The 53,290-nt window shown below is 65.8% G+C and carries 64 protein-coding genes and 1 riboswitch (2 of these 65 only partly in view); of the genes, 43 read left to right on the top strand and 21 right to left on the bottom strand.

Annotated elements, in window-relative coordinates; all coding sequences use genetic code 11:
• From ACT53M_RS12795 to ACT53M_RS12765, 7 genes are all read left to right on the top strand, one after another.
• Positions 1–232: the 3' portion of a S8 family serine peptidase gene (locus ACT53M_RS12795; protein ID WP_476233812.1), read on the top strand. Its footprint begins 1,052 nt before the window's first position; the window shows 232 of its 1,284 coding nt (coding positions 1,053–1,284); its start codon lies beyond the left edge, outside the window; its stop codon occupies positions 230–232.
• A gap of 80 nt (positions 233–312) precedes the next feature.
• Entirely contained in the window at positions 313–1,353 is a 1,041-nt protein-coding gene (locus tag ACT53M_RS12790) for a hypothetical protein (RefSeq protein ID WP_476233810.1), read from the top strand.
• A gap of 169 nt (positions 1,354–1,522) precedes the next feature.
• Positions 1,523–1,732, top strand: a complete 210-nt coding sequence (locus ACT53M_RS12785; protein WP_476233809.1) for a hypothetical protein — start codon at positions 1,523–1,525, stop codon at positions 1,730–1,732.
• 60 nt (positions 1,733–1,792) lie between these two features.
• Complete coding sequence (locus tag ACT53M_RS12780) at positions 1,793–2,230, top strand: helix-turn-helix domain-containing protein (protein WP_476233807.1); 438 nt, start codon at positions 1,793–1,795, stop codon at positions 2,228–2,230.
• 61 nt (positions 2,231–2,291) lie between these two features.
• Positions 2,292–2,648, top strand: a complete 357-nt coding sequence (locus ACT53M_RS12775) for a hypothetical protein (protein ID WP_476233806.1) — start codon at positions 2,292–2,294, stop codon at positions 2,646–2,648.
• Positions 2,649–2,699: 51 nt separating this feature from the next.
• Positions 2,700–3,170, top strand: a complete 471-nt coding sequence (locus tag ACT53M_RS12770) for a hypothetical protein (protein ID WP_476233805.1) — start codon at positions 2,700–2,702, stop codon at positions 3,168–3,170.
• Positions 3,163–3,597: a hypothetical protein gene (locus ACT53M_RS12765; RefSeq protein WP_476233803.1), complete on the top strand. Its 435-nt coding sequence runs from the start codon at positions 3,163–3,165 to the stop codon at positions 3,595–3,597. Before ACT53M_RS12770 ends, ACT53M_RS12765 begins: the two co-directional genes overlap by 8 nt.
• A 23-nt stretch (positions 3,598–3,620) precedes the next feature.
• Here the strand turns inward: ACT53M_RS12765 and ACT53M_RS12760 are convergent, their stop codons facing one another.
• On the bottom strand, positions 3,621–4,487 hold the full coding sequence (locus ACT53M_RS12760; protein ID WP_476233801.1) for an alpha/beta fold hydrolase: 867 nt from the start codon (positions 4,485–4,487) through the stop codon (positions 3,621–3,623).
• Positions 4,488–4,505: 18 nt separating this feature from the next.
• Between ACT53M_RS12760 and ACT53M_RS12755 the strand changes: the two genes are divergently transcribed.
• From ACT53M_RS12755 to ACT53M_RS12725, 7 genes are all read left to right on the top strand, one after another.
• Positions 4,506–5,855 carry a protein adenylyltransferase SelO family protein gene (locus ACT53M_RS12755; protein ID WP_476233799.1) on the top strand — a complete coding sequence of 450 codons (1,350 nt, stop codon included), beginning with the start codon at positions 4,506–4,508 and terminating at the stop codon, positions 5,853–5,855.
• A gap of 71 nt (positions 5,856–5,926) precedes the next feature.
• The gene (gene astD, locus ACT53M_RS12750; RefSeq protein WP_476233797.1) at positions 5,927–7,342 is read left to right on the top strand and encodes a succinylglutamate-semialdehyde dehydrogenase; all 1,416 of its coding nucleotides are present in this window, start codon (positions 5,927–5,929) and stop codon (positions 7,340–7,342) included.
• 86 nt (positions 7,343–7,428) lie between these two features.
• Positions 7,429–8,226, top strand: a complete 798-nt coding sequence (cobA, locus tag ACT53M_RS12745; RefSeq protein WP_476233795.1) for a uroporphyrinogen-III C-methyltransferase — start codon at positions 7,429–7,431, stop codon at positions 8,224–8,226.
• Positions 8,223–8,519 carry a DUF2849 domain-containing protein gene (locus ACT53M_RS12740; protein WP_476233793.1) on the top strand — a complete coding sequence of 99 codons (297 nt, stop codon included), beginning with the start codon at positions 8,223–8,225 and terminating at the stop codon, positions 8,517–8,519. Before cobA ends, ACT53M_RS12740 begins: the two co-directional genes overlap by 4 nt.
• A gap of 3 nt (positions 8,520–8,522) precedes the next feature.
• Complete coding sequence (locus tag ACT53M_RS12735) at positions 8,523–10,157, top strand: nitrite/sulfite reductase (RefSeq protein WP_476233792.1); 1,635 nt, start codon at positions 8,523–8,525, stop codon at positions 10,155–10,157.
• A gap of 132 nt (positions 10,158–10,289) precedes the next feature.
• Positions 10,290–10,715: a DUF934 domain-containing protein gene (locus ACT53M_RS12730; RefSeq protein ID WP_476233790.1), complete on the top strand. Its 426-nt coding sequence runs from the start codon at positions 10,290–10,292 to the stop codon at positions 10,713–10,715.
• Positions 10,708–11,469, top strand: coding sequence for a phosphoadenylyl-sulfate reductase (locus ACT53M_RS12725; protein ID WP_476233789.1), 762 nt, complete (start codon positions 10,708–10,710; stop codon positions 11,467–11,469). Before ACT53M_RS12730 ends, ACT53M_RS12725 begins: the two co-directional genes overlap by 8 nt.
• A 7-nt stretch (positions 11,470–11,476) precedes the next feature.
• On the opposite strand, the gene ACT53M_RS12720 is transcribed toward ACT53M_RS12725, so the two are convergent.
• On the bottom strand, positions 11,477–12,064 hold the full coding sequence (locus tag ACT53M_RS12720) for a DUF1826 domain-containing protein (RefSeq protein ID WP_476233787.1): 588 nt from the start codon (positions 12,062–12,064) through the stop codon (positions 11,477–11,479).
• Positions 12,061–13,314, bottom strand: coding sequence for a GTP-binding protein (locus ACT53M_RS12715; RefSeq protein WP_476233785.1), 1,254 nt, complete (start codon positions 13,312–13,314; stop codon positions 12,061–12,063). Before ACT53M_RS12715 ends, ACT53M_RS12720 begins: the two co-directional genes overlap by 4 nt.
• 197 nt (positions 13,315–13,511) lie before the next feature.
• On the opposite strand from ACT53M_RS12715, the gene ACT53M_RS12710 reads away from it, so the two are divergent.
• Together ACT53M_RS12710 and ACT53M_RS12705 are read left to right on the top strand one after the other, a co-directional pair.
• Positions 13,512–14,204, top strand: coding sequence for a VIT1/CCC1 transporter family protein (locus tag ACT53M_RS12710; protein ID WP_476233784.1), 693 nt, complete (start codon positions 13,512–13,514; stop codon positions 14,202–14,204).
• A 128-nt stretch (positions 14,205–14,332) separates the two neighbouring features.
• A complete protein-coding gene (locus ACT53M_RS12705) occupies positions 14,333–14,908 on the top strand; it encodes a hypothetical protein (RefSeq protein WP_476233783.1) in 576 nt (191 codons plus the stop codon).
• A 99-nt stretch (positions 14,909–15,007) separates the two neighbouring features.
• On the opposite strand, the gene ACT53M_RS12700 is transcribed toward ACT53M_RS12705, so the two are convergent.
• Positions 15,008–16,504 carry a replicative DNA helicase gene (locus ACT53M_RS12700; RefSeq protein WP_476233781.1) on the bottom strand — a complete coding sequence of 499 codons (1,497 nt, stop codon included), beginning with the start codon at positions 16,502–16,504 and terminating at the stop codon, positions 15,008–15,010.
• 81 nt (positions 16,505–16,585) lie between these two features.
• Here ACT53M_RS12700 and ACT53M_RS12695 point away from each other — a divergent pair, with 81 nt between their 5' ends.
• The 4 genes from ACT53M_RS12695 to ACT53M_RS12680 all read left to right on the top strand — a co-directional run bounded on the left by ACT53M_RS12695 (position 16,586) and on the right by ACT53M_RS12680 (position 19,675).
• Complete coding sequence (locus ACT53M_RS12695) at positions 16,586–17,068, top strand: UPF0262 family protein (protein WP_476229742.1); 483 nt, start codon at positions 16,586–16,588, stop codon at positions 17,066–17,068.
• Between the two features lie 5 nt (positions 17,069–17,073).
• Positions 17,074–17,523, top strand: coding sequence for a cytidine deaminase (locus ACT53M_RS12690; RefSeq protein ID WP_476229743.1), 450 nt, complete (start codon positions 17,074–17,076; stop codon positions 17,521–17,523).
• A 129-nt stretch (positions 17,524–17,652) separates the two neighbouring features.
• Positions 17,653–18,207 carry a dCTP deaminase gene (gene dcd / locus ACT53M_RS12685; RefSeq protein WP_476229744.1) on the top strand — a complete coding sequence of 185 codons (555 nt, stop codon included), beginning with the start codon at positions 17,653–17,655 and terminating at the stop codon, positions 18,205–18,207.
• Positions 18,208–18,280: 73 nt separating this feature from the next.
• Positions 18,281–19,675, top strand: a complete 1,395-nt coding sequence (locus ACT53M_RS12680; RefSeq protein ID WP_476233779.1) for a M20/M25/M40 family metallo-hydrolase — start codon at positions 18,281–18,283, stop codon at positions 19,673–19,675.
• Between the two features lie 217 nt (positions 19,676–19,892).
• Here the strand turns inward: ACT53M_RS12680 and ACT53M_RS12675 are convergent, their stop codons facing one another.
• A complete protein-coding gene (locus ACT53M_RS12675) occupies positions 19,893–20,486 on the bottom strand; it encodes a TetR family transcriptional regulator C-terminal domain-containing protein (protein ID WP_476233777.1) in 594 nt (197 codons plus the stop codon).
• Positions 20,487–20,539: 53 nt separating this feature from the next.
• On the opposite strand from ACT53M_RS12675, the gene ACT53M_RS12670 reads away from it, so the two are divergent.
• The gene (locus ACT53M_RS12670; protein ID WP_476233775.1) at positions 20,540–21,718 is read left to right on the top strand and encodes an aromatic ring-hydroxylating oxygenase subunit alpha; all 1,179 of its coding nucleotides are present in this window, start codon (positions 20,540–20,542) and stop codon (positions 21,716–21,718) included.
• A gap of 28 nt (positions 21,719–21,746) precedes the next feature.
• Positions 21,747–23,366, top strand: coding sequence for a phytoene desaturase family protein (locus ACT53M_RS12665; protein WP_476233773.1), 1,620 nt, complete (start codon positions 21,747–21,749; stop codon positions 23,364–23,366).
• Here the strand turns inward: ACT53M_RS12665 and ACT53M_RS12660 are convergent.
• The 3 genes from ACT53M_RS12660 to ACT53M_RS12650 form a co-directional block, all read right to left on the bottom strand.
• Positions 23,343–24,617 (bottom strand): APC family permease, encoded by a 1,275-nt coding sequence (locus ACT53M_RS12660; RefSeq protein ID WP_476233771.1) that lies wholly within the window; start codon positions 24,615–24,617, stop codon positions 23,343–23,345. The two genes, ACT53M_RS12665 and ACT53M_RS12660, sit on opposite strands and share 24 nt — an antisense overlap.
• An 89-nt stretch (positions 24,618–24,706) precedes the next feature.
• The gene (locus tag ACT53M_RS12655; protein WP_476233769.1) at positions 24,707–25,462 is read right to left on the bottom strand and encodes a competence/damage-inducible protein A; all 756 of its coding nucleotides are present in this window, start codon (positions 25,460–25,462) and stop codon (positions 24,707–24,709) included.
• Positions 25,462–25,974, bottom strand: coding sequence for a GFA family protein (locus ACT53M_RS12650; protein WP_476233767.1), 513 nt, complete (start codon positions 25,972–25,974; stop codon positions 25,462–25,464). The genes ACT53M_RS12655 and ACT53M_RS12650 overlap by 1 nt, the downstream gene beginning before the upstream one ends.
• 57 nt (positions 25,975–26,031) lie before the next feature.
• On the opposite strand from ACT53M_RS12650, the gene map reads away from it, so the two are divergent.
• The 5 genes from map to ACT53M_RS12625 all read left to right on the top strand — a co-directional run bounded on the left by map (position 26,032) and on the right by ACT53M_RS12625 (position 31,782).
• The gene (map, locus tag ACT53M_RS12645; RefSeq protein ID WP_476233765.1) at positions 26,032–26,856 is read left to right on the top strand and encodes a type I methionyl aminopeptidase; all 825 of its coding nucleotides are present in this window, start codon (positions 26,032–26,034) and stop codon (positions 26,854–26,856) included.
• A 196-nt stretch (positions 26,857–27,052) separates the two neighbouring features.
• A riboswitch (SAM-I-IV-variant riboswitch) is annotated at positions 27,053–27,164 on the top strand.
• A gap of 59 nt (positions 27,165–27,223) precedes the next feature.
• On the top strand, positions 27,224–28,273 hold the full coding sequence (locus ACT53M_RS12640) for a threonine aldolase family protein (protein ID WP_476233763.1): 1,050 nt from the start codon (positions 27,224–27,226) through the stop codon (positions 28,271–28,273).
• A gap of 119 nt (positions 28,274–28,392) precedes the next feature.
• Complete coding sequence (locus ACT53M_RS12635) at positions 28,393–28,989, top strand: 50S ribosomal protein L25/general stress protein Ctc (protein ID WP_476233761.1); 597 nt, start codon at positions 28,393–28,395, stop codon at positions 28,987–28,989.
• 79 nt (positions 28,990–29,068) lie between these two features.
• Complete coding sequence (gene pth, locus ACT53M_RS12630) at positions 29,069–29,638, top strand: aminoacyl-tRNA hydrolase (protein ID WP_476233759.1); 570 nt, start codon at positions 29,069–29,071, stop codon at positions 29,636–29,638.
• 125 nt (positions 29,639–29,763) lie between these two features.
• Positions 29,764–31,782, top strand: a complete 2,019-nt coding sequence (locus ACT53M_RS12625) for a DUF3857 domain-containing transglutaminase family protein (RefSeq protein WP_476233757.1) — start codon at positions 29,764–29,766, stop codon at positions 31,780–31,782.
• A gap of 101 nt (positions 31,783–31,883) precedes the next feature.
• On the opposite strand, the gene ACT53M_RS12620 is transcribed toward ACT53M_RS12625, so the two are convergent.
• Positions 31,884–32,879 (bottom strand): transferrin-binding protein-like solute binding protein, encoded by a 996-nt coding sequence (locus tag ACT53M_RS12620; RefSeq protein ID WP_476233755.1) that lies wholly within the window; start codon positions 32,877–32,879, stop codon positions 31,884–31,886.
• 257 nt (positions 32,880–33,136) lie between these two features.
• Between ACT53M_RS12620 and ychF the strand changes: the two genes are divergently transcribed.
• Entirely contained in the window at positions 33,137–34,234 is a 1,098-nt protein-coding gene (gene ychF, locus ACT53M_RS12615) for a redox-regulated ATPase YchF (protein ID WP_476229757.1), read from the top strand.
• A 53-nt stretch (positions 34,235–34,287) separates the two neighbouring features.
• On the opposite strand, the gene ACT53M_RS12610 is transcribed toward ychF, so the two are convergent.
• Positions 34,288–34,686, bottom strand: coding sequence for a MerR family transcriptional regulator (locus ACT53M_RS12610; RefSeq protein ID WP_476229758.1), 399 nt, complete (start codon positions 34,684–34,686; stop codon positions 34,288–34,290).
• A gap of 59 nt (positions 34,687–34,745) precedes the next feature.
• On the opposite strand from ACT53M_RS12610, the gene ACT53M_RS12605 reads away from it, so the two are divergent.
• From ACT53M_RS12605 to ACT53M_RS12575, 7 genes are all read left to right on the top strand, one after another.
• Complete coding sequence (locus ACT53M_RS12605; protein ID WP_476229759.1) at positions 34,746–35,501, top strand: glutaredoxin family protein; 756 nt, start codon at positions 34,746–34,748, stop codon at positions 35,499–35,501.
• 4 nt (positions 35,502–35,505) lie between these two features.
• Positions 35,506–36,786 carry a hypothetical protein gene (locus tag ACT53M_RS12600; protein WP_476233754.1) on the top strand — a complete coding sequence of 427 codons (1,281 nt, stop codon included), beginning with the start codon at positions 35,506–35,508 and terminating at the stop codon, positions 36,784–36,786.
• Between the two features lie 166 nt (positions 36,787–36,952).
• On the top strand, positions 36,953–38,227 hold the full coding sequence (locus tag ACT53M_RS12595) for an alkaline phosphatase family protein (RefSeq protein ID WP_476233752.1): 1,275 nt from the start codon (positions 36,953–36,955) through the stop codon (positions 38,225–38,227).
• Positions 38,228–38,268: 41 nt separating this feature from the next.
• Positions 38,269–38,721 carry a MaoC family dehydratase gene (locus ACT53M_RS12590; RefSeq protein WP_476233750.1) on the top strand — a complete coding sequence of 151 codons (453 nt, stop codon included), beginning with the start codon at positions 38,269–38,271 and terminating at the stop codon, positions 38,719–38,721.
• 89 nt (positions 38,722–38,810) lie between these two features.
• Positions 38,811–39,044 carry a type II toxin-antitoxin system Phd/YefM family antitoxin gene (locus ACT53M_RS12585; RefSeq protein WP_476229763.1) on the top strand — a complete coding sequence of 78 codons (234 nt, stop codon included), beginning with the start codon at positions 38,811–38,813 and terminating at the stop codon, positions 39,042–39,044.
• On the top strand, positions 39,041–39,427 hold the full coding sequence (locus tag ACT53M_RS12580; protein ID WP_476233749.1) for a type II toxin-antitoxin system VapC family toxin: 387 nt from the start codon (positions 39,041–39,043) through the stop codon (positions 39,425–39,427). The genes ACT53M_RS12585 and ACT53M_RS12580 overlap by 4 nt, the downstream gene beginning before the upstream one ends.
• A gap of 102 nt (positions 39,428–39,529) precedes the next feature.
• Entirely contained in the window at positions 39,530–40,045 is a 516-nt protein-coding gene (locus ACT53M_RS12575) for a hypothetical protein (RefSeq protein ID WP_476233748.1), read from the top strand.
• A 187-nt stretch (positions 40,046–40,232) separates the two neighbouring features.
• Here ACT53M_RS12575 and ACT53M_RS12570 read toward each other — a convergent pair whose 3' ends face one another.
• Positions 40,233–40,445: a helix-turn-helix transcriptional regulator gene (locus ACT53M_RS12570; protein ID WP_476229766.1), complete on the bottom strand. Its 213-nt coding sequence runs from the start codon at positions 40,443–40,445 to the stop codon at positions 40,233–40,235.
• Positions 40,438–40,854: a DUF2178 domain-containing protein gene (locus ACT53M_RS12565; protein WP_476233747.1), complete on the bottom strand. Its 417-nt coding sequence runs from the start codon at positions 40,852–40,854 to the stop codon at positions 40,438–40,440. Before ACT53M_RS12565 ends, ACT53M_RS12570 begins: the two co-directional genes overlap by 8 nt.
• 339 nt (positions 40,855–41,193) lie before the next feature.
• On the opposite strand from ACT53M_RS12565, the gene ACT53M_RS12560 reads away from it, so the two are divergent.
• The gene (locus ACT53M_RS12560; RefSeq protein WP_476233746.1) at positions 41,194–41,580 is read left to right on the top strand and encodes a DUF1801 domain-containing protein; all 387 of its coding nucleotides are present in this window, start codon (positions 41,194–41,196) and stop codon (positions 41,578–41,580) included.
• Positions 41,581–41,628: 48 nt separating this feature from the next.
• Complete coding sequence (locus tag ACT53M_RS12555; RefSeq protein WP_476233745.1) at positions 41,629–42,729, top strand: FUSC family protein; 1,101 nt, start codon at positions 41,629–41,631, stop codon at positions 42,727–42,729.
• Here ACT53M_RS12555 and ACT53M_RS12550 read toward each other — a convergent pair whose 3' ends face one another.
• The 5 genes from ACT53M_RS12550 to petA form a co-directional block, all read right to left on the bottom strand.
• Complete coding sequence (locus ACT53M_RS12550) at positions 42,730–43,047, bottom strand: hypothetical protein (protein WP_476229770.1); 318 nt, start codon at positions 43,045–43,047, stop codon at positions 42,730–42,732.
• Positions 43,048–43,156: 109 nt separating this feature from the next.
• The gene (locus ACT53M_RS12545) at positions 43,157–43,699 is read right to left on the bottom strand and encodes an adenine phosphoribosyltransferase (RefSeq protein WP_476233845.1); all 543 of its coding nucleotides are present in this window, start codon (positions 43,697–43,699) and stop codon (positions 43,157–43,159) included.
• Positions 43,699–44,535 carry a cytochrome c1 gene (locus ACT53M_RS12540; protein WP_476233744.1) on the bottom strand — a complete coding sequence of 279 codons (837 nt, stop codon included), beginning with the start codon at positions 44,533–44,535 and terminating at the stop codon, positions 43,699–43,701. Before ACT53M_RS12540 ends, ACT53M_RS12545 begins: the two co-directional genes overlap by 1 nt.
• Positions 44,536–44,550: 15 nt before the next feature.
• On the bottom strand, positions 44,551–45,840 hold the full coding sequence (locus ACT53M_RS12535) for a cytochrome b (protein WP_476233743.1): 1,290 nt from the start codon (positions 45,838–45,840) through the stop codon (positions 44,551–44,553).
• A 12-nt stretch (positions 45,841–45,852) separates the two neighbouring features.
• On the bottom strand, positions 45,853–46,437 hold the full coding sequence (gene petA / locus ACT53M_RS12530) for a ubiquinol-cytochrome c reductase iron-sulfur subunit (protein WP_476233742.1): 585 nt from the start codon (positions 46,435–46,437) through the stop codon (positions 45,853–45,855).
• A 220-nt stretch (positions 46,438–46,657) separates the two neighbouring features.
• On the opposite strand from petA, the gene ACT53M_RS12525 reads away from it, so the two are divergent.
• From ACT53M_RS12525 to ACT53M_RS12515, 3 genes are read left to right on the top strand one after another with little or no spacing between them, the layout of a single operon-like run.
• Entirely contained in the window at positions 46,658–47,107 is a 450-nt protein-coding gene (locus ACT53M_RS12525) for a tRNA (cytidine(34)-2'-O)-methyltransferase (RefSeq protein WP_476233741.1), read from the top strand.
• Positions 47,104–47,946, top strand: a complete 843-nt coding sequence (hemF, locus tag ACT53M_RS12520) for an oxygen-dependent coproporphyrinogen oxidase (RefSeq protein ID WP_476233740.1) — start codon at positions 47,104–47,106, stop codon at positions 47,944–47,946. Before ACT53M_RS12525 ends, hemF begins: the two co-directional genes overlap by 4 nt.
• Position 47,947: 1 nt before the next feature.
• Positions 47,948–48,544 carry a GNAT family N-acetyltransferase gene (locus ACT53M_RS12515; protein ID WP_476233739.1) on the top strand — a complete coding sequence of 199 codons (597 nt, stop codon included), beginning with the start codon at positions 47,948–47,950 and terminating at the stop codon, positions 48,542–48,544.
• Here ACT53M_RS12515 and ACT53M_RS12510 read toward each other — a convergent pair.
• The gene (locus ACT53M_RS12510; protein WP_476233737.1) at positions 48,511–49,260 is read right to left on the bottom strand and encodes a hypothetical protein; all 750 of its coding nucleotides are present in this window, start codon (positions 49,258–49,260) and stop codon (positions 48,511–48,513) included. The two genes, ACT53M_RS12515 and ACT53M_RS12510, sit on opposite strands and share 34 nt — an antisense overlap.
• On the bottom strand, positions 49,257–50,087 hold the full coding sequence (locus tag ACT53M_RS12505; RefSeq protein ID WP_476233735.1) for a hypothetical protein: 831 nt from the start codon (positions 50,085–50,087) through the stop codon (positions 49,257–49,259). The genes ACT53M_RS12510 and ACT53M_RS12505 overlap by 4 nt, the downstream gene beginning before the upstream one ends.
• A gap of 111 nt (positions 50,088–50,198) precedes the next feature.
• On the opposite strand from ACT53M_RS12505, the gene lipB reads away from it, so the two are divergent.
• The 3 genes from lipB (at position 50,199) to ACT53M_RS12490 (ending at position 52,050) form a co-directional block, all read left to right on the top strand.
• Positions 50,199–50,843 carry a lipoyl(octanoyl) transferase LipB gene (gene lipB, locus ACT53M_RS12500; RefSeq protein ID WP_476233733.1) on the top strand — a complete coding sequence of 215 codons (645 nt, stop codon included), beginning with the start codon at positions 50,199–50,201 and terminating at the stop codon, positions 50,841–50,843.
• 104 nt (positions 50,844–50,947) lie between these two features.
• Complete coding sequence (locus tag ACT53M_RS12495; protein WP_476229781.1) at positions 50,948–51,169, top strand: hypothetical protein; 222 nt, start codon at positions 50,948–50,950, stop codon at positions 51,167–51,169.
• 143 nt (positions 51,170–51,312) lie between these two features.
• A complete protein-coding gene (locus ACT53M_RS12490) occupies positions 51,313–52,050 on the top strand; it encodes a hypothetical protein (RefSeq protein ID WP_476233732.1) in 738 nt (245 codons plus the stop codon).
• A gap of 21 nt (positions 52,051–52,071) precedes the next feature.
• On the opposite strand, the gene queE is transcribed toward ACT53M_RS12490, so the two are convergent.
• Both queE and queC read right to left on the bottom strand, forming a co-directional pair.
• Positions 52,072–52,704 (bottom strand): 7-carboxy-7-deazaguanine synthase, encoded by a 633-nt coding sequence (gene queE, locus ACT53M_RS12485; RefSeq protein WP_476233731.1) that lies wholly within the window; start codon positions 52,702–52,704, stop codon positions 52,072–52,074.
• Positions 52,701–53,290: the 3' portion of a 7-cyano-7-deazaguanine synthase QueC gene (gene queC, locus ACT53M_RS12480; RefSeq protein ID WP_476233730.1), read on the bottom strand. The gene runs 94 nt beyond the window's last position; the window shows 590 of its 684 coding nt (coding positions 95–684); the start codon falls outside the window, past its right edge; the stop codon is at positions 52,701–52,703. The genes queE and queC overlap by 4 nt, the downstream gene beginning before the upstream one ends.

Raw genomic sequence — 53,290 nt, 5'->3', positions numbered from 1 at the left:
GGCACCGGGGGCAGACATGCTGGCCATGGCGGCCAGCGGCACGCCGATGCGGGTGCGCGGCACCTCTTTCGCGGCACCGCTGGCGGCTGCCGTCATCGCGCGCTTCTATAGCGCGCCCGACGCAGCCCTGCGGGCACGGGCGCTGACGCAAACCGACGCCACCGCACGCAAGGCAGGCCCGCGTTTCGGTCGCGGTGTGCTATGCGAAACCTGCCGGACTCCGGCGCCCTGAAAAAAATTTTCGGGGCCCGGGATTAAACGCGATCCGGGTTCCGTTCTCCCAGTGTCAGCAGTTTCATTGGGAGAATGAAGATGATCAAGTTCCTCGGTACCAGCGCTTTCCTCGCTCTCGCTCTCGCGGCGACCCCCGCTTCGGCACAGTTGCTTGGCGGCCATGCCGGTGGCGGCCTGGGTGGCATGATGGGCGGCACGCTCGGCAACGGCATGGGCAATCTGGGCGGCTCGGGCATGGGCTCGATGGGCGGTATGCTCGACGCTCCGACGCGCCACCTGCCCCGCGCCGGCGACGAATTCGGCGGCGCACTGGAAGGGTCAACCCGCAGCGAACGCAGCGTCGATGTCCGAAAGGGCCGCGTGCACGCCTCCAACGACAGCTCGATCGACGGCACGGTGACCAACACTGCCCGCATCGGCGACCGCGCCACCAGTGGCACCCTCTCCGGTTCGACCAGCCGCAGCACGAACATGGATGCCCAGCTGATCGGCACGGACGCCGTCCGCGGCGCGACGCGCAGCGCGGTTGGCACGACTCGCGATGCCGCAGCCACCGCTGCGGGCCGGACTCGCGATGCGGCCGGCGCGGCCGTCAGCCGGACCCGCGACGTGGCGGGCGCTACCGTCAGCCGCACCCGGGACGTGGCCGGCGCAGCTGTCAGCCGTACCCGTGACGCGGCAGGCACGGCAGTCGAGCGCACTCAGGCAGTTGCAGGCAATGCTGCCGGCCGCGTTCAGGGCACTGCCAGCGGTACAGTGAGCCAGGCCCGCAACGCACTGCCCAGCCCTGCCGCGCTTTCCGCCACGGCAAACGGCGCAGCGAACGGGGCAGCCAACGCGACCGCCGGCCGTGCCCTGAGCCTGGCGAGCGCCGGTTCAGCCGCAGCGCAGGGCAACATGGCCTTCCCGGTTTCGGCAGGGATGCCTGTTACCGATGCACGCGGCAAGGTGATCGGCACGGTCCAGTCGGTCCGCTCGAACGCATCGGGTGCCGTCCAGCAGGTGCTGGTCCGCACCAAGAAGGGCACCGCCACCCTGCCGGCCGCCAACTTCACCGGCTCGGGCAGCGCCCTGGTCTCGGCGATGGGCAAGGGCGAAGTGAACAACGCCGCCGAATAACCGCCCGATAAGGGAAGCTACGCCCCGGCCCTTCGCGGCCGGGGCGTTTTCGCGTTCGGCACCGGGGGAATCTCCGCCCGAAATGGTGCTGGGGGAATAGCCAAGACCCACAGGCTGCGTCTAATAGCGGTCGTATCGGGGCCCCCCGCCCGCTATTGCGACCGACCCTATGACGAACCATGACGCCGTTCCGGTTACCGTGGAATCCGCGATTTCGCGGGTACGGGATGCGCTCGCCATCTGCGATGCACTCCGGTTACTCGCTCCCGCCTGCCACCTGCAGCACGGACTCGACCTGCTGGTCGAGCTGTCGTCGCGCTCCGAACCCGCCGGTCCTGGCCCACAAGGGTACCAGCGCAGAATGCCGCCCGGCGAATGACCGCCTTGCGCAGCCCGCACCGGGCAGCCCCGAATCGGACCATTCGCCTGGAGAACTTCTTTGTCGACCCCCCCTTCTCTATCTGAACGGCAAAAGGCGTGTCTGATCCTCGTGGCACGCGGCATGTCGTCGAAAGAGATCGCGCAGGAAATTGGCCTCTCCCCCCGGTCGGTGGATACCTATCTGACCGACGCCATGGCCGTGCTGGGCGCCTCCAACCGGCGCGAAGCGGCGCGCATTTTTCTGCAACTGGACACATCGCAAAATTTACAATCGCAATCACAGGGCCTTGCTGTCGAGCCAGAACCCGCCACAACCAAGACGTGGACCGGATGGAAGAGGGCGCGAGACTTTCTGCTTCCAATTCCTGTCGGCGGAACACTTAATAACCTTAGCGTTACCGAGAAATCTGTTTACGCATTTCGTATCGGGGCAACCGGCGTTATTATACTGCTGGCGATACTTACTACGTTCATAGGTCTTCTCACGGTGTTCTGAAGCCGGACCACGCATCGGCAACACGCGCTCGTCGCTGCCGGCGAGCAGGGGGAGACTCAACATGCACACGTTCGACAAAGGCTCGGCGATGGTCATTGCCGAGGATATTCGTTCGACGCTCGGATCGGTGGACGATGCGCTGGTGAACGGCGCCCGTCTGCTCGGCGCGCTCGTCGAAACCGCCCGCGCCTCGCAGCTCAACGCCATCGAGAGCCAGCGCCTCTATGACAGCGCAGCCGCCGGTCTCACCAATGTCGTCAAGGGACGCAACGACATGGTCGATCTGGTCAAGCGGGTGAACGTGCTGAAGCGCGACAGCAACTTGGAGACGGTCGATATCGGCTGCGACAACCCGTTGAAGCCTACCTTTACCGGGGCGGAACTGCCTGCCGCCGCACAGCCCGTCGCGGCGCTCTGAGCGAGAGAACATGGCCAGGCCGCATCGTCTACAGCAGGAACCGGTCTGGCCATGCTCGTCGTAGTGTTCTTCATCGCGCTGGCGGGGCTCTGCTGCGCCATCGCCGCAATCAACGGAGGTTGGGAAGGCCGATGGGCAGCACTCCTGACGGTTCTGGCGATCGCGATCGGTCGTGCCGTCGGGTCGATCGACATGCTGCTCGCCACCTCGCCGGGCTTCAAACTCTATCTGGATGGTGCCTTGCTGCTGGGTTTTGGCACGATCATGTTTCGCAGCCGCCGCTGGTGGCCGATCTGGATCTCCGGATTCCAGATGAACGGCGTGCTGGCGCACGTCACCGCACTCGTCGTGCCGCATCACACGCCCGCCATCTATCGCGGGCTCGAAAGCTTCTGGGGCGTCCTGATCGTGGTCACCATGGCACTGGGTGCCACGCTGGATCGCCGCGAGCAAAACCGGCCGCTGCCTCGCCCCGCTCCCTCCAAAACCGAGTGGACACCGCACAGTGACACAAATGCGTGAATTTCACCCCCTGTCGCCCGGGCGTCCCGGCAGCTTCCCGGGCGTGAGCCCGCTCAGTCGCTCCCGCCGGCGCCATGAGGATGCCGAGCTTGCCCGCGCCGCGCGCGGCTATCTGCGTCTGCGGCGGTTGCGCGACACGCTGTTCAGCACGCCGATGTTCGCCGATCCCGCCTGGGACATGCTGCTCGACCTTTTCGCCGCCCATGTTGAAGGCAAGCCGGTGTCGGTATCGAGCGCCTGCATTGCCGCAGCGGTACCTACATCGACGGCGCTCCGCTGGGTTTCGCATCTGGAAGAGGAAGGGCTGGTCGTCCGGACGACCGATCCGGTGGACCGCCGGCGCGCGCATCTGACGATCACCCCGCCCGCCCATAGCGCGATCGCCCAGTGGCTGAGCGCGCTGATCGAGGAACGCGAAGCCGACTGACGTTCCCGCTGGCAAAATGGTCGCTAGGCGATCTTGCCCAGCATCGTGGCCAGTGCCGCAACGGCGACCGGCTCCTCAAGCGTCGGCGCATGGCCTACACCCGGCACCGTGACCAGCTCCGCGCCCGGCACCCGGGCGCGCATCTTTTCTGCGGTCTCGGCGCTCAATATGTCCGACCGCTCGCCGCGCACAATCAGCAGCGGCCGCCCGGCGAGCGCGTCCATGGTTGGCCACATGTCCGGCCCCGCCTCATTGCCCGGCACGCGGAGCGGATCGGCGATCTTCATGTCATAGTCCAGAACGATGCGGCCCTGGCTGTTCACCCGGTGCAGCCGCTTCGCCATCGCCAGCCAGTCTTCGATGCCATAGTCGGGATAGACATCGCCATTCGCCTCCGCGACGCCGCGCGCCGCGTGCATCCAGGTAGGATACCAGACCGGCTTGCCGACATAGGTGCGAATGCGCGCCAGCCCCACCGGTTCGATCACCGGGCCGACATCGTTAAGAAGCGTGCCCGCCAGCTTGCCGCCATCGGTCGCCGCCAGCAGCAGCGTCACGATACCGCCCAGCGAGGTTCCCACGGCGACGAACTTGTCGATCTTCAGTTCGGCAAGCAGCGCCTCGACATCCTGCAGATAGACGAGCGGCACATAGGTCATCGTGTCCTTGGCGTAGGCGCTGTCGCCCCGTCCTCGGAACTCGATGCACAGCACGCGCCATTCGCCTGCCAGCCGCTCGGCGAGCCCGGCATAGTCGCGCGCATTGCGCGTCAACCCTGGAAAACAGATCAGCGGCGGCCGGTCGCTCCGGCCTGGATAATCGCGATAATGCAGCCGCAGGCCGTCTTTCGACCACCAATAGCCATCGGAATAGTTGCGCCGCTCACCCATCGCGCCCCATATCGCCTTATGGCCTTCGCTCCGCAACAGGCGATCCTCGAACTGGGGGATGGCTTCTACGATCCGGTGACCCCTGCGCACTTCCCGCAGGCGATCCTGCGTTTCCGTAACGACCGCGCAGCCGCAAGCGTGGGGCTCGACCAGCTCGACGACGCGGCGTGGATTGCCCGTTTCGGCCGCTTCGAGCCGCTTTCGGGCAGCCTGCCCCAGCCGCTGGCGCTGCGCTATCACGGCCACCAGTTCCGCGTGTACAATCCCGAAATCGGCGATGGCCGCGGGTTCCTGTTCGCGCAGATGACCGACGACCGCGGCCGGCTGATGGATCTGGGTACCAAGGGGTCCGGCCAGACACCCTATAGCCGCTTCGGCGATGGCCGGCTGACGCTGAAAGGTGGTGTGCGCGAGATACTGGCGACCGAAATGCTGGAGGCGCTGGGCGTCGAAACCTCCCGCACCTTCTCGCTGATCGAAACCGGCGAATCGCTCCATCGCGGCGATGAGCCCTCCCCCACCCGCTCCTCGGTGCTGGTACGGCTCAGCCACGGCCATATCCGTATCGGCACTTTCCAGCGGCTGGCCCATGCGAGCGACGAAGACGGGCTGCGACAACTAACAGCCTACGTGCTGCGCCATTATTATGGCGAGGAAGCAGGGTCGGACGCCCCCGCGCGGCTGGTCTCCCATGTCGTCCGCCGCACGGCGCGCATGGCGGCCCGGTTCATGGCAGCGGGTTTTGTCCACGGCGTGCTCAACAGCGACAATATCAACGTCACGGGTGAGAGCTTCGACTATGGCCCGTGGCGCTTCACGCCGATCTGGGCGCCGCATTTTGTCGCCGCCTACTTCGACCAGGGCGGCCTCTATGCCTATGGCCGCCAGGCCGAGGCAATCTATTGGGACGTGATGCAGCTCGCCATCTCGCTGCGACTGATCGAGGAAGAGGCGCCGCTGGTCGAGGCGCTGAACAGCTTCCCGGACATTTATCAGCGCGAGGAAGCCAGCGCGATCCTGTGGCGGCTGGGGCTGGTACCGCGCGGTGAGGCGGAGGACCGGGCGCTGGCGGTGCACGTGCAACGGGTGCTCCACGAAACCGGCACGCCGATCGACCGGTTTTATTTCGATGCGTTCGGCGGCGCACTGCCCGATTCCTACGGTGCGCCCTTCGCCGAAGTGCGGGCGCAGATGGCGCCCTATCGCTCGCGCAAAAGCCGCGAGCACCGGTATTGGCAAGGAGAACCCTGCACGATGCTCATCGACGAAGTCGAGTCGCTCTGGTCGGTCATCGCGGAACGGGACGACTGGCAACCGCTATACGAAAAGATCCGCATGGTTCGCGAGATGGGCGAAGCTCTGGCCTAGTCCCGTATTTTGGTGCAAGAGCGCATGCGTCACCCTTTTCCCTCCCCAAGTGGTAAAGAAAACAGATCCTGATGTCGGGACAGGAAATTATCTCTACCGAGCCGGCCACCGGCGCAGTGCTGTGGCGTCAGGCCGTCGGCGATGCGGATACCGAAGTGGCGATCGCCCGCAAGAGCTGGGCCGACTGGGCTGCGCGCCCGCTCGCCTATCGCATCGAGGCGCTGCGCCGCTTTGCCAATGTCGTGCGGCAACGGGCGGACAAGTTCACCGATCTGCTCGCTCGGGAAACCGGCAAGCCGCTGTGGGAAGCGCGGACTGAAGTCGAAACGGTGATCGCCAAGGTCGACGTTTCGGTGACCGCCTATTCCGAACGCACCGGCCAGCGCCGCATCGAAGCGCCGATGAACACGCGGTTGGCGCTGCGGCACAAGCCGCATGGCGTGCTGGCGGTGCTCGGGCCCTATAATTTCCCGGCGCATCTGCCGAACGGCCACATCGTCCCCGCACTGCTGGCGGGGAACGCGGTGGTCTTCAAGCCTTCCGAAAAGACTCCCGCCTCGGGTGCCTTCCTGGTCGATTGCTATCACGCTGCCGGCATTCCCGAGGGCTGCGTGCGCCTTCTGGTCGGCGGCCCCAACGAGGGGCGCGCACTGGCGGGCCATGCCGATATCGACGGGCTGCTGTTCACCGGATCGGCGAATACCGGTATCGCGCTCAACCGCCAGTTCGCCACGCGACCGGAAAAGATCCTGGCGCTGGAGATGGGCGGCAACAATCCCATTGTCGTGTGGGATACGCCCGATCTCTATTCTGCGGCGGTGCTGGTGGTGCAATCGGCCTTCACCACCGCCGGCCAGCGCTGCACGGCGGCGCGCCGGCTGATCGTCGACGAAAAGCTGTACGATCCGCTGATGAGCGAACTCAACCGGCTGATCGGCCGCCTGATCATCGCCGAGCCGCATGCCGATCCGCAGCCCTTCATGGGTCCGGTGATCGACAATGACACGGCCGACATGCTGACCGAAAGCTTTGTCGCGCTGCTCACCATGGGCGGCCGGCCGATCCGGCACATGGCACGGCTGATCGAAACGCGCCCGTTCCTGACGCCGGGCGTGATCGACATGACCGAGGCGCGCGAAAAGGTGGACGTGGAACTGTTCGGTCCCGTGCTGCAGGTGTTCCGCAAGGCGAGCTTCGACGACGCGATCGCCGAGGCGAACGACACGCGTTACGGCCTGTCAGCCAGCCTGATCAGCCAGGATCCGCACCTCTACGACAAGTTCTGGGCGAATATCCGCGCGGGCATCGTCAACTGGAACAAGCCGACCAACGGCGCCAGTTCGTCGGCCCCGTTCGGCGGCATCGGCTGGTCGGGCAATCATCGCCCGAGCGCCTATTATGCTGCGGACTATTGCGCCTATCCGGTCGTGTCTTCGGAGTCCGAACAGGCCCGTGCGGCAATGGGCGTCGGGCTGCGCGACGCATAGCGGCAGGCGAAACGCGAAAGTTTCGCTAGTCCGGGGCCAAAGCTTACTCTTTTGCCTCGCGCGCCGGTACGGCCCATGTGCAGTCCATGGTGTCGCTTCTTGATCCCCTTTCGCGCGGCCGCGTGATCCTTGTCGGCGCAGGCCCTGGCGATCCCGGCCTGCTGACTGTCCGAGCCGTAGAGGCGCTGAAGGCGTGCGACGTGCTGGTGCATGACGGGCTGGTCGATCCGCGCGTGCTCGATCTGGCGCCGCAGGCCCACCGCATCTCCGTCGCCAAGCAGCGGTCGAAGCACACGCTGCCGCAGGAATCGATCAACGCCCTGATCGTCGCGCATGTGAAGACCGGCGCGGTGGTCGTGCGACTGAAGGGCGGCGACCCGTTCATCTTCGGGCGCGGCGGCGAGGAAGTGGAGGCGGTACGTGCCGCCGGACTGCCGGTGGAAGTGATCCCCGGCGTTTCGGCAGCGCTGGGCGCCGCAGCCGAGGCGATGCTGCCGCTTACCCATCGCGACTGGTCGAGCGCAGTGAGCTTCGTCGCCGGCCAATGCAAGGGGCTGTCCGAGCAGAACTGGGCCGGGCTGGCCGGCAAGGGCCGCACGCTGGTGATTTACATGGGCGTGGCCACCGCGCCCGCCATCGCCGACAAGCTGATGGCCGACGGCATCGCCCCGGACATGCCGGTGGCCGTGCTGGAGCGTGCAACGTTGGCGGGACACCGCGCAATCCGCACGCTGCTCGCCAACCTCGGCCCGATGGTCGAGCGCGAGGCAGTGAAGAGCCCGGCGATCATCGTGGTGGGCGAAGTGGTCCAGCTCGCCGACGCCGAGGACAAGCTGGCGCACTGGGCACGCGCGGCTGAGACGTTGCAGGAATTTCAGGCATGAAGTTGTTGACCGGGAACGACCTTCCTACCGGCGATGTGATCTGGTGGACCGGCGAAGGCTGGTCCCGCCAGATCGCCGAGGCGGCCGACGTCGGCGACAAGGGCGACGTGCTTGCCGCAGTCGAAGAAGCGGCGCGGCGGGTGAACGGCCCCTATGTCATCGACGCTGCAGCCACGCCCGAAGGCCCCCGCCCCGCCCATATCAAGGACCGCATCCGCGCACTCGGTCCCACGGTGCGCCCGGACCTGACCCTCAAGCCCGCCGACCCGCAGGCCGGAAGCTGGGTGATCTGAACCATGTATAAGTATGACGAATATGACGCCTCGATCGTCGCCGCGCGGGTCGAGGAATTTCGTGATCAGGTCCAGCGCCGCCTCGCCGGCCACCTGCCCGAGGACCAGTTCAAGCCGCTGCGGCTGATGAACGGGCTCTATCTGCAACTGCACGCCTATATGCTGCGCGTAGCGGTGCCCTATGGCACACTCGACAGCCGGCAGATGCACATGCTGGCGCATATCGCCCGCAAGTACGATCGCGGCTATGGCCATTTCACCACCCGCCAGAACCTTCAGTATAACTGGATCAAGCTGGAGGACGCGCCGGACATCCTCGCCGAGCTGGCGACAGTGGAAATGCACGCCATCCAGACCAGCGGCAACTGCATCCGCAACATCAGCTCGGACCAGTTCGCCGGCGCCGCCGCCGACGAGATTACCGATCCGCGCCCCTGGGCGGAGCTGCTGCGCCAGTGGAGCACGTTCCACCCCGAATTCAGCTACCTGCCGCGCAAGTTCAAGATCGCGGTGATCGCCAGCGACACCGATCGCGCAGCGATGCGGCTGCACGACATCGGCATCCAGATCGTCCGCAACCACGCAGGCGAACTCGGCGCGCGTATCTATGCCGGCGGCGGCATGGGCCGTACCCCGATGATCGCGCCGCTGATCAAGGATTTCGTGCCCTTCGCCGATTTCGTCAGCTATCTGGAGGCGTGCCTGCGCGTCTACAATCGCCATGGCCGGCGCGACAATATCTACAAGGCGCGGATCAAGATCCTGATCCATGCGATCGGCGCGGAAGAATATGCGCGTCAGGTGGAAGAAGAATTCCACGCGGTGAAGGCGCTGGGTATCGATCCGCCGCAGGCTGAGTTCGACCGCATCGCCGCGCATTTCGCGCCGCCGCCGTTCGAGACCGGCCTTACCGACACCGTCGACCGCAGCGATCCCGATTTCGCCGTCTGGCTCGACCAGAATGTCCATACGCACCAGGCGCCGGGCTATGCGATCGTCACAATCAGCCTCAAGCCGATCGGCGGCATCCCGGGTGACGCCTCGGCCGACCAGATCGACCGGATGGCCGACCTCGCAGAGCGCTACAGCTTCGACGAGTTGCGCGTCACGCATGCCCAGAACATCGTGCTGCCGCATGTCCGCAAGGCCGACCTGTATACCGTCTGGCAGGCGCTGCGCGAGGCCGGCCTCGCCGAGGCCAATCTCGACCTGATCAGCGACATCATCGCCTGCCCTGGCCTTGATTATTGCAGCCTCGCCAATGCCCGCTCGATCCCGCTCGCGCAGAAGATCAGCCAGCGCTTCGCCGACCCCGCCCGCCAGCGAGATCTGGGCGAGCTGAAGCTCAAAATCTCCGGCTGCATCAACGCCTGCGGCCACCACCATGCCGGGCATATCGGCATCCTCGGCGTCGACCGGAAAGGCACCGAGAACTACCAGTTGCTGCTCGGCGGTTCGGGCGCGGAGGATGTCAGCCTCGCCGACATCACCGGCCCCGGCTTCAGCGAGGACGGCGTAGTCGACGCAATCGAGCGCGCCACGGATGTCTATGTCCGCGAACGCACGCCCGGCGAGCGCTTCGTCGATACCTATCGCCGCATCGGCATGGCCCCGTTCAAGGAGGCCATTTATGGTTGAGGTTATCTCTGCCTTCGCAGCATTCGCTCCCCTCCCGCCTGCGGGAGGGGTCGGGGGAGGGGCTGAACCATCGCAGCGCTTCTTCCACGTCGCTCCCTCCCCTGGCCCCTCCCGCAAGCGGGAGGGGAACTGATGACCGACATTCTCCGCTACCGCGACGACGAGGCGCATGACGAGCCGGCGGTCACGCTCGACAGCTTTTTCGGCCAGTCGAACGCCACCGCCGTGCGCATCGAATCCGGCGAGGATGCCCGCGCCCTCCTCCCGCATCTCGACCGCATCGCGCTGATCGAAGTGAGCTTTCCGACGTTCCGCGACGGGCGGGGCTATTCCACCGCCCGCATCCTGCGCGAGGCCGGGTACAAGGGCGAGCTCCGCGCGCAGGGCGATGTGCTGGTCGACCAGATCCCGCTGATGCGCCGCTGCGGCTTCGATAGCTTCGCCCCCAACGCGCCGGTCGATACGGCAACGCTCGCCGCCGCACTCGACCGCTACGACTATCGCTATCAGGCCGCTGCCGATGCCGCCGTGCCGGTGTGGAAATTGCGCCATGGCTGATGCCGTCCGCAAGATCGACCGGATCGATCTAACGCCGCGTTTCGCCGAGGCCGATGCCATCCGGCTCAACAACCGGTTCCGCGGCACGACCACGCAGGACATGCTGCACGCGCTGCTGACCGAGCAGATGGCCGGTGAAGTGGCCATCGTCTCCTCCTTCGGCGCCGAGTCCGCCGCACTGCTCCATCTCGTCGCCAGCGTCGATCCGGCAGTGCCGGTGCTGTTCCTCGATACCGGCAAGCATTTCCCGGAGACGCTCGCCTATCGCGACGCGCTGGCCGAGCGGCTGGGGCTCACCGACCTGCGCACCCTGCGCCCCGACCCCGAACTGCTCGCCCGGCGTGACGCGACCGGGCTGCGCTGGTCCTACGACCCCGATGGCTGCTGCGACATCCGAAAGGTCCAGCCGCTCGCCGCCGGGCTCGCGGGGTTCGACGCGACGATCACCGGGCGGAAGGCGTTTCAGGCCAGCACCCGCGCCGCCCTGCCCCGCTTCGAGATCGAAGGCGACCGGCTGAAGATCAACCCGCTGGCCGACTGGACCAAGGACGATCTCGACGACTATTTCGCCGCGCACGAGCTGCCGGTCCATCCGCTGGTGGCGAAAGGCTATCCGTCGATCGGCTGCGCGCCCTGCACCAGCGTAGTCAAGCCGGGCGAAGACCCCCGCGCCGGGCGCTGGCGCGGCTGGGACAAGACCGAATGCGGCATCCACAGCCCCACCGACGGCGACGCGGACCTGCCGGTATTCTGAACCCGCATCAGGCCGGATCGATCACCAGCAGCAGCCGCTGCCCGCCGGCGGCGGCAATGGGCGGCGACCGGTGGAGGATCAGCGGCGTCGGATGGAGCAGGCGCCCCTTGAGGATGCCGACTTCGCCCGGGGCCATGGTCGCGACCGCGTCGGGGCTCGCCACCCGGCACCACTGCGTACCCGGCCCGTAATAGGTGGTGAGCAGGCGCCAGGTCACATAGTCCGCATGGAACTTGCGGCAGGCATCGGTTTCCACCACCTGCAGCCGCATCGACAATCGCGTGTCGCCGGTCACCTCGGCGAAGCGATGCGCCAGCGCCGCCATATCGGCGCCGATCACCGCCGCCGTCTCGGCCGGATAGCCCGCCTCGACCAGCGCCTCGACCCGCGAATCCGATTCGTCGCACTCCACATCGGCGACCTCTGCCAGCGGCACCCCGGCAAGATCGACCACCGGCGGACGGCACCAGAGCGCAAGCCCCACTTCCGGCCGGCGGATCGCCGCAAGCGTCGCCGCATCCCGCCCCCAGATCGCGGGATCGGGCTCCTCCGCCCCGGTCGACAGGGCTTCCGGCGCAAGCCGCGTCGCGATCATGCTGCCACCGGCTCCTCGGCCGGCCCCCAGGCCGGGAAGGGATCGCTCAGCCCCAGCCACGCCACAGGATCGAACACTTCGTCGGGAAGCAGACAGGCATCCAGCGCCGCACGGATCGCCACCGCGTCCATGTCGATGCCGATGAAGACCAATTCCTGCCGCCGGTCGCCCCAGTCCCCGTCCCAGTGCTTGAGCACAAATTCCTCGAACCGCCCGTCGGCGGGCCAATGGTGCTTGGGAACGGAGGCCCACCAGCGGCCCAGTCGCGCCGTCATCGTCTGGCGCCCGGCAACCGCCAGTTCACCGACCCAGTCGGGCCGCGTCGCCAGCCAGAAATGGCCCTTGGCGCGGATCACGTCGCGCAATCCGCCTTCGGTCAGGAAGCGGTGGAAGCGCACCGGATGGAACGGCCGCCGGGCGCGATAGACAAAGCTCTCGATGCCATATTCCTCAGTCTCCGGTCGGTGACTGGCATAGCCGTACAGCTCCTTGGCCCAGAGCGGACGCCGCGCCGCCGCCGCTTCGTCGAACCGCCCCGTCGCCAGCACGGTGTCGAGCGGCACCTGCGCCCGGTCGGCAACGAGGATCGTGGCATCGGCATTCAGCGAGGCGACCAGCTGCTTCACCCGCGCCAGATGCTCGGCCGCAACGTCGCTCGCCTTGTTGACGATCACCACATCGGCGAACTCGATCTGTTCGACCAGCAGCCCGACCAGGCTGCGATCGTCCCCCTCGCCCGCCGACTCCCCGCGATCGGCGAGAAAATCCTCGCTGGCATAGTCGGCGAGCAGGTTCACCGCATCGACCACCGTCACCATCGTATCCAGCCGCGCGACATCGCCCAGGCTCTGCCCGGCCTCGTCACGGAAGCTGAACGTGGCGGCGACCGGCAGCGGCTCGGCAATGCCGGTGCCTTCGATCACCAGATAGTCGAACCGACCGGCTTCGGCGAGCGCACGCACTTCCTGCAACAGATCATCGCGCAGCGTGCAGCAGATGCAGCCATTGGTCATTTCGACCAGCGCCTCTTCGCTGCGCGACAGCGCCGCCTCGCCGCCGCGCACCAGATCGGCATCGATATTCACTTCGGACATGTCGTTGACGATCACCGCCACGCGCCGCCCCTCGCGATTGGCGAGGATATGGTTGAGCAGCGTCGTCTTGCCGGCGCCCAGAAAGCCGGAGAGCACCGTAACCGGCAGGCGGCGGTCAACAGGCGCGCGCGCCGAGCGAGTGGAATAGGAAGCCATTGCGATCCCCGGAATTGATTCAGGTATGTTATATCATCCTATTAAAAGAAGCGGCGCCCGTCCAGCCATCCCGTTCCCGCCGCTTTGCGCGTCGGCTGCGCCAATGCCACGCCGACACCACCGGGCTCGTACAGCCCGGTGCGGATCGGCTATGCAGCGTCCCGTCACGCCCCCGCCCGAACGCAGGAGACCGCCCCGTGAGACCGCACCGCGAACAGCATCTCGTATCCCGCATCGGCTGGCTGCGTGCCGCCGTGCTGGGGGCGAATGACGGCATCGTCTCCACCGCCAGCCTGATCCTGGGCGTCGCCGCCTCAGGTGCGGAGCGGCCGGCACTGCTGGTCGCGGGCGTGGCGGGGCTGATGGCCGGCGCCATGTCGATGGCAGCGGGCGAATATGTCTCGGTCAGCTCGCAGTCCGACACCGAAAAGTCCGACCTGGCCCGCGAACGGCTGGAACTCGCCACCGCCCCCGAAGCCGAGCTGCGCGAGCTGGCGGCGATCTATGTCGCGCGCGGGGTGGATGCCGAGACCGCGCGGAAGGTCGCCGAACAGATGATGGCGCATGACGCGCTGGAGGCGCATGCCCGCGACGAGCTGCACATCACCGAGATGACGACCGCGCGGCCGGTGGTCGCGGCGCTCACGTCTGCTGCAACCTTCACGGCGGGTGCGGCGCTGCCGCTGCTGCTCGCCGCGCTGCTGCCGATGCGCTGGATAGCGGTTGGCGAAGCGGCGGGATCGATCCTGTTCCTCGCCCTGCTCGGCGCGCTGGGCGCGATCACCGGTGGGGCCAGACCGTGGAAGCCGGTGGTGCGGGTGGTGTTCTGGGGCGCGCTGGCAATGGCGCTGACGGCGGGGATCGGGCGGCTTGTGGGGACGAGTGTTTGAGATTTAAAACAGTTTCGGTCTCGATCGTCTGCGAAGACGATGGACGAAGACGCTCGGGACGCTATCAACAGCATTAGCCAAGGCAGGAATTCCCTTGCTTCAGATTCGCCCGTGTGAGAGATTTTCGCATGAGCAAAAGCATACTGCTTCCCTGTTTTTTACTGTTACTAATGACAGGATGCAAAAATTCTCCCCAAGATAGCCTTGTCGGGAAATGGAAGGCCTCTGATATATCGATCTTAGATGGCGAAACCATGACCTTGTGGTTTAGGAAGGAAAACGGCACGGATTATCCTGCCACCCTGTCCTATACGCTCGGCCCGAATGGTACCGTTGTAATAGAGAAAGGCCGAGATCACGCAGCCTGCTGCTTCGGCGGCATCGATAAACACTTTACAGACTCTCGCACAAAAACGAATTTATCGTCATATCAGCAGGCTGAATTACGGCAAATGCTGGCCCGCCTGAGGCCGGAGAAATTATCCAGAGATGTGCCTTTCGCCTTACCGATAGGCTGTTCTTTTGTCATGGACTCCCGACCGTGGAACGGTGTCGGGTTTTCCGCGGGGAAGCTTGGCGGCGCCTTCGTTTTTCAAGCGGGGTGTAAAGGCCCTGGCGCAGATCGCGCCAAAAGCCTTCTCAAGTCACTCTTGGCCGCGTTGCCTCCGGTGGAAGGCGCAGAAAGCTTCATTTCGGCCCAATAGCACTGCCAGAGCTGCCTGAATATAGATGAAGTGAAGTCGGAAGCGACAGAAGCCCCTCCTGAAAAGGAGGAGCTTGGCAGGCTGCACCGCCACTCCGCCTCAATACCCCTCCGGCGCCAGATCGCTGAACTTCGTAAACTGGCGATCAAACCGCATATGTACCGAGCCCGTGGCGCCATGGCGCTGCTTGGCGATGATCACCGTCGCCTTGTTCGCCACTTCCAACTGGCGCGCCTGCCATTCTTCATAGGCCATGCGCTCCTCGGCGGTTTCGGTGCCGTCGGGGATCTTCGTAGGCGCCTTGAAGTCGTGATAATATTCGTCGCGATACACGAACAGCACGATATCGGCGTCCTGCTCGATCGAGCCGGATTCGCGCAGGTCCGATAGCTGCGGGCGCTTGTCCTCGCGGCTTTCCACCGCGCGGCTCAGCTGGGAGAGCGCCAGCACCGGCACATGCAGTTCCTTGGCCAGTGTCTTCAGGCCGCGCGAAATTTCCGAAATTTCCTGCACGCGCCCGTCGCCCGAGGCCTTGGCCGAGCCCTGGAGCAGCTGGAGATAGTCGACGATCACCATGCCGATCTTGTGCTGGCGCTTCATCCGGCGCGCGCGGGTGCGCAGTGCGGCGATGGTCAGGCCCGGCGTATCGTCGATGAACAGGGGCAGCCGCTCCAGATCGCCGGCGGCGCGCGCGAACTTCTGGAACTCGGCATTGCTGAGCTGGCCGGTGCGCAGCTTTTCGGAGACGACCTCGGCCTGTTCGGACAGGATACGCATCGCCAGCTGGTCGGCCGACATTTCGAGGCTGAAGAAGGCGACGGGCGCGCCGATCGACTTCTCCTCGGGGATGCCGGCGTCGAGATCGTCCATCCAGCGCTTGGCGGCGTTGAACGCGATGTTCGTCGCGAGCGAGGTCTTGCCCATGCCCGGGCGGCCGGCGAGGATCAGCAGGTCGGACCGGTTGAAACCGCCGGTCGAGGCGTTGAGGTCGGTAAGCCCGGTGGTGATGCCGGAGATGCCGCCGCCCGAGTTCATCGCCTTTTCGGCCTGCTTCACCGCCAGCGTGGCGGCGCGGGTGAAGGACTTCACGCCGGCTTCCGAATCGCCCTGTTCGGCAACCTGGTAGAGCCGCATTTCGGCCTGTTCGATCTGCTTGGCGGGGTTGATGTCCTGGCTGGTGTCGAGCGCGCCTTCCACCATGCCGCGGCCCACATCCACCAGCGCGCGGAGCTGGGCGAGGTCATAGATCTGGTCGGCAAACGAGCGCGCACCGATCAGGCTGGCCGGGTTGCCGGTCAACTGGGCGAGATAGGCCGGGCCGCCCAGCTCCTTCATCGCGGCGTCGTTGGCGAACAGCGGCCGCAGCGTCACCGGGTTGGCGAGGCGGTTGTCGCCGACCAGAAAGGCGATCTGCTCATAGATGCGGCCGTGCAGCGGCTCGAAGAAATGCTCGGGCCGCAGTTTTTGCAGCACGTCTTCGGCGACTCGGTTGTCGATCATCATTGCGCCGAGCAGGGCGGCTTCCGCCTCTACGTTCTGCGGGAGGCCAAGGCCCTCGGGGGCCTCGGGGGTGGGGAAAGGGATCGGCTGTGCCATCCCTCCCTCATCGGCCAATGCGGGGCATCCGGCAACCGCATGGCTTGTGGAAAACGGGGAATGCTTCCAAAGCAGCGCTGTATGGCCGATCCACGGATCATCGACGTGACTCTCGACGAGCGCACCATTTTGTGGCGCTCGGCGGATATCGAGCAGGAACGGCGGATTGCGATCTACGATCTGCTCGAGGACAATCACTTCGCGCCCCAGCGGGCCCATGCCGATGGCTATGCCGGGCCATACAAGCTGCAACTGAGCGTGGAGGAAGGGCGGCTGGCACTGGCCATCCGGCGGGCGGACGACACGCCGCTGGAGACGATCATTCTGGGTCTGGCGCGGTTCCGGCGGCCGATCCGCGACTATTTCGCGATCTGCGACAGCTATTATCAGGCGATCCGCAACGCCACGCCGGCGCAGATCGAGACGGTCGACATGGCCCGGCGCGGCATCCACAACGACGCCGCCGAGCTGCTGCGCACCGCGCTGGAGGGCAAGATCGACGTCGATTTCGATACCGCGCGGCGGCTGTTCACGCTGATCTGCGTGCTGCACATCAAGGGATGAGTTCTATGACGACCGACCGGACCGCGCTGATCGCAGCTGCGCGGGCTGCCGCGCGCAATGCCCATGCGCCCTATTCGAACTTCGGCGTCGGCGCGGCGGTGCTGCTGACCGACGGCACGGTGGTGACGGGCGCCAATTTCGAGAATGCCAGCTACGGCCTTTCGCTCTGCGCGGAGACGGTGGCGCTGGCGACCGTGTCGGCACAAGGCCGGCTGCGCGACGTGGCGGAGATCGCCGTGATCGGCGGCCCGATCGGCGCGGACGGCGTGCCGACGGGCACGGCGCCGGTCAGCCCCTGCGGCCGCTGCCGTCAGGTGATCAACGAGGCGGCACAACTCGGCAAGCGCGACCTGCCCGTCCATTGCGGCGCGGCCGAGGGGGATGCGGTGACGAGCTACCGCCTCTCCGAACTGCTGCCCCAGGCATTCGGGCCGGGCGATCTGGGGATCAGCTGAATCCTCGGCCGCTGCCCGGCGCCTTGGCAAATGGATTCCCGCCTGCGCGGGAATGACGATGGAGCTTTGGCGGAGGAGGTTCTCTCCCCAAACTTGACGCCGCGCCCCCTCCCCCGCACTACCAGCCCCATGTCCATTCTTTCCGACCGCTGGATTCGCGAGCAGGCGCTTCAGCACAACATGATCGAGCCGTTCGTCGAGAGCCAGCGGCGCGAAGGGTGCATCAGCTACGGCCTGTCCTCCTATGGCTATGACGCGCGGGTGGCGGACGAATTCAAGATCTTCACCAATGTCGACAGCGCCGTGGTGGACCCGAAGGACTTCGCCGCGAACAGCTTTGTCGATCGCAAGACCGATGTCTGCATTATCCCGCCGAACAGCTTCGCGCTTGCCCGGACGGTCGAATATTTCCGGGTGCCGCGCGACGTGCTGGTGATCTGCCTGGGCAAGTCGACCTATGCGCGCTGCGGCATCATCGTGAACGTCACGCCGCTGGAACCCGAATGGGAAGGCCATGTGACGCTGGAGTTCTCCAATACCACGCCGCTGCCGGCCAAGATCTACGCCAATGAGGGCGCCTGCCAGTTCCTGTTCCTGAAGGGCGACCAGCCCTGCGAGACCAGCTACGCCGATCGTGCGGGCAAATATATGGGCCAGCGCGGGGTAACGCTGCCGCGGCTGTAAACACGGTCCCCCGTTGACGCTCTGCTGCGCCAGGCTAAGCTCGGCGCCTGCAAAGCAAAAAAGGGGTTCGTCGATGCGTCTGCCGTTCCTTGCCACCGCTGCAGCGCTGGCGTTCCTTGCGCCCCAGGCCATGGCACAGACCGCCGCCCCGGCCGAGGCGCAGGCGCTCGAACTGCTCAAGCGGGGCATCGCCTTCCGCACCGTCGCGGGGCCGGGCAACCAGACCTATGACTATGCGGTCTATCTGAAAAAGGCGCTGGTCGCAGGCGGCTTTGCCGATAGTGACGTCGAGATCGAGCGGGTCGGCGATACTGCCTGGCTGGCGGCGCGCTATCGCGGCACCGGCAAGGCGAAGGGCGGCGCAAAGCCGCTGCTCATCTCCGGCCATATGGACGTGGTGGAAGCCAAGCGCGAGGACTGGGAGCGCGACCCCTTCACGCCGGTCGTCGAAAACGGCTTCATCTATGGCCGCGGCGCGACCGACATGAAATATGACGTGTCGACAATGGTCGCGACGCTGATCGACCTGAAGCGCCAGGGGTTCAAGCCCGGCCGCGACATCCTGCTGCTCCTCTCAGGCGATGAGGAGACGATGATGAAGACCACGGCCATCATGGCCGACCGGTTCCACGATGCCGAACTGCTGCTCAACATCGATGGCGGCGGCGGCTCGATCAGCGAGAGCGGCGCGCCCGAGTATTTCGGGCTGCAGGGCGCCGAAAAGACCTATGCCGATTACGAGCTGACTTTCACCAACCCCGGCGGCCATTCGAGCGCACCAACGAAGAGCAACGCCATCTATTCGCTCGCCCATGCGCTGGCGAAAATCGAGGCGTATCAGTTCCCCGGCGAAGTCAACGACATCACCCGTGCCAGCTGGGCCGCTGCCGCCCGCACCGCACCGCCCGAGCTGGCCGCGATGATGCGCCGCTTCGCCGCCAATCCCAACGACGCAGAAGCCATGGCGGCGCTGCGCGCCAAGCCCGAGCTGATCGGCCAGACCGGCACCACCTGCGTCGCGACGATGCTGAACGGCGGCCACGCGCTCAACGCCCTGCCCCAGCGCGCCACGGCGAACATCAATTGCCGCATCTTCCCCGGCACGCCGGTAGAGGCGGTACAGGCGACGCTGACCAAGGTGGTCGGCGATCCGGACCTGCACATCGTCACGCTCGACAGCGGTTCGATCGCCAGCCCCGCCTCGCCGCTCCGCCCGGATGTGACCGCAGCCGTGACCGAGGCGGTCCATGCCCGCTTCCCCGGCCTGCCGGTGGTGCCGGCAATGTCGGCGGGCGCGAGCGATTCGATGTGGTTCCGCGCCAAGGGCGTGCCGAGCTACGGCGTCGGCGCGGTATTCATGAAGGCCTCCGACAGCTTTGCCCATGGCCTGAACGAGCGCACCCCGGTCAGCGAGATCGGCCCCTCGATCACCTTCTACAAGACCCTGCTGACCAAGCTGGCGCGGTAAGGAATAATCGCAATCCTCCCCCGCCGGCGCTTACTCCCTCCCCCCTCGCGGGGGAGGGAGGGGCCCGCCGCCGGCAGGCGGCGGGAGGGAGAGGGGAGCGATTTGCGTCTGCAAATCGCGCGGCGCCATGCGCCGCTCACCCTCTCCAAACTACGCTAGGTAGCAAGCTGCCAAGCTTCGCTGTCCTCCCCCGTCAAGGGGGAGGACTAGAGAAGTCCTACGCCCCCGCCACCCGCGCCACCCAGTCGCCAGCAATCGCCACGGCGGTCTCCGCCCCGAAAGCCTCCGGCGCGAGGCAGAGTTCCAGCCAAAGGCCATCGACCAGCGCCGTCAACGCAATGGCCGTCGTTCCGCGCAACGCCGCCACAACGCCCGCCTCTGCCAGCAACGCCTCCAGCCCCTGCCGATAGCCGGCATATTGCTCGGCATGGAGCGCGGCCATGTCGGGTCGGGTGCGGGCCAGCGCCCAGAATGCGATCCAGGTGGCGAGCAGGTCGCCATCGGCAATCGGCGGCCGGAAGCTGGCGGTGACATAGGCGAGCAGCCGCGCGCGCGGATCGGCACCCGCCACCGCCACGGCATCGGCCAGCGCCGCCGCAACGCGGTCGCCCGTCGCCCGATAGGCTTCGGCGATCACCGCATCGATGCCGTCGAAATAATGGCGGAGCAGCCCGGGCGACACGCCCGCCGCGCCGCAGATCGCCCGCACCGATGCGCCTGCCGGCCCGGCCTGCGCCAGCACCCGCGCCGCCGCGTCGATCAGGCTCTGGCGACGCGCGTCCGGATGCGCGCGGGTGAAGTTGCGGGCCATTCCCTATCCCTAGCACGTCTGTTATACATTCGTACAGCAAGGGAGGCGGGACCATGGCGCATCGCTACGCCGATATCGAACAGCGCGATCTGGACGATGATTTCAGCCTGCCCGCCTGGCTGTACCACGACCCGGAATATCATGCGCTGGAGATGGAACGGGTGATCCGCCCGTCGTGGCAGATCGTCTGCCACGAGAGCGACCTGGCCGCCCAGGGCGACTGGCGCACGCTCGACTATCTGGGCGAAAGCGTCATCGCCATTCGCGGCCAGGACGGACAGGTCCGCGCGTTCACCAATGTCTGCCGCCACCGGGCGATGCGGCTGGTCGAGGGCGATGCGGGCTGCGCGCGCAAGCTAGTCTGCCCCTATCATGCCTGGACCTATGAAACCGACGGGCGCCTGAGCGGCGTTCCCAATCGCAGCGATTATCCGCGGCTGGACCCGGCGCAGCACGGGCTGGAGCCGGTCGAATGCAACATCTGGAACGGCTTCGTCTTCGTTCGCCTCGTCGATGACGGTGGCCCGAGCGTCGCCGAGATGATGGCGCCCTATGCCGACGAAATCGCCCCCTATCGCTTTGCCGAGATGCGAACGATCTCGCCGGTCCGCACCCGCCACCGCGCGGTGAACTGGAAGAATGTCGGCGACAATTATTCGGACGGGCTGCACATCCCGGTCGCGCATCCCGGCCTGACCCGGCTGTTCGACCGCAGCTACCGCATCGAGGCGCAACCCTGGGTCGATCGCATGTCGGGCGAACTGAGCGAGCGTCAGGGCAATTTCTGGGAAGCCTTTTACCGCACCCATTTGCCCCACGTACCGCATCTGCCCGAGAGCCATCAGCGGCTCTGGCTCTATTACAAGCTGTGGCCGAACCAGGCGTTCGACATCTATGCCGACCAGATCGATTTCATGCAGTGGCTGCCGGTCAGCCCCACCGAATGCGTGCTGCGCGAGATGGTGTTCGCGCTGCCTGACGAGCGGCGGGAAATGAAGCTGGTCCGCTATGCCAACTGGCGCATCAACCGCATGGTCAATGCCGAGGACACCTGGCTGATAACCCGCGTCCAGCAGGGCATGGGCTCGCGCAGCTATGCCGCCGGCCCGCTGGGCGAAAGCGAAGTGTGCCTGCGCAGCTTTGCCCGCAAGATCCGCCGGCTGATCCCGGAAGCGCGCCTGCCCCAGCCGCCAGCGCCGGGCTGGAGCCGCCGCCCGCGCCCGCTCGACTGAACTCACCCCAGCAAGAAGGTTGCCCCGCGTGACGAAATCCTATGACGCGCTCATCATCGGCGGCGGGCATAACGGCCTGGTCTGCGCCTTCTATCTTGCCCGCGCCGGCATTAAGGTGCGGGTGCTGGAGCGGCGGCACATCGTCGGCGGTGCGGCAGTGACCGAGGAATTTCACCCCGGCTTCCGCAATTCGACCGCCAGCTACACGGTCAGCCTGCTCCGCCCCAAGGTGATCGCCGACATGCGGCTCGCCGATTATGGCTACCGCGTGATCGAGCGGACGATCTCGAACTTCTTTCCCTTCCCCGACACCTATCTGAAGCTGGGCGGCGGCACCGCACGCACCCAGGCGGAATTCGCGCGTTTCTCCCAGGCCGATGCCGATGCCTTTCCCGCCTATGAAGCCGCGCTGGAGCGGGTGGCAGAGGTGCTGCGCGACCTGTCGCTCAAGACGCCGCCCAATGCCGGCGGCGGCGTACGCGCGCTGCTGGCGGCGGCGGCGCAGGGACGGCGACTGGCGGGGATGGACATCGAAAGCCAGCGCGACGTACTCGCCATGTTCGTCAAGTCTGCGCGCGAGTTCCTCGACGGCTGGTACGGACATGACGTGGTGAAGTCCGCCTTCGCCTTCGATGCAGTGGTCGGCAACTATGCCGGCGTCTCGACGCCGGGATCGGCCTATGTGCTGCTCCACCACGTCTTCGGCGAAGTGAACGGCAAGAAGGGCGCATGGGGCCACAGCGTCGGCGGCATGGGCGCGATCACCCAGGCGATGGCGCGCGCCTGTACCGATGCGGGCGTGGAGATCAGCCTCGAATCGCCGGTCGAGCGGCTGCTGGTCGACGGCAACCGGGTTGCAGGCGTGCGGCTGGACGGCGGCGAGGAATTGGCCGCGCCGATCGTGGCGGCAAATGTCGGGCCGCTGCTGCTCTACAACCAGCTTGTCGACAGCGCCGATCTCAACCCCGGCTTCCGCCGCGCGATGGCGGGGTTCAAGGCGGGATCGGGCACGTTCCGGATGAACGTGGCGCTCTCCGAACTGCCCGACTTCACCGTGCTGCCCGGCAAGGACCGCGCCGAGCACCACACCGCCGGCATCATCATCGCGCCCGGCCTCGACTATATGGACCAGGCCTATGAGGATGCGCGAACGCAGGGCTGGTCGCGCGCGCCGATCGTCGAGATGAAGATTCCGTCCACCGTCGACGACAGCCTGGCTCCGGCAGGCGCGCATGTCGCCAGCCTGTTCTGCCAGCAATTCGCCCCCGAACTGCCGGACGGCCAGAGCTGGGACGCGGTGCGCGAGCAGGTCGCCGACCATATCATCGACACCGTCACCGCCCATGCCCCCAACTTCAAGGCATCGGTGATCGCCCGGCAGATCCACTCGCCGCTCGATCTGGAGCGCAAGTTCGGGCTGATCGGCGGGGACATCTTCCACGGCCGCATGTCGCTGGATCAGCTATGGGCGGCACGGCCCGTGCTGGGCCATGGCGACTATCGCGGCCCGATCGCTGGCCTCTACATGTGCGGATCGGGCACGCATCCTGGCGGCGGCGTCACCGGCGCGCCGGGGCATAACGCCGCGCATGCGATCCTGCAGGACCGCAGCCTGTTCGGCCGGCTATGGCCGCGCCGCGCGTCGTAGCGTGAAATAGTAGAGCGGGATGGCGGTGAGCATCAGCGCGATGCCGAGCAGCACCGCCTCCAGCCCGGCGCCCCACATCACCCACAGCGACAGCGCAAAGCCCAGCACGCCCGCCAGCCGGGCAATGGCGCGCTTCACCGCGACCAGACACGCGCCGACATAGAGCCACAGCGTCGAGGCGGTAACGAGCCGCAGCATGAAATCGAGCAGCCCCGCCGTCGTCCGGTTCGCGCCGCTCAGCACCAGCAGTGAGGCAAGTGCGCTCGACAGCAGCAGCACGCCCACCGGCACGTCACGGCGGTTGGTGAGGCCCATCCAGCGCGGCAGCACCCCTGCCCGCGCCATGCCCAGCGGCACTTCGCCGCTCAGCAGCACCCAGCCATTGAGGCACCCGACGGTGGCGATCACCGCGAAGGCTGCGAGGATCAGCCCGGCCCCCTCGCCCCAGAAATGGCCGACGAACAGCGCCAGCGGCGCGGAGGACTGGGCCAGCTCGTCCTCAGGCAATGCCAGCACGATGCCCATCGAAATGATTATGTAGAACAACGCGGTCAGCACCACGCCCAGCAACGTGGCGCGCAGCACATTGCGAGCGGGATCGCGCACCCGCTCGGCAGCGACGCTCGCGCCCTCAAAGCCCACCAGCGGAAAGAAGGTCAGGCCCAGCGCTGGCGTCAGCTGGTCCCAGCGCAGCGGCGTGTGCGGGTTCGCGCGGAACTGCGCCCCGCCCTGCGCGGCCAGCCAAAGCACGATACCCGCAATTGCGAACAGCGGCAGCAGCTTCAGCGCGGTCAGGACAAGCTGGAACCGCCCGGCCGCGCCGGCTCCCTGCAGGTTGAGCAGCGTCAGCAGCCAGATAAGTACCGTCGCGCCCAGCGCCGTCGCCCAGGTGCTGGCAACCAGCGGTGGCCAGAAACTGCCCAGATAGCGCACCGCCGTCAGCGCAATCACCGCATTGGAAGCCCAGCAGCCGACCCAATAGGCCCAGCCGATCAACACCCCCGGCAACGGCCCCAGCACGCCTGCGCAGATCGCCAGCGCCCCGGTCGCCGCCGGCATCGCCTGTGCCAGCCGCGCCAGCACCAGCGCGACCGTGACCGCCGCCAGAACAGCCGCCCCCCATGCCGGCAGCCCGGTCCAGCCAAAGGGCGCGAGCTGCCCCGGCAAGGCGAAGATGCCGGAGCCGACCATTCCCCCGACCACCAGCGCGGCAGCCGTCCAGAAACCGAAGGGGCGTTCCGTGTTGTGCATGTCGAATCTTTCCCGAGAGACAGGCAGTCACATCGAAATTGCCCACCACAGGCAAGGTGCACGCGCGCCGCCGCCCGCGCAAGCGCGCGTCAGATGCCGCCGTCGACCACCGCAATCCCGCGCGCCGCCAGCCCCGTCACCAGCGCGGCGACGCACGCTTCCAACACGGCAGCATCGGTTGCGCGCACCACGAAATTGGCGCCGACCCGCCCCTCACGGAAAAACGGATAGCTGCCGATCGCCACGCCTTCGTGCGCGCGTTCGGTATCGCCCAGCAGGTCGGCGATCTCGCTCTCCGCCACCCAGCTGCCCACCGTATGCGACAGCACCGGCAACCCGCCCTCCAGCGTGCCGGTCAGTGCATCGAGCATGCCCGCAGTGATGTGCGGCACGCCTGCCAGAATGAAGATGTTGCCCCAGCGGATGCCCGGCGCACCCGACATGCGGTTGGCGATCAACTCGGCCCCTTCGGGCACGCGCGCCATGCGCAGCCGCGCCTCGGTAAGCCCGCCCCGGCTGGCATAATAGGCCTCCAGCACCGCGCGCGCCTCCGGATGCACCACTACCGGTACTTCCAGCGCGGCGGCGATCGCATCGACGGTGATGTCGTCATGCGTCGGGCCGATCCCGCCGGTGGTGAACAGATAGTCGTTGCGCGCGCGCAGCGTATTCACCGCCTCGATAATCGCGTCCTGCTTGTCAGCAACCACCCGCACCTCGGCCAGGCGGATACCCTGCACGTTCAGCCAGGTCGCGATCTGCGCGACATTCTTGTCCTGCGTACGGCCGGAAAGGATTTCGTCGCCGATCACCACCAGGGCGGCGGTCCAGATGCGCGTCGCCATCAGCCCTTTGCCTCGCGCGCTTCGGCGCTGCGCTGTGCCAGTGCCCGCATCCGCGCGAACCGCTCGGGCGGCAGCAGCTCGGCGGCGTTGTAGACCGTTTCGAACTGCGGGACGCCCTCGGGCAGCGTCACCCAGGGCATCCGGTCCGCCGCGAAGATCGCGGCATCCGGCCGGATTCTACCCGGCGCGTCCAGCGTCGTCGCGCGCACGCCGGCGCCCAGCCGCCCCAGGCGCGGATAGAAGCTCCAAAGCGCAGTACCGCATACGGCACAGCGCACGATTTCCTGCTGCCCGCCGGAGCCTGTCGTCACGAAATGGCTGCTGGTCTCGCCCTGCAACTGCTCCAGCTTCTCCGTCTCGATGAACAGGTTGATCACGCTGGTCGAGCCGGTCTGGCGCTGACAAAGCGTGCAATAGCAGTTGTTTACCGAAATGGGATCATCGGCAACGCGATAGCGCACGGCGCCGCAGGCGCATCCCCCTTCAAGCCACGCTACGTCCGCTTCCGGCATATGCGCTCCTTTCGATACCCCCTCGCCCTTTGCGCCCGCGCTTCCTATATCGCAAGCATGACCGAATATGTGAACGTGACGGCGGATATGCCGCAGGCGCGCAGCCAGGCAATCAAGCTGCATGGCCCCGAAGGGTTCGAGGGCATGCGCAAGGCCGGTCGTCTTGCCGCCGAGATTCTCGATGCGCTGGTGCCGCATGTCGTGCCGGGCGTGACAACGCAGGAGCTGGACGACATTGTCCGCACCATGTCGATCGAAGGCGGCGGCGTGCCGGCGACGCTCGGCTATCGCGGCTATGCGCATAGCTGCTGCGTCTCGATCAACCATGTCGTCTGCCACGGCATTCCGGGCGACCGCCAGCTGAAGGACGGTGACATCGTCAATATCGACGTGACTCCGCTGCTGGATGGCTGGCACGGCGACACGAGCCGCATGTATCTGGTCGGTGACGTGCCGATCAAGGCGCGGCGCCTTGTCGACGTCACCTATGAGTGCCTGATGCTTGGCATCGAACAGGCCAGGCCCGGCAACCATCTGGGCGACATCAGCCACGCAATCCAGCGCCATGCCGAAAAGCACCGCTACGGCGTCGTCCGCGATTTCTGCGGGCACGGCCTGGGCCAGGTGTTCCACGATGCACCCGAAGTCGTGCATGTCGGCCGCCCCGGCACCGGGCCGGAACTGCGGCCGGGCATGTTCTTCACCATCGAGCCGATGATCAATATCGGCCGCCCCGACGTGAAGCTGCTCGACGACGGCTGGACGGCCGTAACCCGCGACCGCTCGCTTTCGGCGCAGTTCGAGCATTCGATCGGCATTACCGAAACCGGCTGCGAGATTTTCACGCTCAGCCCCAAGGGCCTGCACCAGCCGCCTTATTGAGCGTAGGGCGCCCTACCCTGCTGCGCTCCCCTCCCGCTTGCGGGAGGGGTCGGGGGAGGGGCTGACGGGCTCGCGGGCGAAGCCGTATCAGATGGAGCCGCCACACCGGCCCCTCCCCTAGCCCCTCCCGCAAGCGGAAGGGGGACAACCGCCCGGTAACAATCTTGCGCCTCCGCGCGACTTCCGCTACCCGCCTCACCAGCATCAAGAGTCGGGCCGACGCCCGGCACCAACCTGCTCCGTGCAAGGTGGTGCCTCTATGGCAACATGGAGGGATGTGGCCGGAACCGGCAACACGGGATCATGCCACGCATTCGTCGGTCCGCCTCGCTTGGTGACACAGCCAGGAAGAAGGCCGTAGCGCGTAATGACCGACGTTCAGCAATTCGCCAGTGACAATTATGCCGGAATCTGCCCGGAAGCCTGGGCGGCGATGGAAGCGGCCAATCGCGGCCACGCCCCTGCGTACGGCGAGGACGACTGGACGCAAGCCGCCGCCGATGCCTTCCGCACCCTGTTCGAAAGCGATTGCGAAGTGTTCTTCGCCTTCAACGGCACGGCGGCCAATTCGCTGGCGCTGGCGGCGCTTTGCCAGTCCTATCACAGCGTGATCTGCTCGGCGGCCGCCCATGTCGAGACCGACGAATGCGGCGCGCCCGAATTTTTCTCCAACGGATCGAAGCTGCTCGTCGCCCAGAGCGCCGACGGCAAGCTGACGCCGGAGGCCGTGCGTGCCGTCGCCACCAGCCGGTCAGACATCCATTTCCCCAAGCCGCGCGTGGTGACGATCACCCAGCCGACCGAAACGGGCCAGGTCTATACCGTCGCGGAGGTGCAGGCGCTGGCGGCGGTGTGCCGCGAACTGGGGCTGAAGCTGCACATGGACGGCGCGCGCTTCGCCCATGCCGTCGCGACACTCGGCTGCACGCCGGCGGACATCACCTGGCGCGCGGGCGTCGACGTGCTCTGCTTCGGCGGTACCAAGAATGGCATGGCCGTGGGTGAGGCCGTGATCTTCTTCGATCACGCGCTCGCACAGGATTTCGACTATCGCTGCAAGCAGGCGGGGCAGCTCGCCTCGAAGATGCGGTTCCTGGCGGCGCCCTGGGTGGGGATGCTGGAAAAGGGCGCCTGGCTGCGCAACGCCGCCCATGCCAATGCGTGCGCGCAGCGGCTGGCCGCGGCGATCAAAGGCCTGCCGCAGATTGCGCTGATGTTCCCGGTGGAAGCGAACGGCGTATTCCTGCGCGCGCCTGATCCGGTGCTCGCCGGGCTGCGCGCACGCGGCTGGCGCTTTTACACCTTCATCGGCGGCGGCGCCCGCTTCATGTTCGCCTGGGATGCCGATCCGGCGCGGGTCGATCAGCTCGCGGCAGACATCCGCGCGGTGTGCAGCGAGAGCGCACTGGCCGCCTGACCGGCCGCCCTTGCCCTTTGCCCGCACTTCCGCTATGCGCGCCGCTTCGTTGCCGGGGTCATCCCTGGAGGCCCGGCTTCGGAATCGATCTTTACTCTTAGCGCATTGGAAATCGACAGATGAGCGACACGCTTACGTTGTCGGCCGAGGCGCGCGATCGGGTTGGCAAGGGAGCCTCCCGTGCGCTGCGTCGTGAAGGCCGCGTCCCCGCCGTTATCTACGGCAACAAGCAGGATCCCAAGGGCATCCATGTCGAGGAGCGTGAGCTCCAGAAGCTGCTCAACACCGGGCATTTCTTCAACTCGGTCATCATGGTGAACGGCGAGCGTACGCTGGCCAAGGACGTCGCCTTCGACGTCGTCACCGATCGTCCGCTGCACGTCGACTTCCTGCGCATCTCCGAGCATGCGACCGTGCATGTCGAAGTGCCGATCGTCTTCACCGACGAGGAAAAGGCCCCCGGCATCAAGCGCGGCGGCGTGCTCAACGTCGTCCGTCACGAACTGGAACTGGTGGTCGATGCGGCCAACATCCCGGACCAGATCGAGATTTCGCTGGCCGGCCTCGAAGTGGGCGATTCGCTCCACATTTCGGCCGTGACGCTGCCGCAGGGCGCGTCTCCCGCGATCACCGACCGCGACTTCACCATCGCAACGATCGTGGCGCCGTCGGCGCTCAAGTCGAGCGAAGGCGAGGCCGAGGCAGCGGAGGGCTGATAGCCCTCCCCTTCACGGGTTCAGAAGATCGCCTCCGCGCCCCAGGTGCGGGGGCGATTTTCTTTTCGGGGAGTATCGAATGCAGCTCTGGGTGGGCCTCGGCAATCCGGGGCCGCAATATGCGATGCACCGCCACAATGTCGGCTTCATGGCGCTCGACGCCATTGCCGAGGTGCATGGCTTCTCGGCGCCGAAAAAGCAGTTTCAGGGCTGGACGCAGGAAGGGCGGATCGGAAGCGACAAGATCGTCCTGCTCAAGCCCGGCACCTTCATGAACGAAAGCGGCCGGGCGGTGCGCGCGGCCATGGATTTCTACAAGCTCACCCCGGAGGGCGTCACCGTCTTCCACGACGAGCTCGACCTGCCGCCAATGAAGGTGAAGGTGAAGCGCGGCGGCGGCAATGCCGGACATAACGGCCTGCGCTCGACGGACGCGCATATCGGCCCCGATTTCCGCCGCGTCCGCCTGGGCATCGGCCATCCGGGGCACAAGGACCGGGTGACCGGCCATGTCCTCGGCAACTATGCAAAGGCCGAGATCGACCCGCTATCCGACATGCTCGGCGCCGTCGCGGCGGAGGCGCCGTGGCTGGCGGCTGGCGACGATGTGCGCTTCATGAACGAAGTGGCGCGGCGGCTGCAGGACTAAACACCGGTATTTCCTATACAGAAACTGGATGCGATCCCGCTTGCAAGCAGCCAGCCATGTGCCACATTGCGCCCCGAATAGATTAGGGGGTTTTAGTGCACGTCTCGTTATTGAGCTTGGCGTCGATGCTCGTCTACGGCGCCGGCAGCGACGGTTCTCAACAGGTTCGCGTGGGGCCTGCCCCGTCCTGGTCGCAACCTTCGGAGATGTTGCCGGTACCGGAATCCGTAACCGGCCCTCTCTTCATGCGACGACAAGACCTTGAAGTTCATTTGAACGATAAGGGCCAGGCGCAATATCTCGGCTATCGAATAAAGATTCTTCAGGCCAATGCGCTGCAGGTGGGTAATATTTCTATCTCATGGAATCCGGACGCGGGTGCTCCGATTATTCACGAGGTGAAGCTCTTCCGCGATGGCCAGATGACCGACATCCTCAAACAGGCTAAATTTGAGGTACTCCGGCGGGAAGATCAACTGGAAGCGGCGCGGCTTGACGGAACTTTGACGGCGGTACTTCGCGTGCCCGATCTCCGGGTCGGAGATGAGCTGGAAGTCGACCTGACGACCTTCTCGAAGGATCCCCTGTCCGGTCGGGCCGCAGCCGGCCTGCTCCTTCTGGGCCCGAGCCCCTCGCCCGGCCGTTACCATCTGGGCCTGAGCTGGGAAGAAGGCCAGGAGCCTGGACTGAAGCTCACCAGCGAGATGTCGGCGGTAATGACCGAAGGGCCGCGTGCCGTTGACTTTCGCTTCGACAACCCGGCCCTTCTCGCGCCGCCCGGCGATGCGCCCGCACGTTTCCAGTGGCAGCGCGTGGTGCAATTCAGCCAATTCGCCGATTGGCAGGCGCTGTCGCGTCATTTCGATCCAGCGTTCGCGAAAGCCGCAACGCTTGCGTCCGATTCTCCTGTAAAGGCCGAAGCCAGAAGAATCGCAGCGGCACATCCGCTTGCGCTGGACCGTGCGAACACAGCGCTTAAGCTCGTCCAGCAAGACGTGCGCTACATCTATGTCGGACTGAACGGCGGAAACCTGATCCCCGCCTCGGCGGACGAGACCTGGCAGCGCCGCTATGGTGACTGCAAGGGCAAGACGGTATTGCTTCTGGCGCTGCTTTCCGAAATGGGCATCAAGGCCGAAGCGGTCCTGGTAAACTCGAACGGGGTCGACGACGGGTTCGATCAGCGCCTGCCCAACCCGCAACTCTTCGATCACGTGCTCGTGCGCGCGAACATCGAGGGGAAAACATATTGGTTCGATGGCACGCTCCCGCCGGTGGCATCCGCCAGCGCCGAACCAGTCTTTCCCCTGAAGTGGGTACTACCCTTGTCGGATCAGGGCGACGGCCTGGAGAAGGTGGCATGGCACCCCATCGCCGCACCCGAAGAGGTTTCGCTCTTCGAAATCGACGCGCGCGAAGGCTTCGACAAGCCGGCCCGGATCACGACCACTTCCATCTTGCGGGGTGTGAAAGGCCTTCAGCAGGACCTTCAGTTCTCGTCCGTCAGTTCCGCCCAATTGCTGGAAGCGTTCCGCCAGCAAGCGGTCGGTGACGTCTGGCAAACGATTGACGACGTGAAATGGCGCTACGATGAGAAGGCTGGCGCAAGCATACTGACGATCACAGGGACCGGTACCGTGAACTGGGAAGCTGGCGACGCAGGGGACAAGTCACTCGCGCTTCCCGGCGGCGGGTTCAACCCACCGGAACGAAAGATCCGGGCGGCGGGGCCAAACAGCGAAGTGCCCTTCTACAACAAGCCCTATTATAGCTGCCATGTTACGACAGTAAGATTGCCGCTTTCCACCAAGGCCGGGCAATGGTCGTCGAAAGCCGACATCGACACTCAGATGTTTGGCGTCGATTATCATCGCGCATGGGAACTGCGGGACGGTGCTATTCGGATGATCCACGGCTCCAGGGTTCAGCAGACCGAAATCGATGTCGCCACCGCCAAACGCGACAACGGCAGGATCGCCTCGTTCGACAATAGCATGGGGTACATATTCTTCGACCACAAGGGTACGGACGGTTCCGTGGGTAGCGGAAAAAAGGTACCCGCCACCTTCGAGATTGACTGGACGGCAAGTAATGTGCCGTGCCTCTCCGCTACTGCCGCGAAGGCCGATACATCAAACCACTAGTGTCGCCCTGTGCGGGGCGCCGTTTATTGCGGCGCCCTACACCAACAGAAAAGGGGCCCGGTCACCCGGGCCCCTTTTTCGTTTTGCCGAAGCGGCGATTCTTACTGCTTCTTGCCGACGACTTCGCCGACGATCCGCGTGTCCGCGCCGTTGATGGTGCCGGAAGCACCGAAGGCGATGCCGATATTTGTGCCCTGCGAACCAAAGAAGCCGCCGGAGATCGTACCCGACACCGGGTTGCCGCTGGTGAAGCTGCCGCTGAACTGGTTGGCGCCGATCTGGATCGCGCCCTGCGCCGTCAGCGTCAGATAGGGGGTTTCCGCCCCGCCTGCGCTGGGCGTGGTAGTCAGGTTCAGCGTCACCGTGACCAGGCCGGTCGCGAAGTTGACCGTGGTGGTGCTGCTGCCGGCCAGGCGCGTGATAGTGGTAGCGTTGTTCGCCACGCTGATCGCACGGCCGACGACGCGGGTGGTGTAGCTGGCGGTGCCGGTGGTCGGTACGTCATTGGTCGCGGTGGGATAGCCCCACACGCTGTAGGTCAGCCGCTTCTGGCCCGTCGTCGAATCGCCGCGCCACCAGTTGGCATAGGTCACCGTGCCCAGCGTGCTGAACACGCTGTCGCTGGTCACTTGCGATGCGATGGTGTTGTTCAAGAATTCAAGCTGGGCGAAATTGCCGGCCGATCCGGTGCTCGACGTGCTCTTGTACACATATTCGGTCACCGACGACGACGCCGTGGTCAGCAGATTGGTGTTGGTGAAGCGCGACTCCTCGGCCGATTCGTCGATCACCGCCGTATCATTCGTCAGCGAAGCGACGGCCGCCAGCTTGACGCGGCCCACCTGAATCTCGGTGCCCGTCACGCCCAGCGTCACCGCGCCGGCAGTGGGATCACCGGTATAGCTGGTCGTCGCGTCGAGCGCGCTGAACTGCGCTGCCGCGGTCAGCGGGAAAGCGGTATAGGTCGGCGACGGCGTCGGCGTCGGGGTGGGCGACGAAGTCGGGGTCGGCGTGGGCGACGAGCTGCCACCACCGCCGCAGCTCGATAGCGTAACCGCCGCAGCGGCCGCGCTCAGGACAACATACCGGCGAATCATGCGGAACTCCTCGTAAACCCACTGCAACACGCGAAAAGCGTGCCGCCCCTGTACCCCAGATGAACGGCCCCGCGTCAAGCAGGCAAACGCTCGCGCAGCCCGGCAGTTCACCCACGGCTCCGGCAGCGGGGTCGCCCGGCATTGCGGCGATTTGAAGGCCCGGCCTGCCCGGGCTGGAAAAGTTGCACGGTTCCGCCTATCGAGCCGCCAACCGCGCCGGCGCTTTGCCGGCCTTTCACGACAGGATTGAACTACCGATGGGTTTCCGTTGCGGCATCGTCGGCCTGCCCAATGTGGGCAAGTCCACGCTTTTCAATGCGCTGACCGAGACTGCCGCAGCGCAGGCAGCCAATTACCCCTTCTGCACGATCGAGCCGAATGTCGGCAACGTGGCCGTGCCGGACCCGCGCCTGAACAAGCTGGCCGAAATCGCCGGCTCGCAGAAGATCATCGAGACGCAGCTGGGTTTCGTCGACATTGCCGGGCTGGTGCGCGGCGCCAGCAAGGGCGAAGGGCTGGGCAATCAGTTCCTCGGCAATATCCGCGAAGTCGACGCGGTCGTGCATGTGCTGCGCTGCTTCGAGAATGACGACATCCAGCATGTCGACAACCGCGTCGATCCGATTGCCGACGCCGAAACGGTCGAGACCGAACTGATGCTCTCCGACCTCGAAAGCCTGGAAAAGCGCGTGCCGAACCTCGCCAAGAAGGCGGCGCAGGGCGACAAGGAAGCCAAGGCCGCCGCCTCGGTGCTCGGCCAGGCGCTCGAACTGCTGCGCGACGGCAAGCCGGCCCGGCTGACCGAGCCGAAGGATGTCGACGAGGCACGCATCCTCCGCCAGGCGCAGCTGCTCACCACCAAGCCCGTCCTCTATGTCTGCAACGTCAACGAGGAAGACGCCGCGAACGGCAACGAACTTTCCGCCAAGGTGTTCGCCAAGGCTGCGGCCGAAGGCGCGCAGGCAGTCGTCGTCTCGGCGGCGATCGAGGCAGAGATCGCGACCATGCCGGCCGAGGAACGCGGCGAGTTTCTGGGCGAACTGGGGCTGGAGGAAACCGGCCTCGCCCGAGTCATCCGCGCCGGCTATACGCTGCTCGACCTGCTGACCTTCTTCACCGTCGGCCCCAAGGAAGCGCGCGCCTGGACGGTGCATCGCGGCGCCACCGCGCCGGAAGCCGCCGGCACGATCCACAGCGATTTCGAGAAAGGCTTCATCCGCGCCGAAACGATCGCGTTCGACGATTTCGTAACGCTGGGCGGCGAAGCCAAGGCCCGCGAAGCCGGCAAGCTGCGCGCCGAAGGCAAGGCCTATATCGTCCAGGATGGCGATGTGATGCACTTCCTGCACAGCTGATCGCATTTACCTTCTTCACCCCTCCCTGCTGGCAGGGAGGGGAATCGTTGCCCTCACCCCTCAAACGCCGTCAGGATCGGGCATGGCCCCGCGCGGCCCGATCCGCATTCCCGCGCCAGCCGCGCCAGCGCGTCGCGGGCAGACTTCAGCTCCGCGATTTTCGCATCCAGCGCCGCGATCTGCTCACGCGCCAGCGCCCGGGCACGCGCGCGATCGTCCGTCGCGTCCAGTTCCATCAACTCGCCGATCTGCTCCAGCGTAAACCCAGCGGCTTGCGCGGCGCGGATGAAGCGCAGCCGGCGAAGGTCCGTCTCGCCATAGCGGCGCACCCCCGCATCGGGGCCGCTGGCCCGCGGCGGCGTCGGGATCAGGCCGCGCCGCTGATAATAGCGGATCGTCTCCACCCCCACCCCGCACGCTTCAGCGAATTTTCCGATCGTCAGCGATGCCATGCCTTGACTCCGTACCATGGTACGGACCCTATATGGGGTGCGGACCCAAGGAAAGCATCATGGCATCCGCCTCAGATAAAAGCGCAATTCTGTATCGCATGGTGATGGAAAAGCATGTCTGCCCGTGGGGCTTGCGTGCGCTCCATCTGCTCCGCAGCCACGGTTATACGGTCGACGACCGCCACCTGACGACGCGCGAGGAGACCGACGCATTCAAGGCGCGGCACGCCGTCGCCACCACGCCGCAGATCTTCATCGGCGACCGCCGCATCGGCGGCTACGACGACCTCCGCCGCTTCCTGGGCCTCAAGGTCCGCGATCCCAAGGCCAAGACCTATCGCCCGGTCATCGCGCTGTTCGCGATGGCGGCGCTGCTGGCACTCGCGGTCAGCCAGGCGGTCTATGCCACGCCCTTCACGCTCCGCGCAGGGGAATGGTTCATCAGCTTTTCGATGGTCCTGCTCGCGATGCTCAAGCTGCGCGACGTGTCGGGCTTTGCGACGATGTTCCTCGGCTATGACCTGCTCGCCCGGCGCTGGGTGCCTCATGCGACGCTCTATCCCTTTGCCGAGGCGGCGGCAGGGCTGTTGATGACCGCGAACCTGCTGACCTGGTTCTCCGCCCCGCTCGCACTCGTCATCGGCGGCGTCGGCGCGGTGTCGGTCTTCAAGGCGGTCTATATCGAGCGGCGCGACCTTAAGTGCGCCTGTGTCGGCGGCGACAGCAATGTGCCGCTCGGCTTCGTCTCGCTCACCGAAAACCTGATGATGATCGCGATGGGCATCTGGATGCTCGCGCGCCCGATGGGAGTTTGAACCGTTGCGTACTGCCCTTGTCACGCTCGCTCTGCTGACCCCGGTCCCCGCGCTGGCGCAGGAGGATCACAGTATGCACGACATGGCCGGCATGCCCGGCATGACCATGGACAGCGACCAGCCGATGCCGCCAATGCGCATGGGCGGCTCCGATCACGCCAGCGCCGGATCGGGCACGGCGCTGCTGCCGCAAGCCGATGGGCCGATGCGCGGCGTCCACCTCACTACCGGCGACTGGATGGTGATGGCGCATGGTTATGCCTGGGGCGTCTATACCGATCAGGGCGGCAAGCGCGGTGACGACGAAGCCTTTGTCGAATCGATGGCGATGCTCAGTGCCACCCGCGCTTTCGCCGGCGGTACCACGCTCCAGCTCCGCACGATGATGAGCCTGGAACCCGCCATGGGCGAGCGCGGCTACCCCAATCTGTTCGCCGGCGGAGAGACCGCGAACGGCGTGCCGCTGGTCGACCGCCAGCACCCGCACGACCTGTTCATGGAACTCAGCGCCCGCATCGACACACCGCTTGCCCCCGGCGTGCGCAGCTTCGTCTATGGCGGCCCGGTCGCCGAACCCGCGCTGGGGCCGAGCGCCTTCATGCACCGCCGCTCGGGCCGCTATTTCGCGCTCTCGCCGATTTCGCACCACTGGTTCGACAGCAGCCACATAACCTATGGCGTCGTTACCGGCGGTGTGCAGGCGGGCCGCGTCCAGATCGAAGGCTCGTGGTTCAACGGCCGCGAGCCCGACGAGCATCGCTGGGACATCGACCCCATCCGCCTGAATAGCTGGAGCGTGCGGGCAAGCTGGGCTCCCTCCGACCATTGGCTGGCACAGGTTTCGACCGGTCGCCTCCACCAGCCCGAAGTCACCCATCCCGGCGAGGACGAGCAGCGCACCACCGCCAGCCTCCATTATGCGAACGGCCCCCTGTCCGCGATGGTCGCCTATGCCGCCAAGAATCGCATCCCCGGCCCGGTGCTGAGCGCCTTTACTGCCGAGGCCACCTGGGATCTCTCCCGCCACCACAGCCTGTTCGGCCGCATCGAGAATGTCGCCAATGACGAGCTGTTCCCCGACCATGCCGATCCCCTCCACGACCGGAAATTCCGGGTGACGCGGTTCGAGGGCGGCTATGCCTATCGTATCCCGATCGCCGACAAGGCCGAACTGGCACTGGGCGGATCGGTGGCGGCCTATGCCAAGCCGCAGGCGCTGAACGCCGCCTATGGCACGGCGCCGGTAAGCACGACGGTGTTTGCGAGGCTGGCGCTGGGGCAGTAACCGGACGGATCACCCTCACCCCACGCGCTCCCCTCCCGTTTGCGGGAGGGGTCGGGGGAAGGACTGATGTGGAAGAAGTGCCGAAGCGTTTCAGCCCCTCCCGCAAGCGGGAGGGGAACAACACCCCGTCTTCCCATCGCAACAATTCCGGCGCATGGAGCCGCCCATGCGCTGGTATTCGAAAGTCGCCGCCGGGGCGCTTGCTGCCCTGCTCCAGGCCTGTGCCACGGCCCCTGCCCTCAGCCCCGCTCCTGCGCCGGCCCCTGCTGTTGCAGAGGCCCGCGCGCCGGTGACGATCCTCGTCTCGATCGACGGCTTCCGCTGGGATTATCTCCAGCGCGGCGTCACCCCCAATCTCAACCGGCTGGCGGAACAGGGGATCAGCGGGCCGATGCACCCCAGCTTCCCCAGCAAGACCTTCCCCAACCACTGGACGCTGGTGACAGGCCTGGTGCCCGACCATCACGGCATCACCGCCAACAAGATGGAAGACGCGGCACGCCCGAACGAAGTCTTCACCATGGCGACCGATGCGCCCTTCTGGTGGAACGCCGCGCCGCCGATCTGGGTGGACGCTGAAATGGAGGGCATTCGCAGCGGCACCGTGTTCTGGCCCGGCTCGAACGTAGCCTGGGGCAGCCCGGTGATCAAACCCGACCATGGCGACTATCCCGGCGGCACCCGCCCTTCGGACTGGCTGCAGTTCAACCAGGCGATCACCGGCGAGCAACGCGTCAACGTGGTGCTCGACTGGATGCGCCGCCCCGCCGCGATCCGCCCGCGCTTCGTGACGCTCTATTTCGACACGGTCGACACTGCCGGCCACACCTATGGCCCCAACGACGCGCGCACCACCGCTGTCGTCGCCGATGTCGACAAAAGGATCGGCGAACTGGTCGCCGGTCTCGCCGCGCTGGGCCAGCCCGCCAATCTCGTCATCGTCGCCGACCATGGCATGGCAGAAACCAGCGACACGCGCATCGTCACGCTGGGTCTGCCGACGGACAGCTATCACCTGCTGGAGGCCGGCCCCTATGCCAGCCTCACTCCGCTGCCCGGCCACGAGGCCGAGGTCGAAAAGGCGCTGCTCGGTCGCCATCCGCACATGGAGTGCTGGCGCAAGGGCGAAATCCCCGCGCGGTTCCGCTATGGCACCAACCCGCGTATCCCGGCGATCTTCTGCCTCGCCGACGATGGCTGGCTGGTGCAGGAAAAGCTGCCCGAAAAGCCCTTTACCCGCGGCGACCATGGCTATGACAATCAGGCGGCAGACATGACCGCCCTGTTCGTCGCGGCCGGCCCCGCCTTCCGCCACGGCAGTGTACCGGCGTTCGACAATGTCGATATCTATCCGCTGCTGCGTGACCTGCTCGGCATACAGCAAAAGCGGGGGCTGGACGGCAACGACGCACCGTTCCGGGCGCTGCTCGCCACGCACTAATCTGCTTGCCAGCGACGGGTTTCTAATCGAAACTCGTCGCCATGCGCTATTTCGACGACATCCAGGTGGGCGACCGGGCCAGCTTTGGCCGCTACGAAGTCACGCGCGAGGAAGTGCTCGACTTCGCCCGCAAATATGATCCCCAGCCCTTCCACCTCTCCGACGAGGCGGCGGCGAAGACGCATTTCGGCCGGCTGGCGGCAAGCGGCTGGCACACCAATGCGATGACCATGGCGATGCTGGTCGCGTATAACGAAGCCAACCCGATCGCCAGCATGGGCGCCGCCGGCATCGACGAACTGCGCTGGGTGCGCCCGGTCTATCCCGGCGACGTGCTCCGCTGCGAAACCGAAGTGCTGGAAGCCCGCGCCTCGCAGAGCCGCCCCGAAATGGGCATCGTCCGCAGCCGGCTGACCACCTTCAACCAGAAGGACGAACCGGTCCTCACCTTCATCGCCAACGCGCTGGTGGGGCGGCGGCCGGCGGCGGGATAAGGCCGAAGCCCCCGGGGTGAGCCCGGGATCCTCTGCCTTCTTGTCTCGAAGCAGACGCTTAGCTATGTAATTAGCTAAGGAGGCGCCCTATGGCACAGTTTTCGGTACATGACGCAAAGACCAACCTTTCGCGCCTGATCGCCGAGGCGCTGGCGGGCGGGGATGTCGTCATCGCGCGCGGCAATGTGCCTGCGGTCCGGCTGGTTCCGGTCACGCCTTGCGGCCGGCGGCAGTTTGGTGCGCTCCGGGGCAAGGTATCTATGGATGCCCGCTTCGATGAGCCGCTCCCCGCCGAAGAACTGGAAGGGTGGAACCTCGCTTGAGGTTGCTGCTCGACACGCACGCATTGATCTGGTGGCTGGCGGGCGATGCGGCGCTCAGCCGTCCTGCACTGGAGGCGATCAGCGACGAGCAGAACGCCGTTTTCGTCAGCGCGGCCTCTGCGATGGAGGTCGCCACCAAGTTCCGGATCGGCAAGCTGCCGGGGGCGGCGTTGCTGGCACAGGATTTTGAGGCGATCGTCGCGGGCCAGGGCTTCACCGAACTGGCGATCAGTGTCCGCCACGCCCGGATGGCTGGTGAGATGCACATCCCGCACAAGGATCCTTTCGATCGCCTGCTGATCGCGCAAGCGCAGGCGGAGGATATGATGCTGGTTTCGAACAAAGTCGTGTTTGACGGGTTCGCGGTGAAACGCCTCTGGTAGGGAGGATCGTTACCAGGCCATGCGACCGCAGTCACAAGGATAGCGATGCTCTATATCGTCGGGGGCTGCAGCCGCAGCGGGAAATCAATGCTCGCGGGACGGATGCGCGAACGCCACGGCATCCCGTGGTTCTCGCTGGATGCCCTGAAAATGGGCCTTTCGCTTGGCGCCCCTTCCCTCGGCGTTCGGCCCGACGCCGATGACCTGCTTACTGCAGACCAGATGTGGCCTGTGATCGCACCCATTCTCGATCATGCGCTGTGGGATCAGCGGGATTATCTTGTGGAAGGCGTCAATCTGCGCCCGCGAAAGGTGGCCGAATTTATCCGGGAAGCCGACGAGCCGGTCCGCGCCTGTTTTCTCGGCTATCCCGACATCGCCATCGAACGTAAGGCGGCGGAAGTAGCACGGCATGTCGGCCCACCCACCGACTGGCTCCATCGCACCGGGCGCGACCATGTCCGCCAGTATCTGGAAATCAGCCGCCAGATTAGCCGCACGCTTCGCGAGGAATGCGCATCGGTAGGAATTCCCTTCGTCGACACGGGACCGGACTTCGCGGCCGGGCTTGCTGCGGGCGAGCAGGCGCTTATGGGGATCGCCCGGGAAATCATATGACGAATCTCCCCTCCCTGAAAGGGAGGGGATAAAGGGGTGGGTGCGCGCGTCGGCGCGCTCAAAAGACTCCTCCCCTGTCGAAAGCGAGCCCGCCACCTGCGGTGGCGGACCCACCCCCGGCCCCTCCCTGCGAGCAGGGAGGGGAACGAAAGAGCCAAACGCCTCGCCTCAGCGGGGACGCGCGCCCTCATTCAACCCACTGAAACACTTCCTCCAGCGGCTTTCCGAACACCTTCGCGATCCGGAACGCCGCCTCCAGCGAGGGCGAATATTTGCCCTGTTCGATGGCGGCGATCGTCTGGCGGGTAACGCCGATGCGGGCGCCCAGTTCGGCCTGCGTCATCTCACCGGCGAGGAAGCGCAGGGTGCGGAGCTGGTTGGCGATCCTGCCCTCAGCCATGCCAGCCCCGCCGGTAGCACGTCACGATCACCGCATGGCGAACGACCTCTGCCAGAACCAGCGCCAGCAGCGCAGCATTGACGATGCGCCACCCCTGTTCGCTGAACGGCATCACCACGCCGACCAGAATCATGCCGGTCAGCAACACGAAATAGGCGATCTGGGCACCCCGCCGGCTGATGGCGCGGTCGCGTTCATCGGCGGCCGCGCGGGCCTCGCCGCCCGCCTGGAGGGCGAGGACGATGCTGCCGACGATCATCGCGACCGCCTGCGCCCCGGCGATGCTCCCGAACAGCACCAGCATGCCGAGCGGCGACCGCCCGGGGCCCGCCGCCAGCGGAAAATAGATGCCATAGGCCACCAGCATCAGTGCAAGCGACAGCCACGCCTGTTTCTCACGCCACGCCATTCCAGTCTCCCCGAGTCGATTTACAATGACATCGAGTTATATTTAAATTGCTTCATGTACAATATATCTAACACAGAACCGTCAAATCCGTGAACTTCCTAAACTTCGACGATCATGCAGATATCGCCTGAAGCGGGACCGGAGAACAGTCTCGCCGCCCAGTGGGTTCGGTTCCGGCCACTTGCCAAATGGCATGATGTTCTCTATATGTTCGCAACCATCTGGGTGCAGCGCGTACCTTGCCCTTCCCTGTCGACGCAGGACAGGGTCGCCTCATATCGGCCGCAGACGCGCAGCGCCGAACGCCCTATAGTGCTGCCACGAGAAACGGAGCGCATCATGGCCGACACGTCCTTTTCTGCCGAGGTCGATGCCAATATCGCCGCACTGTCCGACTGGCGCGGGGCGTTGCTTGCCCGGCTCCGCCGCTGGATCCACGAAGCGCTGCCCGACGTGGTCGAGGACGTGAAGTGGCGAAAGCCGAGCAATCCGGCCGGGGTGCCGGTCTGGTCGCACGGCGGCGTGCTGTGCACCGGTGAGACGTATCGCGACAAGGTGAAGCTCACCTTCACACGCGGCGCTGCGCTCGCCGATCCGGCCGGGCTGTTCAACGCCAGCCTCGACGCTGGCACACGCCGCGCGATCGATTTGCGCGAGGGCGATGGCGTCGAAGAATCGGCGTTCAAGGCATTGATTCGGGCTGCTGCGGCGACCAATGCGGGCTGAACCGCGGCGCCGCCCCGCCTCCATCCTACTGGCCACAGGTGTGCGCACATGATCCTTCCCAAGCTTCCCGCCGCACTGCTCGACGGGGTCTGGTCGGTGGACCGAAGCGCCCCGGCATCGCCCCGGCTGCTCGCGATCGCGGCGCTGGGCATGACCGTGCCCGTGGCGGTGGGGCTGGTGCTGGGGCAAGTCTCGACGGGGTTGCTGATCGGCCTCGGCGCGATCCTGCTCGCCGGTGCGCCGGCCGAGCCGGGCAAGCGCGCCGCCAACCCGATCGTCCAAGCCGGCCCGGCGCTGGCTGCCGTGCTCGCTGCGACTGCAATTGCGGCCCTGCCCTTCCCCGATCTCGGGCTGATCCTGCTCGTGGCGGTCGCCGGGCTGGTGTCGGGCTATAGCCGCCCGGTCGGCGGCGCGGCGATCCGCTTCCTCATCTATGCGGTGCTGGGCGCGAGCTTCCTCGACGGCCAGGCCGGGCATCATGGCAATGCGGCGCTGGTGTTCGGCGCAGGCGCGCTGTGGAACATCGTGCTGCGCGCGCTGATCGCCGGTCCCCGCGCCCGGCTGGCGGAGCCGGCCCCTGCTGCGACGCGACGCCCGCCGACACCGGCGCAATTGCGGGCGCATTTCCGGAAAGGACTGCGCACGCTGGCCGGCTGGCAATTCCCGCTGCGGCTGGCGATCGGGCTGGAGATCGCCAGCATGTTGCGCCACCTTTGGCCGGCGCATCATTTCTACTGGATACTGCTCACCGTCGCGCTGCTGACCGAGCGGCCGGTCGAACATCTGCCGGTCAAGCTGCTCCAGCGGTTGATCGGTACGGTCGGCGGGGTCGCGGTGACGGCGCTGGTGCTGGTGGCTGCAGCGGCCTCGCCGATCGCCTCGGGGGTGCTGGCGTGCGGGCTGGCCACGCTGGTGCCGCTGGCGCGCGCCCGCAGCTATCTTCTCTATTCGGTGATATCCACGCCACTGATCCTGCTGGTGCTGGACATCCACCACCCCGACGATCCCGCGCTGCTGGTCGACCGGCTGGTGGCGACTCTGGCGGGCGGCGCGATCGTGCTGCTGCTCAACCGGCTGTTCGACGGGTTGCTTCCCCGCGAAACCGCGCCGGTCGGAAGGACCGGCGCCGGTCCGAAGGTGACGCGATAATTACCAGCGGCGTCCCCGGAAATCGTGCCAGTTGTTGCGCCAGTGCGGGTCGCCGCGCCAGCCGCCGCGGCGATGCTCCCAATAGCCGCGCTGCACCTCGTTCCATGCGTAGCGGTGGCGGTAGCGGTCGTACACATAGATGCCGGTGCCGGGGTAATAATAGTCGCCATACCAGCCCCAATAGGGGTCGCCCCAGGCGGCATTATATCCCACTGCGACACGGGTGGTGGTATAATAGCCGTTATCGGCACAGCCACCCAGCGCGGCTGCCCCGCCCAGCAGGGCCGCGCCGATCAACACCTTCCAGCTTTTCTGCATTGCTACGCTCCTTAACCGAGGCGCGCGGCAGGGCGATGCGATGCCCCATGGCCGCGCCCCTGAAAGGGCATATCGCAGGATCAGCGAAAAAGTTCCAGAGACGGAACGATCAATGCCCGTCAAACGCGACCAGCGCGGAAACGGCGATCCCCTCGCCGCGCAGCGCATCGGCGCCGCCCAGCTCGGGCAGGTCGACCACGAACGCGGCCTGGGTGACTTCGGCCCCGGCCTTGCGCAGCAGCCGGACCGCCGCCCTTGCGGTGCCGCCGGTGGCGATCAGGTCGTCGACCAGCAGCACACGGGCGCCGGGTGCCAGCGCATCGGCATGGATCGCGATGCGATCGGTGCCATATTCCAGCGCATAATCCTCGGCGATGGTCGCGCCCGGCAGCTTGCCGTCCTTGCGCACCAGCAGAACGCCGGTGCCCAGTTCCATCGCCAGCGCGGCGCCAAACAGGAAGCCGCGCGCCTCGATGCCCGCCACCAGGTCGACTTCACCCGCCACCTGCGACGCCATCCGCTGGATGGTCCGCTTCAGCCCGTCCGCATCAAGCAGCAGCGTGGTGATGTCGCGAAACATGATCCCCGGCTTCGGAAAGTCGGGGATCGTGCGAATCAGACTGCGAATGTCCTGGTTCTGGTCGATGTCCATCAATGCTTCACGCCGCGCCACACAGTGAGGTACGCGCCATAGGCGAGCCCGGTGGCAAACAGCAAGAAGATCACCGTCGCGAACCCGACCTGGTGCCGTACCTGCAGCGTCGGCTCGGCGGTCCAGACGAGGAAGGCAGCAACGTCCTTCGCCATCTGGTCCTTGGTCGAGACGGTGCCGTCGTCGAACTGCACCTGCCCGTCACTGGTCAAGGGCGGCGGCATCGCGATGTTGAGGTTCGCGAAATAGGGGTTGAAGTGCATGCCCTCGGGCGTCTTCATCACGTCCGGGAACTTCGCCGCCTTCTCTGCATCGGGCTTTTCGTCATAGCCTGTCAGCAGCGAATAGACATAGGCCGGGCCTTCATGCCGCGCCTTGGTGATCAGGCTCAGGTCCGGCGGATTGCCGGTGCCGGCATAATAGACCTTCGGGAAATGATCCGACGGCACATTGTCGCGTTCGCCCCAGGTGCCTGCCTTGGGGTCGAACACCGGCTGCTTGGCGCCCCAGTCCTTGGCGATCTTCTTCACCTGCGCGTCGCTATAGCCAATGTCCTTCAGGTTGCGGAAGGCGACCAGGCTAAGCGAGTGGCAGGTCGAGCAGACCTCCTTGTAGACCTTGAAGCCGCGCTGGAGCTGGGCGAGGTCGAACTTGCCGAACGGCCCGTTCGAAGGGAGGTCCAGCTCCTTGGGTGCCTTGTGCAGCACCTTTTCGGCGGTGTCCTTGGGCGGATCCTTGATCAGGCCGGAGATGCTGCCCCAAAGAGCCAGCAACAGCACGACTACGAATACGCCACCGATCAGGAACTTGATCGAGCGAATGAAAAGCGAAGTCATGGTTCCCCCTGCCCCTTACGCGGTCGCTGCGGTTTCGCTGATGCGCGAGCCGCCCTTGCCGCCCAGCACCGCCTCGGTAATCGAGTTCGGCAGCGGCTTCGGCGTTTCGATCCGCGAGATGATCGGCACGATGATCAGGAAATGTGCGAAATAATAGGCCGCCGCGATCTGGCTGATGATCACGTACATCGGCTCCGCGGGCGAACCGCCGCACCAGCCCAGCACCAGCACGTCCAGCACCAGCACCCAGAAGGCGACGCGGTACATCGGCCGGTAGTTTGCCGAGCGCACCGGCGAGCGATCGAGCCAGGGCAGGAAGAACAGCAGCAGGATCGAACCGAACATCGCCAGCACGCCCCACAGCTTCGCCGGCAGGATGAAGTCTGCGGTGAAGGCGCGCAGGATCGCGTAGAACGGCCAGAAATACCATTCGGGGACGATATGCGCGGGCGTCGAGAGCGGGTTGGCCGGGATGTAGTTGTCCGGGTGGCCCAGATAGTCCGGGTAGAAGAACAGCAGGACCGAGAAGACGATCAGGAACACGCCGACGCCGAACCCGTCCTTCGCGGTGTAATAGGGGTGGAACGGCACCGTGTCCTGCTCGCCCTTCACTTCCACGCCGGTCGGGTTGCTCGAACCCGGAATGTGCAGCGCCCAGATGTGCAGGATGATGACACCCGCAATCACGAACGGCAGCAGATAGTGGAGCGAGAAGAAGCGGTTGAGCGCGGCGTCATCGGGCGCATAGCCGCCGAGCAGCCAGATGCGGATCCAGTCGCCCACCACCGGTATCGCCGAGAAGAAGCCGGTGATCACCTGCGCGCCCCAGAAGCTCATCTGCCCCCAGGGGAGCACATAGCCCATGAAGGCGGTGGCCATCATCAGCAGGAAGATCACGACGCCCAGCAGCCAGATCATCTCGCGCGGCGCCTTGTACGATCCGTAATGCAGGCCCCGGAAGATGTGGATGTAGACCACGATGAAGAACATGCTGGCGCCGTTGGCGTGCGCGAAACGGAGGAACCAGCCGGCGTTCACGTCGCGCATGATCGTACCGTTGACCGATTCGAACGCGCCCGCGGCCGAGCTGTGGAAATGCATCGCCAGCACGATGCCCGTTACGATCTGCACGACCAGCGCAACGCCGGCCAGCACGCCGAAATTCCAGAAATAGTTGAGGTTGCGCGGCACCGGATAGCCGGCACCGATGGCGTTATAGACGAACCGCGGGAGGGGCAGACGGTCGTCCACCCACTTCATCACCGGGTTCTTCGGCTCATAATGGCGCGCCCAGGGAAAGCTCATGCTCGTCTATCCTCACCCGACCACGACGACAGTGTCTGACGTGAATTCATATTTGGGCACCTCGAGATTCTTCGGTGCCGGCCCCTGGCGGATGCGCCCGGCGGTATCATAGGCCGAGCCATGACAGGGGCAGAAATAGCCGCCGAACGGCCCGCGATTCTCGCCCTCGCCCGCCCCCAGCGGCACACAGCCCAGATGGGTGCACACGCCCAGCGTGATCAGCCACTGCTTCTTGCCCGCCTTGGTGCGCTGTTCCAGCGTCTGCGGATCGCGCAGGGTGGAGATCGGCACGGCATCGGCCTGGGCGATTTCGCTCGGCGTCAGGTGGCGAACGAAAAGCGGCTGCTTGCGGAAGCTCGTCTTCACCGCCTGCCCGGCTTCGATCTTGGAAAGATCAACCTCGGTGCTCGACAGTGCCAGTACGTCGGCTGAAGGATTCATCGAGTTGACCAGCGGCAGCACCACGACACCGGCGCCAACCGCCGCCACTGCCGTTGCAGCATAGGTCAGATAGTCGCGGCGGCGGGGATTGGCGAGAAGTTCACCACCCGAGCCGACCGTCTGTTCGGGAGGAACACCATCTTCAAGCGTTGCCATGCGTTAGCCCTTGCACTTCAGAACTATACCGCGTCGGATGCGCGGGTAATCGGACGCGAGCGATACAATCGCCCCATGCCGCCCGGTGCCCCCGGTGGCTTGGCCCGAGTTGATAGACGGCGCGAGACAGCTTTGCCAACAGGGATTTTGCGTATGTCGGAGCTGTATTGAACATGCCAAGCTTCCCTAGCGGCGCGTTCCGGTTCTATTGCAGCGCACCATGCGACTAGCGCTTTTCCAGCCCGAAATTGCGGGTAACGTCGGCACCATCTTGCGGCTTTCTGCATGCATGAGCGTCGCCGTCGATCTGATCGAACCGCTCGGCTTCCCCTTTGGTGATCGCGCCCATCGCCGCGCGGCCATGGACTATGGCGAACAGGCGGAGATTGTCCGCCATGCCGACTGGGAATCGTTCACCGCGCGCGTGCCCGGCCGCATCGTGCTGTTCACTACCCGCGGCGGCATCCCCCTGCCCCAGGCGCGCTTTATGGCCAGCGACACGCTGCTGTTCGGGTCCGAGGGTGCCGGCGCGCCCGATTTCGTGCACGACCGCGCCGATCTTGCGGTGCGTATCCCCATCCGCCCGGGGTTGCGGTCCTTGAACCTTGCCGTCGCAGCGGGCATCGGTCTGGCGGAGGCGCTGCGCCAGACGGAGGGATTTCCACAGTGATCGCATTGGACGAGCAACAGCAACGCGCGCGCAACTGGTTCGAAAGCCTGCGCGATTCGATCTGCGCGGAGTTCGAGGCGGTCGAGCGCGAGGCCGGCTCGGACGCCCGTTTCGAGTATCTGCCGTGGGATCGCAACGACTCGACCGGCGCACCCGGCGGCGGCGGCGTGCGGGGCGTGATGAAGGGCCGCGTGTTCGAAAAGGTCGGCGTAAACGTCTCCACCGTCGGCGGCGCATTCGAAGGCGAGTTCGCCAAGACCATCCATGGCGCGGGCGAAGACCCGCGTTTCTTCGCCACCGGAATCAGCCTGGTCGCGCACATGGCAAATCCGCATGTGCCGGCCGTGCATATGAACACGCGCTTCCTGACCACCACGAAGCGCTGGTTCGGCGGCGGCGCCGATCTCAATCCGCCGATCGCCTATGCCGAGGACACCGCCGATTTCCACGCCCGGCTGCAGGCGGCGTGCGACGCGCACGATCCCGCCTATTACCCCCGCTTCAAAGCCTGGGCGGACGAGTATTTTTTCATCCCGCACCGCAACATGCATCGCGGTGTCGGCGGCATTTTCTACGATCATCTGGAAGGCGAGTGGGAAGCAGATTTTGCCTTCACCCAGGATGTCGGCCGCGCGTTTCTGGACATTTTCCCGAAGCTGGTGCGGCGGCGGATGCATCAGCCGTTCGACGATGCCGATCGCCAGCGTCAGCTCGAATGGCGCGGCCGCTACGCCGAATTCAACCTGATCTATGATCGCGGCACGCTGTTCGGCCTGAAAACGGGCGGCAATGTCGACGCGATTCTGATGAGCCTGCCGCCGCTGACTGCCTGGAGCTGAGATGGGCCTGCTGCCGGTCGCCAACGATCAGATCGCCACGATCGTCACCTCGCTCGAAATGCTCGAGCGGCCGAAACCGCGCCCGGTACCGGCCTCGCCCTTCCGCCTCGTCCACTGGTCCGCACCCGCAAACGACAAATATCGCGCCCTGTTCCGCCGCGTCGGCGCGCCCTGGCTCTGGTTCTCGCGGCTGGTGATGGAGGACGCGGCGCTGCGCCGGATTCTCGATGATCCCGCCATCGCCATCTATGCGGTGGTCGATCGGGCGGGCATCGAGCTGGGGCTACTGGAACTGGACTTTCGGGTCGCCAACACCTGCGAGCTTTCCTTCTTCGGGCTGGTGCCCGAACTTGCGGGCAAGGGCCATGGCAACTGGCTGATGGCGCAGGCGCTCGCCTTTGCCTGGCGCAAGGAAGTGACGCGCGTATGGGTGCACACCTGCACGCTCGACCATCCCGGCGCGCTCGGCTTTTACCGGCGCCATGGTTTCGTGCCGTACAAACGGACCATCGAGACGTTCGTCGATCCGCGCATCGCCGGGGTGCTGCCGCCCGACACGGCACCTCACATTCCCTGTCTGGGCCCCGTTACCCGATAGGCGGCAGCGCGCAGCACCGTAAGCGCCGCCCAGACGAGCCCGGCGACGATCGACAGCGCGACAAAGCTGATCGCTTCCGCCACCTGCCCGCCGCCGATTGCAGTGCCGATCAGCCCGGTCAAAGCGCTGACGATCGCCAATGCCGCAACCCCGGCGACCAGAACCGCACCGCTCGCAAACAATATCACCAGCCAGCCCATACCCCGGCTGCGTCGCCAGCCCTCGCGCACCGCCGACACCAGGCCCGCTTGCGGCTCGGCGGCATAGGCGGGCGCGGCCAGCCAGGTGCGCGCGAACAGGAACAGCCCCGGCAACACGAACAGCGACAGGCCGAGTGAAAGGACCAGCCCGATCAGCAGATCGAGCACCAGAAACGGAAACAGGCGGCGCAGGCTATCGGCCAGCACGGCACCCAGCGTGCGTCCGTCGCGTTGCAGATAGAGCGTCAGTACGGCGAAAATGCCGTAATCCATGGCAAAATTGGAAAGCGCCAGCGGCACCAGATTGGCCTGAGTGAACCGCGCGTAGAAGGCGTTGAACGCTTCGCTCAGCTGCTCGGCTGGCACGTTGCTAGGAATGCCGGCATTGGCTATCAGCAGAATGATCCCCAGCATCGGCAGCACGAAGAACACGCCGGCGATCCGCAGCAACAGCTGGCGCTCCGCGCGCCACAAGGCTCCGGCTTCGACAAACAGTTCCGTAAATCGCAAGGTCACGCGGCAAGCACCTCGTCTTCCAGCGGCGCCCGGGCGGCCAGCGCGACATATAGCTTGGCCAGAAAAACTGCGAAAACCGCCATGAAACTCGCCTGTACCGCTGCCGTCACGATCGACGTCAGAACGCTCGCCAACGAAAGGCCTTCCGAATCGTTGCCGATAAGCAGTGCAAACACGCTGCCAAAGACCGTGGATGCCGCCAGCCGACACACCGCCGCCAGCACGCCGAGCAGGATCAGCACGCCAGCGATACGCAGCGCATAACCGCGCGTCAGCGCCCAGGCGCGCGCCAGCGAGCGCAGCGCCCCGCCTTCCTGCACCAGAACCGCCTGCGCGATCGAGAAGCGCGAAACCAGCCAGATGCCGATGACGAGGGCCAGGATCGAGTAGAGGCTGACGGCCAGGGCGGCGGCGGGTGCGATCTGCGGCGCCACGCCCCGCCCGACCGCAGTGAAGTCGACGCCCCCTATGGCGAGGATGACGACTGCCGGCAGCGCCAGCAGGGCAATGCCCACCCCCAGCAATATGCTCTGCGCCAGCGCCGCAAACAGCCGCTGCCGCGCCACTGCCCCGGCACGCTGCCCCTGCGTACCGATCGCAAGACCGGTAATCGTCAGCGTTCCCCAGATCGAAACGAATGCGAAGAGCAGTTCGAGGAGCGTCAGTTGTGCAGCCAGCATGCGCGACGCGGAGCGGATCACCACATCCAGATTGATGGTGATCGAGGCAGGCACGAAGAACGCGAGCAGCGCCGTCGGCAGGATCGTGCCGAGATTGTCGCCCAGAAACTCGACCGTCCGATCCCAGACGGTTCCCATCTTCACCATATGCCTGCACCCCTTGTCGGCTTCCTGCCTGTTAGCCCCCGCCGCCGGGCTTGCCAATGCTTGCGCTGGGCGACGGATCGGCGCAATCGGCCCCTTGTGATGCAACATGTGATGCAACAGGATATCGAATGGCGGGTCGAGCCGCAGCAGGTGGACTATGGTGAGGCCCTGCAGACCATGGAGGCACGCGCCGCCGCGGTAACGGCGGGCGCCGCGCGCGAACTGGTCTGGCTGCTCGAACACCCCGCAGTCTATACCGCCGGCACCAGTGCAGATCCGGTCGAGATGCTCGATCCGCGCTTTCCGGTGCACCGCGCCGGCCGCGGCGGGCGCTACACCTATCACGGCCCCGGCCAGCGGATCGGCTATGTCGTGCTCGACCTGCGCAAGCGGCGGCGCGATGTGCGCAACTATGTCCATGCCATCGAAGGCTGGGTGATCGCGGCGCTGGGGGAATGCGGCATTGAGGCGTTCCGCGCACCGGGCCGGATCGGCATCTGGACCCTCGATCGGGGTCAGGAGGCCAAGATCGGCGCAATCGGCGTTCGCATCCGCCAATGGGTCACGCTGCACGGCTTTGCCGTGAACCTGGATCCCGATCTTACCCATTTCGCGGGAATCGTCCCTTGCGGGATCGCCGAATATCCCGTTACGAGCGCTGCGGCTCTGGGGCGCCCGATTGCGGCGGATCGATTCGACGCCGCGTTGGGGGCCACATTTTTGCCATTTTTAGACGGTCTGGCTTGCACCGAGTGAAATCGAGTCTTGAGGGTGTGCCCCGAACCGTCTAATGTCCAGTCCGGTTTGGGTATTAACGGCGTAAACCGTCGTCCAAATCCACTATCTAGGGAGCTATCTAAATGCGTGCAGTCCTTTCGAAGATCGTTGCTGGTTCGATGATCGCCGGTGCGGCCCTCCTGGCCTCGGCGTGCACCAACAACGAGACCACGGCTGTCAACAACACCACCGAAGTCGTTGCTCCGGACAATGGCGCGACCGACGCGATGGTTGGCAACGTTGAGACCCCGGCTGACAACGCCGCCGACAACGGCACTGCCAACGTCGCTGGCAACGCGATGTAATCATCGCGCGAAAGCGTGTTTCGAAGGGGCCGTCCGGGCGACCGGGCGGCCCCTTTCCATTTCCGGCCCCGGTCGCCCCCGCTGGGGCGCGGCACAAAATCCGCAATTCACCGCATAATCGAATCCCGCCGGAAAAAAGGGGCTTGGGCGACGAATCGAAACGCCCTACGAGCGGTTTCATGACAATTATGAGGGGCGGAATGCTCGTTCGGCCTATTGCCTTCACCGCCGCGATCGCGGCTGTTTTCTGCTTTTCCACGCCCGCCTCGGCGCAGTTCTTCCTGAAACCTGTCGACCTTTCGGCCGCGCCGGTCACCGGCGAGGAACCCGGGATGACCGGCCCCGCGCTGCCCGGCGCAACGCAGGCGGAATTGCGCGCGGCGCTGGTGTGGAATCTCCGCGCGGCACTCAACGTTGCTGCACTGCAATGCGCATTTTCGCCGACGCTGCTCAGCCTGGAAAGCTATCAGGCAGTACTGCGCGATCACAAGGTAGAACTGGCCAATTCACTCGAAACGGTCCAAAAATATTTTACAAGAACCAACAAGAATAAAAAAGTCGCCGATACGGAATTTGATCGTTTCGGGACGCGCGTTTATTCTGGTTTCTCGACTGTCTCAGGACAGCTTTCTTTTTGCCAGACTGCGGCCGCAATCGGCCAGGACGCGGTGTTCGCGCCGCGGGGCAAGTTGGGAGACGTAGCGGCCGCCCGGATGCGGGAGCTGCGCGCCAGCCTCGCCGCCTGGGGCGAGCAATATTTCCGCAGCCGTCGCACCGCGATCATCATGCCCGGCATGCGCCCGCTGCCGCCCTTCGGCAATGAGCGCTGCTGGCGGCGTGAGGAATATCAGCCGCGCAAGTGCGGCCGCCTGCCCGAATAACCCCGCCGGGGCTGCGCCCGATCAGCGCAGCCCCAGCGTCTTGTGGTTCTGAAGCGTCAGCCGCCAGCGCGGCCGCGCCAGCGCAAGATCGATCGCGGCCTGCGCATTCGCTGCCGCCGCCGCATCGTCCATCGGCTGCACCAGGAAATGGGCGAAGTCCCATGCCTCCAGCGCCTCCGGGTCGATGCCCGCCTGCGGCCATACCAGCTTCAGTTCATCGCCTTGCTGCTGGACCACCGTGCTGCCCGCCTTGGGGCTGACGCAGATCCAGTCGATGCCGGGATGCACCGCCAGCGTGCCGTTGGTCTCGATCGCAATGCGGAAGCCCCGCGCATGCAGTGCCGCCACCAGTGCATCATCGACCTGCAGCATGGGTTCGCCGCCGGTCAGCACGACGAAGCGCCGGTCGCCGCCCGGCCCCCAATGCTCCGCCACCATATCCGCCAGCGCCGCCGCATCGGCAAACCGGCCGCCGCCGGCGCCGTCGACGCCCACAAAGTCGGTGTCGCAGAACCGGCAGATCGCGCTCGCCCGGTCCTGCTCGCGCCCCGACCAGAGATTGCAGCCGGCGAAGCGGACGAACACCGCCCGCGCGCCGGCATTCACGCCTTCGCCCTGCAGCGTCAGGAAGATTTCCTTGACCGCGTAGCTCATGGCCGCGTGGCGTAGATCGTCGGATCGGGCAGCCCCGCCTCCTCGAAACCGCGCATCCGCAGGCGGCAGCTGTCGCACAGGCCGCAATGCACCCCGCCGGGCGCCGGATCGTAGCAGGACCAGCTCATGCCGGCGTCGAGCCCCAGCCGCGCCGCCTCGCGCACGATATCGGCCTTGGTCATATCCTGAAGCGGCGCGCGGATGCGGAACGGCGCGCCTTCCACTCCGGCCTTGGTCGCCACTTCGGCCAGTTTCTCGAACTCGGCGATGAATTCCGGCCGGCAATCGGGATAGCCCGAATAATCGAGCGCGTTGACGCCGATATAAAGGTCGCGGGCACCCGCTGCCTCGGCCCAGCCGAGTGCCAGGCTCAGGAAGATCGTGTTGCGCGCCGGCACATAGGTGACGGGAATGTCCTCCCCCACGCCGGTCTTGGGCACGGCGATATCGTCGGTCAGCGCGGATCCGCCAAAGGCGCGCAGGTCGAGCGGCAGCACCACATGGCGTTCCGCACCCAGCATCGCCGCGATCCGCCGCGCGGAAGCCAGCTCCACCTGATGCCGCTGGTTGTAATCGATCGACAATG

The organism is Sphingomonas sp. DMC6 (assembly GCF_056314225.1).
This window is presented reverse-complemented; position numbering and strand designations above follow the sequence as displayed.

Excerpts from the sequence above, each read along its gene's own strand:
- ychF (WP_476229757.1), top strand. The coding sequence starts at position 33,137 with ATGGGTTTCCGTTGCGGCATCGTCGGCCTGCCCAATGTGGGCAAGTCC.
- ACT53M_RS12535 (WP_476233743.1), bottom strand. The coding sequence starts at position 45,840 with ATGAGCTTTCCCTGGGCGCGCCATTATGAGCCGAAGAACCCGGTGATG.
- map (WP_476233765.1), top strand. The coding sequence starts at position 26,032 with ATGACCGAATATGTGAACGTGACGGCGGATATGCCGCAGGCGCGCAGC.
- ACT53M_RS12625 (WP_476233757.1), top strand. The coding sequence starts at position 29,764 with ATGCTCGTCTACGGCGCCGGCAGCGACGGTTCTCAACAGGTTCGCGTG.
- ACT53M_RS12770 (WP_476233805.1), top strand. The coding sequence starts at position 2,700 with ATGCTCGTCGTAGTGTTCTTCATCGCGCTGGCGGGGCTCTGCTGCGCC.
- ACT53M_RS12575 (WP_476233748.1), top strand. The coding sequence starts at position 39,530 with ATGCGCGAACGCCACGGCATCCCGTGGTTCTCGCTGGATGCCCTGAAA.
- ACT53M_RS12555 (WP_476233745.1), top strand. The coding sequence starts at position 41,629 with ATGATCCTTCCCAAGCTTCCCGCCGCACTGCTCGACGGGGTCTGGTCG.
- lipB (WP_476233733.1), top strand. The coding sequence starts at position 50,199 with ATGCAACAGGATATCGAATGGCGGGTCGAGCCGCAGCAGGTGGACTAT.
- cobA (WP_476233795.1), top strand. The coding sequence starts at position 7,429 with ATGGTGTCGCTTCTTGATCCCCTTTCGCGCGGCCGCGTGATCCTTGTC.
- astD (WP_476233797.1), top strand. The coding sequence starts at position 5,927 with ATGTCGGGACAGGAAATTATCTCTACCGAGCCGGCCACCGGCGCAGTG.
- ACT53M_RS12495 (WP_476229781.1), top strand. The coding sequence starts at position 50,948 with ATGCGTGCAGTCCTTTCGAAGATCGTTGCTGGTTCGATGATCGCCGGT.
- ACT53M_RS12675 (WP_476233777.1), bottom strand. The coding sequence starts at position 20,486 with ATGGCCCGCAACTTCACCCGCGCGCATCCGGACGCGCGTCGCCAGAGC.
- ACT53M_RS12515 (WP_476233739.1), top strand. The coding sequence starts at position 47,948 with ATGGGCCTGCTGCCGGTCGCCAACGATCAGATCGCCACGATCGTCACC.
- ACT53M_RS12505 (WP_476233735.1), bottom strand. The coding sequence starts at position 50,087 with ATGGTGAAGATGGGAACCGTCTGGGATCGGACGGTCGAGTTTCTGGGC.
- ACT53M_RS12725 (WP_476233789.1), top strand. The coding sequence starts at position 10,708 with ATGGCTGATGCCGTCCGCAAGATCGACCGGATCGATCTAACGCCGCGT.
- queE (WP_476233731.1), bottom strand. The coding sequence starts at position 52,704 with ATGAGCTACGCGGTCAAGGAAATCTTCCTGACGCTGCAGGGCGAAGGC.
- ACT53M_RS12650 (WP_476233767.1), bottom strand. The coding sequence starts at position 25,974 with ATGCCGGAAGCGGACGTAGCGTGGCTTGAAGGGGGATGCGCCTGCGGC.
- ACT53M_RS12610 (WP_476229758.1), bottom strand. The coding sequence starts at position 34,686 with ATGGCATCGCTGACGATCGGAAAATTCGCTGAAGCGTGCGGGGTGGGG.
- petA (WP_476233742.1), bottom strand. The coding sequence starts at position 46,437 with ATGGCAACGCTTGAAGATGGTGTTCCTCCCGAACAGACGGTCGGCTCG.
- ACT53M_RS12740 (WP_476233793.1), top strand. The coding sequence starts at position 8,223 with ATGAAGTTGTTGACCGGGAACGACCTTCCTACCGGCGATGTGATCTGG.
- ACT53M_RS12640 (WP_476233763.1), top strand. The coding sequence starts at position 27,224 with ATGACCGACGTTCAGCAATTCGCCAGTGACAATTATGCCGGAATCTGC.
- ACT53M_RS12545 (WP_476233845.1), bottom strand. The coding sequence starts at position 43,699 with ATGGACATCGACCAGAACCAGGACATTCGCAGTCTGATTCGCACGATC.
- ACT53M_RS12695 (WP_476229742.1), top strand. The coding sequence starts at position 16,586 with ATGGCCGATCCACGGATCATCGACGTGACTCTCGACGAGCGCACCATT.
- ACT53M_RS12590 (WP_476233750.1), top strand. The coding sequence starts at position 38,269 with ATGCGCTATTTCGACGACATCCAGGTGGGCGACCGGGCCAGCTTTGGC.
- ACT53M_RS12700 (WP_476233781.1), bottom strand. The coding sequence starts at position 16,504 with ATGGCACAGCCGATCCCTTTCCCCACCCCCGAGGCCCCCGAGGGCCTT.
- ACT53M_RS12525 (WP_476233741.1), top strand. The coding sequence starts at position 46,658 with ATGCGACTAGCGCTTTTCCAGCCCGAAATTGCGGGTAACGTCGGCACC.
- ACT53M_RS12570 (WP_476229766.1), bottom strand. The coding sequence starts at position 40,445 with ATGGCTGAGGGCAGGATCGCCAACCAGCTCCGCACCCTGCGCTTCCTC.
- ACT53M_RS12790 (WP_476233810.1), top strand. The coding sequence starts at position 313 with ATGATCAAGTTCCTCGGTACCAGCGCTTTCCTCGCTCTCGCTCTCGCG.
- ACT53M_RS12760 (WP_476233801.1), bottom strand. The coding sequence starts at position 4,487 with ATGGGTGAGCGGCGCAACTATTCCGATGGCTATTGGTGGTCGAAAGAC.
- ACT53M_RS12690 (WP_476229743.1), top strand. The coding sequence starts at position 17,074 with ATGACGACCGACCGGACCGCGCTGATCGCAGCTGCGCGGGCTGCCGCG.
- ACT53M_RS12680 (WP_476233779.1), top strand. The coding sequence starts at position 18,281 with ATGCGTCTGCCGTTCCTTGCCACCGCTGCAGCGCTGGCGTTCCTTGCG.
- ACT53M_RS12585 (WP_476229763.1), top strand. The coding sequence starts at position 38,811 with ATGGCACAGTTTTCGGTACATGACGCAAAGACCAACCTTTCGCGCCTG.
- ACT53M_RS12670 (WP_476233775.1), top strand. The coding sequence starts at position 20,540 with ATGGCGCATCGCTACGCCGATATCGAACAGCGCGATCTGGACGATGAT.
- dcd (WP_476229744.1), top strand. The coding sequence starts at position 17,653 with ATGTCCATTCTTTCCGACCGCTGGATTCGCGAGCAGGCGCTTCAGCAC.
- ACT53M_RS12755 (WP_476233799.1), top strand. The coding sequence starts at position 4,506 with ATGGCCTTCGCTCCGCAACAGGCGATCCTCGAACTGGGGGATGGCTTC.
- ACT53M_RS12775 (WP_476233806.1), top strand. The coding sequence starts at position 2,292 with ATGCACACGTTCGACAAAGGCTCGGCGATGGTCATTGCCGAGGATATT.
- ACT53M_RS12560 (WP_476233746.1), top strand. The coding sequence starts at position 41,194 with ATGGCCGACACGTCCTTTTCTGCCGAGGTCGATGCCAATATCGCCGCA.
- pth (WP_476233759.1), top strand. The coding sequence starts at position 29,069 with ATGCAGCTCTGGGTGGGCCTCGGCAATCCGGGGCCGCAATATGCGATG.
- ACT53M_RS12565 (WP_476233747.1), bottom strand. The coding sequence starts at position 40,854 with ATGGCGTGGCGTGAGAAACAGGCGTGGCTGTCGCTTGCACTGATGCTG.
- ACT53M_RS12550 (WP_476229770.1), bottom strand. The coding sequence starts at position 43,047 with ATGCAGAAAAGCTGGAAGGTGTTGATCGGCGCGGCCCTGCTGGGCGGG.
- ACT53M_RS12720 (WP_476233787.1), bottom strand. The coding sequence starts at position 12,064 with ATGATCGCGACGCGGCTTGCGCCGGAAGCCCTGTCGACCGGGGCGGAG.
- ACT53M_RS12540 (WP_476233744.1), bottom strand. The coding sequence starts at position 44,535 with ATGACTTCGCTTTTCATTCGCTCGATCAAGTTCCTGATCGGTGGCGTA.
- ACT53M_RS12705 (WP_476233783.1), top strand. The coding sequence starts at position 14,333 with ATGAGCAAAAGCATACTGCTTCCCTGTTTTTTACTGTTACTAATGACA.
- ACT53M_RS12660 (WP_476233771.1), bottom strand. The coding sequence starts at position 24,617 with ATGCACAACACGGAACGCCCCTTCGGTTTCTGGACGGCTGCCGCGCTG.
- ACT53M_RS12655 (WP_476233769.1), bottom strand. The coding sequence starts at position 25,462 with ATGGCGACGCGCATCTGGACCGCCGCCCTGGTGGTGATCGGCGACGAA.
- ACT53M_RS12715 (WP_476233785.1), bottom strand. The coding sequence starts at position 13,314 with ATGGCTTCCTATTCCACTCGCTCGGCGCGCGCGCCTGTTGACCGCCGC.
- ACT53M_RS12605 (WP_476229759.1), top strand. The coding sequence starts at position 34,746 with ATGGCATCCGCCTCAGATAAAAGCGCAATTCTGTATCGCATGGTGATG.
- ACT53M_RS12735 (WP_476233792.1), top strand. The coding sequence starts at position 8,523 with ATGTATAAGTATGACGAATATGACGCCTCGATCGTCGCCGCGCGGGTC.
- ACT53M_RS12620 (WP_476233755.1), bottom strand. The coding sequence starts at position 32,879 with ATGATTCGCCGGTATGTTGTCCTGAGCGCGGCCGCTGCGGCGGTTACG.
- ACT53M_RS12595 (WP_476233752.1), top strand. The coding sequence starts at position 36,953 with ATGCGCTGGTATTCGAAAGTCGCCGCCGGGGCGCTTGCTGCCCTGCTC.
- ACT53M_RS12635 (WP_476233761.1), top strand. The coding sequence starts at position 28,393 with ATGAGCGACACGCTTACGTTGTCGGCCGAGGCGCGCGATCGGGTTGGC.
- ACT53M_RS12785 (WP_476233809.1), top strand. The coding sequence starts at position 1,523 with ATGACGAACCATGACGCCGTTCCGGTTACCGTGGAATCCGCGATTTCG.
- ACT53M_RS12730 (WP_476233790.1), top strand. The coding sequence starts at position 10,290 with ATGACCGACATTCTCCGCTACCGCGACGACGAGGCGCATGACGAGCCG.
- ACT53M_RS12765 (WP_476233803.1), top strand. The coding sequence starts at position 3,163 with ATGCGTGAATTTCACCCCCTGTCGCCCGGGCGTCCCGGCAGCTTCCCG.